At 64.3% G+C, this 56,593-nt stretch carries 51 protein-coding genes and 2 tRNA genes (1 of these 53 cut by a window edge); 14 read left to right on the top strand and 39 right to left on the bottom strand.

The genetic code is table 11. The features are described 5' to 3' along the window. Positions 1-862, bottom strand: partial view of a LysR family transcriptional regulator gene (locus tag A3E77_RS11900; protein WP_293646153.1) — the 5' portion only. It extends 38 nt beyond the left edge of the window; only the first 862 of its 900 coding nucleotides appear in the window; it begins with the start codon at positions 860-862; its stop codon lies off the left edge, out of view. Positions 863-1,069: 207 nt separating this feature from the next. On the opposite strand from A3E77_RS11900, the gene A3E77_RS11895 reads away from it, so the two are divergent. After that, on the top strand, positions 1,070-3,142 hold the full coding sequence (locus A3E77_RS11895) for a S9 family peptidase (protein ID WP_293646151.1): 2,073 nt from the start codon (positions 1,070-1,072) through the stop codon (positions 3,140-3,142). A gap of 7 nt (positions 3,143-3,149) precedes the next feature. Here the strand turns inward: A3E77_RS11895 and A3E77_RS11890 are convergent, their stop codons facing one another. The 10 genes from A3E77_RS11890 to A3E77_RS11845 all read right to left on the bottom strand — a co-directional run bounded on the left by A3E77_RS11890 (position 3,150) and on the right by A3E77_RS11845 (position 16,648). Continuing rightward, positions 3,150-4,544 (bottom strand): NAD(P)/FAD-dependent oxidoreductase, encoded by a 1,395-nt coding sequence (locus A3E77_RS11890; protein ID WP_293646149.1) that lies wholly within the window; start codon positions 4,542-4,544, stop codon positions 3,150-3,152. Continuing rightward, entirely contained in the window at positions 4,541-4,909 is a 369-nt protein-coding gene (locus tag A3E77_RS11885; RefSeq protein WP_293646147.1) for a cupin domain-containing protein, read from the bottom strand. The genes A3E77_RS11890 and A3E77_RS11885 overlap by 4 nt, the downstream gene beginning before the upstream one ends. A 15-nt stretch (positions 4,910-4,924) precedes the next feature. Continuing rightward, entirely contained in the window at positions 4,925-5,650 is a 726-nt protein-coding gene (locus A3E77_RS11880; protein WP_293646145.1) for an amino acid ABC transporter ATP-binding protein, read from the bottom strand. Beyond that, positions 5,647-6,300: an amino acid ABC transporter permease gene (locus A3E77_RS11875; RefSeq protein ID WP_293646143.1), complete on the bottom strand. Its 654-nt coding sequence runs from the start codon at positions 6,298-6,300 to the stop codon at positions 5,647-5,649. The genes A3E77_RS11880 and A3E77_RS11875 overlap by 4 nt, the downstream gene beginning before the upstream one ends. Continuing rightward, positions 6,300-7,031 (bottom strand): substrate-binding periplasmic protein, encoded by a 732-nt coding sequence (locus A3E77_RS11870; protein WP_293646141.1) that lies wholly within the window; start codon positions 7,029-7,031, stop codon positions 6,300-6,302. Before A3E77_RS11870 ends, A3E77_RS11875 begins: the two co-directional genes overlap by 1 nt. 34 nt (positions 7,032-7,065) lie before the next feature. Continuing rightward, positions 7,066-9,492, bottom strand: a complete 2,427-nt coding sequence (locus A3E77_RS11865) for a penicillin acylase family protein (RefSeq protein ID WP_293646139.1) — start codon at positions 9,490-9,492, stop codon at positions 7,066-7,068. 12 nt (positions 9,493-9,504) lie between these two features. Then, complete coding sequence (locus A3E77_RS11860) at positions 9,505-10,710, bottom strand: M20 aminoacylase family protein (RefSeq protein WP_293646137.1); 1,206 nt, start codon at positions 10,708-10,710, stop codon at positions 9,505-9,507. 114 nt (positions 10,711-10,824) lie between these two features. Next, positions 10,825-12,432: an AbgT family transporter gene (locus A3E77_RS11855; RefSeq protein ID WP_293646135.1), complete on the bottom strand. Its 1,608-nt coding sequence runs from the start codon at positions 12,430-12,432 to the stop codon at positions 10,825-10,827. Between the two features lie 100 nt (positions 12,433-12,532). Next, positions 12,533-15,547: a TonB-dependent receptor plug domain-containing protein gene (locus A3E77_RS11850; RefSeq protein ID WP_293646133.1), complete on the bottom strand. Its 3,015-nt coding sequence runs from the start codon at positions 15,545-15,547 to the stop codon at positions 12,533-12,535. A gap of 183 nt (positions 15,548-15,730) precedes the next feature. Beyond that, positions 15,731-16,648 carry a LysR family transcriptional regulator gene (locus tag A3E77_RS11845; RefSeq protein WP_293646131.1) on the bottom strand — a complete coding sequence of 306 codons (918 nt, stop codon included), beginning with the start codon at positions 16,646-16,648 and terminating at the stop codon, positions 15,731-15,733. A 100-nt stretch (positions 16,649-16,748) separates the two neighbouring features. On the opposite strand from A3E77_RS11845, the gene leuC reads away from it, so the two are divergent. Genes leuC through A3E77_RS11830 form a run of 3 tightly spaced genes read left to right on the top strand, consistent with a single transcriptional unit; the run spans position 16,749 to position 19,691 of the window. Further along, entirely contained in the window at positions 16,749-18,185 is a 1,437-nt protein-coding gene (gene leuC, locus A3E77_RS11840) for a 3-isopropylmalate dehydratase large subunit (RefSeq protein ID WP_293646129.1), read from the top strand. Continuing rightward, positions 18,185-18,805 (top strand): 3-isopropylmalate dehydratase small subunit, encoded by a 621-nt coding sequence (leuD, locus tag A3E77_RS11835; protein ID WP_293646127.1) that lies wholly within the window; start codon positions 18,185-18,187, stop codon positions 18,803-18,805. The genes leuC and leuD overlap by 1 nt, the downstream gene beginning before the upstream one ends. Then, a complete protein-coding gene (locus A3E77_RS11830) occupies positions 18,795-19,691 on the top strand; it encodes an alpha/beta fold hydrolase (protein WP_293646125.1) in 897 nt (298 codons plus the stop codon). Before leuD ends, A3E77_RS11830 begins: the two co-directional genes overlap by 11 nt. Before the next feature lie 6 nt (positions 19,692-19,697). Here A3E77_RS11830 and fahA read toward each other — a convergent pair whose 3' ends face one another. Both fahA and A3E77_RS11820 read right to left on the bottom strand, forming a co-directional pair. Further along, positions 19,698-21,008, bottom strand: coding sequence for a fumarylacetoacetase (fahA, locus tag A3E77_RS11825; RefSeq protein ID WP_293646123.1), 1,311 nt, complete (start codon positions 21,006-21,008; stop codon positions 19,698-19,700). After that, positions 21,005-22,234: an amino acid aminotransferase gene (locus A3E77_RS11820; RefSeq protein WP_293646121.1), complete on the bottom strand. Its 1,230-nt coding sequence runs from the start codon at positions 22,232-22,234 to the stop codon at positions 21,005-21,007. The genes fahA and A3E77_RS11820 overlap by 4 nt, the downstream gene beginning before the upstream one ends. 94 nt (positions 22,235-22,328) lie before the next feature. Between A3E77_RS11820 and A3E77_RS11815 the strand changes: the two genes are divergently transcribed. Next, positions 22,329-22,808 carry an Lrp/AsnC family transcriptional regulator gene (locus A3E77_RS11815; RefSeq protein WP_293646119.1) on the top strand — a complete coding sequence of 160 codons (480 nt, stop codon included), beginning with the start codon at positions 22,329-22,331 and terminating at the stop codon, positions 22,806-22,808. Positions 22,809-22,929: 121 nt separating this feature from the next. Here the strand turns inward: A3E77_RS11815 and A3E77_RS11810 are convergent, their stop codons facing one another. Genes A3E77_RS11810 through ectA form a run of 7 tightly spaced genes read right to left on the bottom strand, consistent with a single transcriptional unit; the run spans position 22,930 to position 30,194 of the window. Continuing rightward, entirely contained in the window at positions 22,930-24,297 is a 1,368-nt protein-coding gene (locus tag A3E77_RS11810) for an MFS transporter (protein ID WP_293646117.1), read from the bottom strand. Between the two features lie 3 nt (positions 24,298-24,300). After that, positions 24,301-25,557, bottom strand: coding sequence for an MFS transporter (locus A3E77_RS11805; RefSeq protein ID WP_293646115.1), 1,257 nt, complete (start codon positions 25,555-25,557; stop codon positions 24,301-24,303). Positions 25,558-25,578: 21 nt separating this feature from the next. After that, complete coding sequence (locus A3E77_RS11800; protein ID WP_293646113.1) at positions 25,579-27,018, bottom strand: aspartate kinase; 1,440 nt, start codon at positions 27,016-27,018, stop codon at positions 25,579-25,581. Next, positions 27,015-27,935 carry an ectoine hydroxylase gene (thpD, locus tag A3E77_RS11795; protein WP_293646111.1) on the bottom strand — a complete coding sequence of 307 codons (921 nt, stop codon included), beginning with the start codon at positions 27,933-27,935 and terminating at the stop codon, positions 27,015-27,017. The genes A3E77_RS11800 and thpD overlap by 4 nt, the downstream gene beginning before the upstream one ends. 28 nt (positions 27,936-27,963) lie before the next feature. Further along, positions 27,964-28,365, bottom strand: a complete 402-nt coding sequence (locus tag A3E77_RS11790) for an ectoine synthase (RefSeq protein ID WP_293646109.1) — start codon at positions 28,363-28,365, stop codon at positions 27,964-27,966. 16 nt (positions 28,366-28,381) lie between these two features. After that, positions 28,382-29,689 carry a diaminobutyrate--2-oxoglutarate transaminase gene (gene ectB / locus A3E77_RS11785; RefSeq protein WP_293646107.1) on the bottom strand — a complete coding sequence of 436 codons (1,308 nt, stop codon included), beginning with the start codon at positions 29,687-29,689 and terminating at the stop codon, positions 28,382-28,384. A 1-nt stretch (position 29,690) separates the two neighbouring features. Next, positions 29,691-30,194 carry a diaminobutyrate acetyltransferase gene (gene ectA / locus A3E77_RS11780; protein WP_293646241.1) on the bottom strand — a complete coding sequence of 168 codons (504 nt, stop codon included), beginning with the start codon at positions 30,192-30,194 and terminating at the stop codon, positions 29,691-29,693. Positions 30,195-30,459: 265 nt separating this feature from the next. Here ectA and A3E77_RS11775 point away from each other — a divergent pair, with 265 nt between their 5' ends. After that, the gene (locus A3E77_RS11775; protein ID WP_293646105.1) at positions 30,460-30,939 is read left to right on the top strand and encodes a MarR family winged helix-turn-helix transcriptional regulator; all 480 of its coding nucleotides are present in this window, start codon (positions 30,460-30,462) and stop codon (positions 30,937-30,939) included. A 52-nt stretch (positions 30,940-30,991) separates the two neighbouring features. On the opposite strand, the gene pth is transcribed toward A3E77_RS11775, so the two are convergent. The 7 genes from pth to A3E77_RS11740 all read right to left on the bottom strand — a co-directional run bounded on the left by pth (position 30,992) and on the right by A3E77_RS11740 (position 35,658). Then, entirely contained in the window at positions 30,992-31,561 is a 570-nt protein-coding gene (gene pth / locus A3E77_RS11770) for an aminoacyl-tRNA hydrolase (protein ID WP_293646103.1), read from the bottom strand. A 66-nt stretch (positions 31,562-31,627) separates the two neighbouring features. Then, positions 31,628-32,263, bottom strand: a complete 636-nt coding sequence (locus A3E77_RS11765; protein ID WP_293646101.1) for a 50S ribosomal protein L25/general stress protein Ctc — start codon at positions 32,261-32,263, stop codon at positions 31,628-31,630. A gap of 110 nt (positions 32,264-32,373) precedes the next feature. Beyond that, entirely contained in the window at positions 32,374-33,216 is an 843-nt protein-coding gene (locus tag A3E77_RS11760) for a TraB/GumN family protein (protein ID WP_293646099.1), read from the bottom strand. Positions 33,217-33,269: 53 nt separating this feature from the next. Next, positions 33,270-34,223: a TraB/GumN family protein gene (locus A3E77_RS11755; RefSeq protein ID WP_293646097.1), complete on the bottom strand. Its 954-nt coding sequence runs from the start codon at positions 34,221-34,223 to the stop codon at positions 33,270-33,272. A gap of 71 nt (positions 34,224-34,294) precedes the next feature. Continuing rightward, the gene (locus A3E77_RS11750) at positions 34,295-34,906 is read right to left on the bottom strand and encodes a hypothetical protein (protein WP_293646095.1); all 612 of its coding nucleotides are present in this window, start codon (positions 34,904-34,906) and stop codon (positions 34,295-34,297) included. A gap of 4 nt (positions 34,907-34,910) precedes the next feature. Beyond that, a complete protein-coding gene (locus tag A3E77_RS11745; RefSeq protein WP_058803043.1) occupies positions 34,911-35,111 on the bottom strand; it encodes a helix-turn-helix transcriptional regulator in 201 nt (66 codons plus the stop codon). Between the two features lie 220 nt (positions 35,112-35,331). Beyond that, a complete protein-coding gene (locus A3E77_RS11740; protein ID WP_293646093.1) occupies positions 35,332-35,658 on the bottom strand; it encodes a UrcA family protein in 327 nt (108 codons plus the stop codon). Positions 35,659-35,935: 277 nt separating this feature from the next. On the opposite strand from A3E77_RS11740, the gene A3E77_RS11735 reads away from it, so the two are divergent. From A3E77_RS11735 to A3E77_RS11710, 6 genes are all read left to right on the top strand, one after another. Next, positions 35,936-36,817 carry a glycine--tRNA ligase subunit alpha gene (locus tag A3E77_RS11735; protein WP_293646239.1) on the top strand — a complete coding sequence of 294 codons (882 nt, stop codon included), beginning with the start codon at positions 35,936-35,938 and terminating at the stop codon, positions 36,815-36,817. Continuing rightward, positions 36,814-39,171: a glycine--tRNA ligase subunit beta gene (glyS, locus tag A3E77_RS11730; protein ID WP_293646091.1), complete on the top strand. Its 2,358-nt coding sequence runs from the start codon at positions 36,814-36,816 to the stop codon at positions 39,169-39,171. The genes A3E77_RS11735 and glyS overlap by 4 nt, the downstream gene beginning before the upstream one ends. 196 nt (positions 39,172-39,367) lie before the next feature. Next, positions 39,368-42,028, top strand: coding sequence for a pyruvate, phosphate dikinase (ppdK, locus tag A3E77_RS11725; RefSeq protein WP_293646089.1), 2,661 nt, complete (start codon positions 39,368-39,370; stop codon positions 42,026-42,028). A gap of 16 nt (positions 42,029-42,044) precedes the next feature. Beyond that, positions 42,045-42,620 (top strand): DUF1214 domain-containing protein, encoded by a 576-nt coding sequence (locus tag A3E77_RS11720; RefSeq protein WP_293646087.1) that lies wholly within the window; start codon positions 42,045-42,047, stop codon positions 42,618-42,620. Position 42,621: 1 nt separating this feature from the next. Then, positions 42,622-43,149, top strand: a complete 528-nt coding sequence (locus tag A3E77_RS11715) for a DUF1254 domain-containing protein (protein WP_293646085.1) — start codon at positions 42,622-42,624, stop codon at positions 43,147-43,149. A 44-nt stretch (positions 43,150-43,193) separates the two neighbouring features. Next, positions 43,194-43,270: transfer RNA gene (locus A3E77_RS11710), tRNA-Arg, on the top strand. A gap of 111 nt (positions 43,271-43,381) precedes the next feature. On the opposite strand, the gene A3E77_RS11705 is transcribed toward A3E77_RS11710, so the two are convergent. From A3E77_RS11705 to A3E77_RS11675, 7 genes are all read right to left on the bottom strand, one after another. Beyond that, on the bottom strand, positions 43,382-43,741 hold the full coding sequence (locus A3E77_RS11705) for a Rap1a/Tai family immunity protein (protein WP_293646083.1): 360 nt from the start codon (positions 43,739-43,741) through the stop codon (positions 43,382-43,384). A gap of 46 nt (positions 43,742-43,787) precedes the next feature. Continuing rightward, positions 43,788-46,430: a hypothetical protein gene (locus tag A3E77_RS11700; protein ID WP_293646081.1), complete on the bottom strand. Its 2,643-nt coding sequence runs from the start codon at positions 46,428-46,430 to the stop codon at positions 43,788-43,790. Further along, entirely contained in the window at positions 46,417-46,641 is a 225-nt protein-coding gene (locus A3E77_RS11695) for a hypothetical protein (protein ID WP_241940579.1), read from the bottom strand. Before A3E77_RS11695 ends, A3E77_RS11700 begins: the two co-directional genes overlap by 14 nt. Before the next feature lie 215 nt (positions 46,642-46,856). Continuing rightward, positions 46,857-47,066: a helix-turn-helix transcriptional regulator gene (locus A3E77_RS11690; protein ID WP_293646079.1), complete on the bottom strand. Its 210-nt coding sequence runs from the start codon at positions 47,064-47,066 to the stop codon at positions 46,857-46,859. Positions 47,067-47,158: 92 nt separating this feature from the next. Continuing rightward, on the bottom strand, positions 47,159-47,824 hold the full coding sequence (locus A3E77_RS11685) for a hypothetical protein (protein ID WP_293646077.1): 666 nt from the start codon (positions 47,822-47,824) through the stop codon (positions 47,159-47,161). Further along, positions 47,821-49,059, bottom strand: coding sequence for a tyrosine-type recombinase/integrase (locus A3E77_RS11680; protein ID WP_293646075.1), 1,239 nt, complete (start codon positions 49,057-49,059; stop codon positions 47,821-47,823). The genes A3E77_RS11685 and A3E77_RS11680 overlap by 4 nt, the downstream gene beginning before the upstream one ends. 254 nt (positions 49,060-49,313) lie before the next feature. After that, complete coding sequence (locus tag A3E77_RS11675) at positions 49,314-50,315, bottom strand: XdhC family protein (RefSeq protein WP_293646073.1); 1,002 nt, start codon at positions 50,313-50,315, stop codon at positions 49,314-49,316. Between the two features lie 60 nt (positions 50,316-50,375). On the opposite strand from A3E77_RS11675, the gene A3E77_RS11670 reads away from it, so the two are divergent. Continuing rightward, on the top strand, positions 50,376-50,954 hold the full coding sequence (locus A3E77_RS11670; protein ID WP_293646071.1) for a nucleotidyltransferase family protein: 579 nt from the start codon (positions 50,376-50,378) through the stop codon (positions 50,952-50,954). A 22-nt stretch (positions 50,955-50,976) separates the two neighbouring features. Here A3E77_RS11670 and paoC read toward each other — a convergent pair whose 3' ends face one another. From paoC to A3E77_RS11645, 5 genes are all read right to left on the bottom strand, one after another. Then, positions 50,977-53,184, bottom strand: a complete 2,208-nt coding sequence (paoC, locus tag A3E77_RS11665; RefSeq protein ID WP_293646069.1) for an aldehyde oxidoreductase molybdenum-binding subunit PaoC — start codon at positions 53,182-53,184, stop codon at positions 50,977-50,979. 3 nt (positions 53,185-53,187) lie between these two features. Then, positions 53,188-54,138 (bottom strand): FAD binding domain-containing protein, encoded by a 951-nt coding sequence (locus A3E77_RS11660; protein WP_293646067.1) that lies wholly within the window; start codon positions 54,136-54,138, stop codon positions 53,188-53,190. Further along, positions 54,135-54,773: an aldehyde dehydrogenase iron-sulfur subunit PaoA gene (gene paoA, locus A3E77_RS11655; protein WP_293646237.1), complete on the bottom strand. Its 639-nt coding sequence runs from the start codon at positions 54,771-54,773 to the stop codon at positions 54,135-54,137. Before paoA ends, A3E77_RS11660 begins: the two co-directional genes overlap by 4 nt. Before the next feature lie 210 nt (positions 54,774-54,983). Next, on the bottom strand, positions 54,984-55,838 hold the full coding sequence (locus A3E77_RS11650; RefSeq protein WP_293646065.1) for a hypothetical protein: 855 nt from the start codon (positions 55,836-55,838) through the stop codon (positions 54,984-54,986). Between the two features lie 30 nt (positions 55,839-55,868). Further along, a tRNA-Ser gene (locus A3E77_RS11645) sits at positions 55,869-55,959 on the bottom strand. 73 nt (positions 55,960-56,032) lie between these two features. On the opposite strand from A3E77_RS11645, the gene A3E77_RS11640 reads away from it, so the two are divergent. Beyond that, on the top strand, positions 56,033-56,593 hold a 561-nt coding region (locus A3E77_RS11640; RefSeq protein ID WP_458574446.1), incomplete at its 3' end, for a peptidylprolyl isomerase.

Below are 56,593 nucleotides of genomic sequence, written 5' to 3'. Positions count from 1 at the left end.
GCGATTGCCGACCGCGCGGCCGATACAGCCGGACATCGACCGGAATGTCCCAGCGCGCGTCGCCCGCGCGCACCAGCGTGCCGTTCTTCAGATCGTCGGCGACGATGCTTAACGGCAGCCATGCCAATCCCTTGCCATCCTTTGCCATGCGCGCGAGGATCAGTGTGTGCGAGGTGAACACGGGGGAGAAACGCACGCGGGCTGCGGTCGCATCGATCATGGCCGATACTATGCGATCCATTCCCGATTCCGCGCCATAGGCCAACAGCTGCACCGGATGATCACTGTCATCGGTCAGCGGGTGCAGCGGGCCTGCCTCCTTATCCAGCGGGGCGCTGACCGGAACCAGCGCATCGGGGCCCAGCGATATTGACTGGAACCCCGCGCCGTCGAGCACCGACGGCGCACCCGGATGGAAATAGCACAAGCAGAAATGGGCCTTTCCGCCGAGCATCATCTGTTCGGACGTGCCCATATTGTCGGCGGTCAGCTGAATCGGGATTTCGGTGTCTGTCATCGCCTGAAGCGCCGCGAGCCACTGCGGAAAAAAATTCAGCGCCAGGGCGTGCGTGACCAGGATTTTGACCATCGATGCCGACGTTCCGGCAATTTCCTGCACCTCGCGCCGCCCGTGCTCAATCTCTCGCAGCACCGTTTCGGCGATCACGGCAAATCGCTTGCCGGCGGGCGTCAGCACCATCTGATGCGTGCTGCGGTCGACGAGTTCGACGCCGAGCCATTCTTCGAGAGCGCGAATGCGGCGACTGAACGCCGGCTGGGTCACGCAGCGCGCCGACGCGGCTCGCGAGAAATTGCCGGCGAGTATCAATGCGCCGAAATCCTCCAGCCATGCCATTTCCATCACTCATGCCCCTTCGGCCACTTGGCCGCTTGTAATGGCCCAAGGACGTGTGACTACCCCTCCTGATCGGCATGGATTGATCCACATTGCGCATTGGAGCCGCGGTCGTTCGATGGGCAAGCTGGGTCGATCGTGGCATTGGCCTGCGCCAACAGGCCTGATTTAGGGGTGGGGCCTGTGCCAACAGGCTTGTTTAAGGGGGTGGGCATGGGTTTCGACATTCTGCGGCGCGAACGGCAGAGCTGCCGCGCCATCGCATTGGCTGCGATGCTGGGAGCGGCGATCATTACACCGGGCCTCGCGGTCGGCGCGGCGGCGCCGGGCACTGCGTCGCCATCCGCGCTGGTTCCGCGCGACGCGCTTTTCGCGTCGCCCACCTATTCGGAATTGCAGATCAGCCCCGATGGGCAGCGGCTTGCCTTCCTGCACCCGCTGGACGGGGTGCCCAACGTCTGGGTCGCGCCGATCGACGATCCCAGGGCGGCCGTCCCCGTCACCCGGTTCGATACGCGCCCGCCCGACGGATTCCAGTGGAGCCCCGACGGACGCTATATTCTGGTGCTCAAAGATGTCGGCGGCGAGGAGCACAGCCAGCTGTGGGTCGCGAACCTCGAAAAGCGCACCGTCGTCAACATGACCGCCGATCCCGCCGTGCAGACGAAGATTGTGAAGCTGTCCAAGCACCGCCCTGGGGAAGTTCTGGTCGGCATGAATATCCGCGATCGCCGCTATCGCGACATTTATCGCATCGACCTCGCCACCGGGAAGCGGACCGAGGTGTTTCGCAACGAAACCAATTATATCGACGTCATTGCCGATCCCGATTTCAATATCCGGCTGGCCGTTCGCGGCAATATCGACGGGTCGTCGACCTATATGCGCCTCGACCCCGCCGGGCCGAGCGAGCTGATGACGATTCCGCTGGCCTCGCTGCGCAATTCCAAGATCCTCGGGCTCGACCGCCAGGGAAAGCTGTTGATGTTCGACAGCCGCACCAGCGACAAGGCGAACCTTGTCGCGGTCGACATCGCCACGGGCAAGACGACTTTGCTCGCCGCGTCCATGCGTGCCGATATTGTCGATCCCCTGTTCGACGAAGCCAGCGGCGCGTTGCTCGCGACGCGCGAAGACCCGCTGGTCAGCGAATGGACTGTCCGGTCGGACGATGCGCGCGCGGAGTTCGCCGCGCTGGAAGCGGCGGTGGCCGGACCGTTCAAGATCGTCGATCAGACCCCGGACAACGCGCGTTGGCTGCTTCTCGAAACCGTTCCGAACCGCCCCGATCGCTATAGCTGGTGGAACCGCAAGGACCGGGCGCTCGTGCCGCTGCTGTCGACGCGGCCGGACCTGGCACAGCAGACACTCGCCCGCCGTCTGCCGGTCAGGATCGCGTCGCGGGACGGGCTGACGCTGCCAAGCTATCTGACGCTTCCGACGAATGCGAAGCTCGGCGATGACGGCATGCCCGTGACGCCGGTCCCGATGGTGCTCCTCGTCCACGGCGGCCCTTGGCTGCGCGACGATCTGGCCTTTGACCCGCAGCACGCGTGGCTCGCCGACCGTGGCTATGCGGTGCTATCGGTCAATTTCCGCGCGTCGGGCGGGTTCGGCAGCGATTTCATGGCAAAGGGCGATCGGAAATGGTCGGAAACGATGCACGACGACCTGATCGACGGCGTGCAATGGGCGATCGACAAGGGCGTGACGGCGAAGGATCGTGTCGCGGTGATGGGGCTGTCCTATGGCGGCTATTCGACGCTGGTTTCGCTGAGTTTTACGCCCGACACCTTCCAGTGCGGCGTCGATCTGGCCGGGCCCAGCGACCTGGTAAAGCAGGTCGCTCTGATGCCCGACTGGTGGACCTGGCAGCGCCCGCAATTCGTCAACCGCGTGGGTGATCCGGCGACCCCCGAAGGCGCGGCGGACCTGATGCGACGTTCGCCGATCGCGCGCGTCGACGCCATTGCGAAGCCACTCCTCGTCACCAACGGGGCCAACGACCCGCGGATATTTCCCAGCCAGTCGGAAGAGATTGTCGATGCGCTAAAAGCGCGCGGAAAGCCGGTGACCTATGCCTTCTATCCCGACGAGGGGCATGTTTATGCAAAGGACGCGACGAACATTTCCTTTGCCGCGATCGCCGAACATTTCCTGTCGAAATGCCTGGGCGGACCGGCCGAACCCTATGGCGACGACCTGGCCGGGTCGCGCGTTGAGCTGAAAGCGGGTGCGCAGTTCATCCCCGGTCTGGAGGCTGCGCTCGGGGACTTGGCAAAGTGAGCGGCTTTTAGGGTTCGCCCAGAAATTTGGCGAGGCCCGCGTCGAGCGGGGGCGGCCGTTTGGCCGCCTCCGCCACGTCCATCCGCAAATAGGCATTCTGGACATAGCGGATGCCCGCCCAGCGCAGCGGTTCGACCTCCCAGTTGGGCGCCTGCGCGCGGACATAGGGCGCGTTCGGATCGGCCGCGCGGCCGACGATCAGTCCGGCGAGCGCGCGTGCACAGATCGCGCTGCTGATCACGCCGTGCCCCGTATAGCCATAGCTGTAGCCGATGCGCTGGACAGGGTCGAAATGAACGGTCGGCAGCCAGTCGCGCGGGATGCCGAGATAGCCTGCCCAGCGGTGCGTAAATTCGATCCCGTCCAGCGCGGGCCACCATTCGGTCAGCCGGTCGCGGATCCATCCGAAATTGGCGTTTTCGCGCAGCGCGACCTCGTCCATGTCTGATCCGTAGCGATAGGGCGCGCCGCGGCTGCCGAACAGGATGCGCCCGTCGGCGGTGCGGGTGAGATAGTTGGTGGTGTGGACATAGGAGGACAGGCATTCGCCGCCGCTCCACCCGACGCGGTCCCACTGAGCAGCGGTCAGCGGCGCAGTGAGCATGATTGTCGAAGCCATCGGGATGAGCCGGCGGCGATAGGCGGGCTGCGCGGTCATATACGCTTCGCCCGCCAGCACCACCGCGCGCCGCGCGCGGATGGTGCCCCCCGATGTGATGAGCGCAGGCTGTATGCCCGCGGCGGTTTGCAACACCTCGGTCCCTTCATATATTCGCACGCCGCGCCGTTCCAGCGCCCGCGCAAGGCCGCGGACGAGGCGTCCGGGATGGATCGTCCCGCCAGCGCGTAGCCGCATTCCGCCGTGAACCTGGGTTGCGTGCACCGCGTCCTGCGCCTGCGATGCGCCGAGCAGTTCGCAGCCATCCCCCATGCCCAGCCGGGCATAGGCGTCGAACGACTGCTGCAACGACGGCAATTGCCTGGCGCTGCGGGCGAGGGTCAGCACGCCCACGGACCGGAAATGGGCGTCAATGCCTTCCTCGTCGCAAATCCGGCCGACGTCGTCGACCATGGCCTGCTGCGCAAGCAGCATCGACCGCGCCGTCGCGGCACCGAAGCGCCGGGTGAGCGCGGCGGGGTTGATCGGGAAACGCGGCGAGCACCAGCCGCCATTGCGTCCCGACGCGCCGAAACCGCAAAATTGCCGCTCGACGATCGCGATCGACAGGTCCGGATTGTCGCGCAGCAGATAATAAGCGGTCCATAGCCCGGTAAAGCCGCCGCCCATGATCGCGACATCGACCGTCGCGTCGCCGGTCAGGGCAGGGCGCGGCGTCAGATCGTCGTCGCAACTCGCCAGCCAATAGCTGCCGATGTCGGCGGGGGGAACGCGCGCGGTCATGGTGCGCCCTGGCCTTCATCAAAGACGATGAAGATTTTTTCGCTTTCGCGCAGGATTTCCCAAGTCCCCATGCTTTCGGGCGGGAAATAGGCGGCCTGACCGCCGCAGATATGGATCGGCTCGCCGCCGTCGGGATGGAAGATCGCCTCGCCCGACAGGAAATAACAGAATTCGGCCTGCATCACCTGCCGGCGCCAGGCTCCCGGGGTGCAGTGCCAGACGCCGTGGCGGCTTGCGCCCACGCCGGGAATCGCCGCCGACCGCACCTGCGAGACCGGCTGGCCGAGCGGCACGGGGACGGGCGCGATCGCACCTGCGGCGAGGAGTTCGTGCGGACGAAACAGGCTGATCGCATCGGCGGTCATCGGTGGCTCCCGAAGTCAAAGAGGGTGACGGACGCGGCTGAGGAACAGCCGGGTTCGATCGGTTTTGGGGTTGGAGAGAAATTCGGCTGCCGGACCCTGTTCGGCAATTGTGCCGCCGTCGACGAACAGGATCTGGTCCGCAGCCTCGCGCGCGAAGGCGATTTCGTGGGTCACGACGATCATCGTCATGCCGCCGTCGGCAAGGTCGCGCATCACCTTCAAAACCTCGCCAACGCGTTCGGGGTCGAGCGCGGAGGTCGGTTCGTCGAGCAGGATGGCGCGCGGCTCCATCGCCAGTGCTCGCGCGATGCCGATGCGTTGTTGCTGGCCGCCCGACAAATGGCGGGGGAAGGCCTGCGCATGGCTCGCCATGCCGACCCTTTCGAGCAGCGCCATCGCGCGCGCCGTCGCTTTGGCGACCGGCTGGCCGAGCACATGCACCGGACCCTCGATAATATTGTCGAGCGCGGTGCGGTGCGGGAACAGATTGAAGCGCTGGAACACCATGCTCACCGCCGCGCGGACCTGTGGCAGCGATTGCGGCGTAACCGCGACGCCATCGACCTCGATCGTTCCTGCATCGTGGCTTTCCAGCCCGTTGATGCAGCGCAGGATCGTCGATTTGCCCGACCCCGAAGGGCCGATCAGGCAGGCGACCTCGCCCGCTGCGACGTCGAAGCTGACGTCGCGCAAAACGTCGCGCTCGCCGAAGGATTTGCGGACGCCGCGTAGCCGGATCATTTGCGTGCGAACCGGCGTTCGAGCGCGCGCACGGCCGCCGCCATCGGCAAGCTGGCGGCGAGGTAGAGCAGGGCGATCAGGAGGTAGACCGTGCCATTCTTGAAAGTCGAGATTGCCAGCAATTGCCCCGCGCGCGTCAGTTCGGCGATCGTGATCGTTGAGGCGATCGATGAATCTTTCAGCAGCATGATCGTCGTATTGCCGAGCGACGGCAGCGCCGCGGGGATGCCGAGCGGCAGCACGACGCGGCGCATCAGCACCGGCCATGTCATGCCGAGCATCGTGCCCGCCTCGATCAGATCCTTGTCGACCGACGACAGGCCGCCGCGGAAATTTTCGGCCTGGTAGACCGAATAGGCAAGGCCGAGACCGAGCACCCCCGCCGCGAAAGGGGGCAAGTCGAGTCCCCATTCGGGCAGGACGAAATAGATGCAGAAGAGCTGGACGATGATCGGGATGCCGCGGATGACGTTGATGATCGCGCGGCTGATCCAGCGCAGCGGCGCAAAGCGCGCATAGCCCATGAGCACCCACAGCAGGCCGAGCGCGATGCTGACGGCCAGCGCAGCGGCGGTGAGCAATAGCGTCATGCCGAGCCCGCGCAGCAGGACCGGCAGGAACAGTGCGGCGTCCGCAAGAAATTCCTGCATCAGCCAAGCCCCCAGCGACGCAGAATCGCAGGCATTTCGTCTTTCCGCAGGCGCGCGATCGCGTCGTTCAGCCGGGCGAGGAGCGGATTGCCTTTCTCGACGATCAGGCAAAGATCCTCTTTGACCGGCGGCGTGAAGTCGTCGGCCATACGGACTCGCCGCTGCGGGCCGACGCGAAGCTGGTAGCGGAGGATGGGGTCGTCGCCATAACCGGCGTCGATCCGGCCGTTGGCAAGGTCGCGGACGATTTCGCCCAACCCGTCATAGGTTTTGACGCGGCCGACGCCGGCGCCGCGGAGCTGGTCCACAAAGCGCGTGCCGACCTGTGCGCCGACGCGCTTGTCGCCTATGGCGGACAGGGCGGGATAGGCGCCGCGATCTTCGCGTCGCACGACCAGCCCGCCGCCATAGGAGAAGACCGGCGCGCTGAAATCGACGATTTTTTCGCGGTCGGGAGTCCGCTGCATCGCCGCCGCGATCATGTCGATCCGCCCAGTTGTCAGCGAAGGGATCAGGGCGGCAAAGGGCGCGGCGCGATAGTCCCCCGTCAACCCAATCTCGCGCAGCACGCGTCGCGCGATGTCGATCATCGCGCCGGTCAGTTCGTTGGTTGCGGGGTCGACATAGCTGAACGGAACGCCCGTCGGTGACGATCCGACCCATAGTTCGCCCGGCGCACGCGATTGGCGCGCGCAGGCGGTGATCGGCATCAGGCCGAGCATAGCCAGCATCGTCCGCCGTTCCATCATCGCCGACCGCCGCGCGCTAACGGGCTTTTGGCCGATATTCGATCGTCGTCGCGGCACGCGCCGTCTTGCGTATTCGGTCTGGCGACAGCTCGATCTTCTTCAGCTCGTTCGTTTCGTGCATTATCGTCTGGTCGGTGAGGTGCGGGTTGCCCTTGCCGTCGGGGCCGATGAAGAGATTCTGCCCGCCCGCATCGACGACCGAATAGAGCGCACGCCGGTCAGCGCCGATCTCCATCAGCCCGACCCAGCTTTCGCCGCCATTGTGCGGCGCCATCGTCGGGCCGAGGCGCAGCACCGCAGACAGGCGCTTTTCGGGTGCGTCCTCTGCCATCTGGGGACGCGCGGGGGTTTCGAGCGACGCATCGAAATATTTCCAGAAGATCGGCTGCTTCCACTCGGCCATATCCTTGCCGGCGAAACGGGGTTTGACCTCGGCAAGTGTCGCCTTGATCGTGTCGATCATCACCGCGGTGCGGTCGCGCCCGTTGAAATAGTCGACGGCGAGCGGCGCCCCCGCGGCATCGCCCTGAAACGCGCGCAGCAACAGGCTCGACTGATAGGTGAGGTAGCGCCCATCGTCGATCGCCTTCCACCAATTGCCCATATCGTCGCCGAAAACGACGCGCGGCGCGACCTGAAGCCAGGCGCGATAGAGGGTCAGGCCGGGGTCGTCATAGCGATGGTCGCCGTCGCGATCCTGATAAAGCCCGTTGAAGCCGAGCATATATTCGCCCGCGCGCTTCACGTCGGGATCGTCGCTCGCCTCGATCGCCTTGCGCAGATAGGGCGCGAAAAAGTCGGGCGCCGCCTGATTGCGGTCGACCGCGCCGAGCGCGTTGAAAATCCGGCCGTTGAACTCGCGCATGTCGAGCAGGGTTAGCGCCTCCCCATTCTTCGCCAGCCGATCGCCGAGCCATGTTCGGAACGTCGCGCCGATGCGGGCATTGTCGCCCTCTTGCGACCAGCCCGTCGCCTTGCTGTTCCATGAAAAGAGATAGCCCTGCCGCGGGTTGATCATGTGCGGCTTTTCATCGCGCGTCAGAAAGCCGGTCCATTCATATTCGCCGGTGCCGGGTGTCGGCAGGCGTGGATCGACCCCGGCGGCTTTCTTTGGCAGCGCGCCCGCCTCGAAATAGGCGATCGTGCCATCCTCGCCGCCATAACAGGCGCCCAGATTCCAGCCGAGCCGGTCGACGCCCTTTTCGCGAAACTCGGCGAGGCTTTTGGCGCGGCCCATTTCGGCGAAGGCGATCCATGTGTCGAGTTCGCGGCCGTGGACCCCCATCTGCTGTGCATAGGCGGTCCCGTTTTCGGCATCCCATGCGATCACGGGCCCGTGGATCGTCCACGCCACTTCGTGCGTCACAGCCGCGCCGTCCTTGACCTTGAAGGTCTCGGTCCGATGCTCCATTTTTTTCCATGCGCCCTTGTACCAATATTCGTAACGGTTCTTCGGGTTGAGTTTTTCGGCAAAGACGGTTCCCGCTTCGCTGCTGCCCGACACAAGCAGCCAGCCGTGCTGGGCGCCGCGCCCCATCGTTGGCACGCCCCAGCCGGTCGAGCCAAAGCCCGCATTGTCGAAACCGCCGCCGTGCAGGTGGATTTCGGGGCCATCGGCGGTCGCTTCCATCATCAGCACCTTGCCGCTGGCCGATTTTTGGGGGCCAATCACCATGCAGCGGCTCGCGCCTTTCACCGGCTTGCGTGGCGCCACCTGCGCTGCCGCCGACGCGACGCCGCCCGGCGGTAGCTGGACCGGCGCGAGCACGGGGGTCGGCACCGGCCGGGCAGGGGCAAGATCGTCGCCAGCGGGGATGGTCGTGGGGGAATCGGGATCGGAAATGGGCACGACATCGTTGAAGATCGCCCAGGCTTTTTCCGGGCCGTAACGCGCCGTCATCTCGGTCAGGAATTTGAGGTTCTGGATCTCATAGCTATCGCGGCCGAGCGGCGCGGCGGTGATCAGCGCAAGATATTCGGTCAGGCTCCAGCGCGTCGGCTTGATTCCCCAGCGGATGAATTCGAGCGGGGTCAATCGGGCGGGATCGGCATTCACTTCGTCGATGCGCTTGTTGATGCCGTCGACCATCGCCTGGATCATTTCGCGATGCTCGGGCGCCAGAGCCCTGTAACGCTGCATCAGCACGGCGTCGGGCAGCTTGCGGCCGCGCATCATCTTGTCGCTTTCGAGCGCCGAGGCACCCACCAGCTCGGCGCGGCGGCCCTGCGTGTTGTGGCGCGCCAGTTCCATCGCGGCGAGGCGGTCGTGCGCGATCGCATAGCCCGCGCCGAACATCACCGCGCCCGACGTGTCCGCCTGGACATGCGGCACGCCGAAATCGTCGCGGTAGATGCTGACCTTTTCCTGCGCCTGTACGGGCGGAATCGCCGCCAGCAGCAATGCGGCGGAACCATGAAGCAGGGCGGCAATCGAACGGCGCATCCAGGCGTCTCCCTAAGGCATGTGTTTCGGCAGGAATGTTTCGGTCAGCGCGACCCACAGCGCCGCCCCCGTCGGCGAAATGCTGTCGTCATAGGCATAGTGCGAATTGTGCAGCATCACCGACCCCGGCCCCTCGTCGCCATTGCCGAGGAGGAGGAAGCAGCCGGGAACGACGTCGAGGTAGCGTGCGAAATCCTCGCCCCCCATGCCCGGCGCGTCGAGGTCGACGAAGCGGTCGGGACCGACGATGCCGATCGCAATGTCGCGGACGCTTGCGTAAAGATCGGCCGGATTGTGCAGGGCGGGATAGCCGCGCTCATAATGCAGGTCCGCCGTCGCGCCGAACGAGGCCGCGATGCCGGTGACGATTTCGCGCAGGCGCCGTTCGGTTGCGTCCTGGCTGGCGCGTGACAGGGTGCGCACCGTACCGCCCAGGCGGGCCTCGTCGGCGATGATGTTGAACGCGGTGCCCGCCTCGACCTTACAGATCGAGACCACTGCGGCGTCCATCGGGTCGGTATTACGTGCGACGATGCTCTGTACCGCGACGATGATGTGCGCCGCGACGAGCACGGGATCGACCGTCAGGTGCGGGCGCGCGGCATGGCCGCCCTTGCCCGACACGACAATTTCGAACTTGTCGGCGGCGGCGTAAAGCGCGCCCGCGCGTCCGGCGAGCTTGCCTGCGGCGATGCCCGGCCGGTTATGGATGCCGAAAATCGCGTCCATCGGGAAGCGATCGAACAGCCCGTCGCGGATCATCGCGCTGGCGCCGCCGTCGGGATCGCCGCCCGGCCCCTGATAGCCCAGTGATTCCTCTGCGGGCTGAAAGATCAGGTGGACCGCGCCGTCGAAGTTGCGCGTCGCGGCGAGATGCTTTGCGGCGCCAAGCAGCATCGTCGTGTGCCCGTCGTGGCCGCACGCGTGCATCACGCCGGGGGTGCAGGATTTATGATCGGACTCGGCGAGTTCGGTCATCGGCAGCGCGTCGATGTCGGCGCGGATGCCGATCGCGCGGCTTGACGTTCCGGCGCGGATCGTCGCGACGATGCCCGTGCCGCCGATGCCGGTCGCGACCTCGTCGACCCCGAAGCTTTCGAGCAGGTCGAGGATGAAGCGGACCGTATCCTGTTCGTGAAAACCGAGTTCGGGATGCTGATGGATATGCCGGCGCCAGGCGGTCATGTCGGCTTCGAGTGGTGTCAGGTCAACGGACATGGGGACGCACCTCCTGGCGCAGCGGCAAGATCAGGCTAGGGGCGGCAAGCATCCGACCCCAATGCTTATTGAACATCGTTACATGTTCGGCGGCGGATTTCATTGTCGGCTCCCTCAAGGTGCGCCGTGCGATGCAACCGGATAAAAGACCTGTGCATGCGGGCCGAGCGGCAGGTCGAGTGCGACCCAGGCAACGACCATCATGATCCCGGTTGCCATGAAGCAGAGCGCATAGGGCAGCATCAGTGCGAGCAACGATCCGACCCCCATCGATTTGTCCCACCGCTGGCAAAAGACGAGGACGAGCGGGAAATAGCTCATCAGCGGCGTCATGATGTTGGTATAGCTGTCGCCCATCCGATAGGCGGCGGTCGTCATTTCGGGACTGATGCCCAGCAGCATGAACATGGGCACCACGACCGATGACAGAACGCTCCATTTCGCCGTCGCGGACCCGATGAACAGGTCCATGATCGACGACAGCAGCAGCACGCAGACGAGGAGCACGGGGGCGGGCAGGTTCATGCCGCGCAGATTTTCGGCGCCGCTGATTGCGATGATCGGCCCGATGCCCGACCAGTTGAACATCGCGACGAAATGGGCCGCGAAGAATACGAAGACGAGATAGGGCGCAATGGTTTTCACCCCCTCGCGCATCATCGCGATGACGTCGGCCGAATTTTTGACCGTGCCGACAGCGCGGCCGAAGACGACCCCCGTAAAAAGGAACAGCAGGAACAGGGCCGCGATCATCGAGCCATAGAGCGGTTGGAGGCGGATCGGGCCGGTGGCATCCTGGTCGATGAACGGCGTATATCCGGGCCACAGGCACAACGCCGCGAAGAGTGAAACCACCAGCAAGGCGGCAATCCCCGCGCGGCGAAGCCCCCGCCGTTCATCGTCGCTGAGATCGCCTTTTTCCAGGTCGGCGCGCAGTTCGTCGTCGACCTCCTCATTCCATGCGCCAAGGCGCGGTTCGACCACCCGGTCGGTGATGAACCAGATGATCGGTGTGAAAAAGACAACGATGCCAAGGATGAAATACCAGTTGCCGAGCGGGTTCATCGTCCATCCGGGCTCGACGATGCGCGCGGCTTCCTGTGTAAAGCTGAACAGCAGGACGTCGAGCTGGCCGGGCATGATATTGCCGGCATAGCCCCCCGAAACGGCGGCAAGCGCAGCGGCAATTCCGGCGAGCGGATGCCGCCCGACCGACGCGAACAGCACCGCCGCCATCGGGATGAGGACGACATAGGCGGCGTCGGCGGCGTGGTGCGACACCATGCCGACCACCGCGATGATCGGCGTCATGTAGCGGCGCGGCGTGTTGCGGAGCGATCCCCGGATCAGCGCGAAGAACAGCCCAGATCGCTCGGCCACCGCTGCGCCCATCATGATTGTCAGGATGATCCCGAGCGGCGTGAAACTGGCGTAGGTGCGCGGCATTTCAGTAAAAAGGCGCGCGATATTGTCGGCTGAAAACAGGTTCGACGCGCGATAGGTCAGGACGCCGTCCGCGAGTTCGGCGCCCGCGGGCGCGGTCTTGCCCGAATAGGGTAAAGACGCGCTCCACCCCAGCGCCGCGCCGATCGCCGACACGATCATCAGCACGATGATCAGATAGAGGAAGATGATCGTCGGGTCGGGGAGCAGGTTCCCGACCCGCTCGACAAAGCCCAGGAAGCCCCTCTGACGCGCGGGGCGGACGGCTTCGGTATTCAAGATCGCGCCTTCCTGACCGGGCAAGGTGGATTCTCCTTCTAGAACGACATGAGGCCCGCGTGCGCGAATGTCACGCGGGCCTCATGCGGCAGGGTCGGGATCAGAAGTTCACTTCGAGCCCGACGCGGACGACCGGACCGAATTGCTCGAAACCGCCCCCCGACGGATCGATGACCTGAACCGATTCCATCACCGGCAGCTTTTCGTTGAAGAGGTTGGTGACGCCGAACGAAAATTTCGCTTCCTGCGGACCGTTCATCGAGAGCGTGTAGGAGGCCGAGATGTCGTTGTAGAAGCGCGACCCGGTGCGGTCCGGCGACAGAAGTTCGCGGCTGATCCCCGGCGAGATGTCGGTCAGCGCCTGGCTGGACTGGTAACGCCCTTGCCAGCCAAGCGTCAGCGGGCCGCTCGAATAGGTCAGGCCGACGACACCCTTATATTTGGGATAGCCGTAGAAACCTTCGAGCACCGTGAAGAGGTCGGGCCGCGACTGGAAGGTGTAGGTCCGCAGGCGGTGCAGGTAAGTGAACGCCAGATTGGCCGAAATGCGGCCGCTACCGAGCGGCCGGGCATAAAAGACCTGCGTGTCGAGCCCCGACGTTTCCAGCTTCGACGTGTTCACATAAGTGCTGTTGCCCGTCGTGATGCCAAAGAAGTTGGGGCTGGCGGTGTTTGTTTCGCGCGTGATCAGCGAACAGAGGTCGAGATCGGGTCCGCCCGCGCGGTCGACGCAGTTCTCGGCGATCTGCTGCGGGCTGAGGAAGCTGATCGCGTCGTCGATCTCGATGTTGAACCAGTCGGCCGAAATCTGGAGTCCCGGCGCGAAGTTCGGGGTGAGCACGATGCCCGCCGTCCAGCTGTCCGACACTTCGGGGCTGAGATTCTGGTTGCCCGATACGATGAAGGGCACCCCGACACCGCCGTTGAGCGGGGTAAATCCCGCGGGACGGCCGAGCGCGGCGCAGTTGGCGGCGCGGTTCGGGTTGAGCCCGAGGTTGGTCTGGGCGCAGGGGTCGTTGACGTTGGTCGTCTGCCCTTCGCTCGGGCGGAATGCCTCGAAAATATTCGGGGCACGGATGGCGCGGCTGATCGTCGCGCGCAGGCGCAGACCGTCGGTAGGCTCCCAGATCGCGCCGGCCTTCCAAGAGGTTGCCTGTCCAGCGTGGCTGTAATCGGCGTGGCGGACGGCGCCCTCGACCGACAGCAGTTTGAAGAAGGCCATGTCGGTCAGGATCGGGATGCTGAGTTCCCCGAAAAATTCGGTGACGTGATAGCCGCCCTCATAATCCTGCGTCGCCGCCTGGTTGGTGAGCCCGGCCTTGACCAGCGGGTCGGTCGTGCGGCCGTTGCGTTCCTTGCGATATTCGGCGCCCAGCGCGAAACCGACCGTGCCGCCACCGGGCATCGTCAGGAATTTCTCGGTATCGCCTGCGAGCGAGAAGCCCGCGGTCGTCTGGCGGATAAACGCTTCGGAGACCGTCGTCGCCTTGACGAAATTGCGCGCATCATCCGAGCTCGCGGTCGAACCGAAGGGGTTGAACGGCGAGCAAGGGGCGCTGCCCTGAATATTGGGGCGCACATAGCCGACCGGCTGAAGCGCGGGCACGTCCATCCGGCAGCGGATCTGTCCGCTCGACGGATCGACCACGGCATCAAGCGCGGCGAGCAGGTTGGGGACGACGAGGCGGTTATAGCCGATGAACTTCGCCTTGGTCCGGCCATAGGTGCCGTAGACATCATAACGAAGGTCGGCAAAGCCGGTCTCGAACTCGCCCTTGAAGCCGCCGACGAAGGACAGGCTGTTGCGGTCGACCTGGCTGAAGCGGAGGCCGACGTCGGTATAAAGCCGATCGAGGCGCAAGGTCGTCGCACCCGCTGCGAGCAGGTCCTGGCGGAAATCTTCGTTCAGGAAGGCGTTTTGCGCAATGTTGATCACGGCGCCCGACCGGATCACCGGCTGGCCGCGGCCATAGCTCGACGTATTGTTATAATCGACGCCGAAATAGCCGCGCACGCTGTCGCTGAAGTCATAATGCGCGCTGAGGTTGAGGTTGTAGCGTTCGATATCGGGAACGATCGAGATCGAATCGTCGAAGCGGAAACAGGCGACGCCGCAATCGTCGAAAATCCCAAACAGGCTGCCGTCGGTCAGGCTGGGGGTGGGGAAGGGGCGCACGGTTCCGTCGTCGTTGAAGACGAAACGGCCGAGGCCGCCGGTGTCGCCGCCGAAACCGACGACGCCATAGCCCGAAAAACGCAAAGCTTCGCCGCCGGGGGTGACGATATAGTCGGGAATGCCGTCGTCGGGGCCGGTGTCCGCGGGATTGATCATGGCGACATAATTTTTCATGTCGGCCTGGCGCGGCGTGATTTCCTGCACCTTCGTATAGTCGGCGGCGACCGTGATGTTGCCTCGGCCTTCGCTGAAATTCTGGCCAGCGACCAGGCTGGCACCATAGGTCAGGCCTTCGCCACCGCGCGTGGGCTGCGAGCCGTTGAACGACAGGCGAAATCCGTCGAAATTATCCTTGAGGATGATGTTGACCACGCCCGATACGGCGTCGGAGCCGTAAATTGCCGATGCGCCGCCGGTGATGACCTCGATGCGTTCGATCAGATTGGGGTTGATCGAATTGAGGTCGATCGCGGTGCTGTCGGTGGCGCCCGCGACGCGGCGTTTGCCGTTGACGAGCACAAGGGTGCGGTTCGATCCGAGGCTGCGCAAATCGACGAGCGCCAGACCGCCGCTGTTTTCGCCGCGCGAGCCCGAGGCGCCCGTCTGCTGGCTTTGCTGCATGCTCCCGGAAAAGCCGATCGACGGTTGCTGCGCGAGCGCGCGGCCGATGTCGAATTGCGCATTATTATTGTCGAGCGCTTCGGACGTGACGACGCCGACAGGTGTCGGCAGGTCGAGAACGGGACGGCCGATGCGCGACCCCGTCACGACAATGTCATCGCCTCCCTCTATCGCCTGCTCGTCAGCCGGTGCGGTGGTGTCCTGGGCTTGCGCGGTGCTCGCGAAGCTCATCAGACCCGCGTAAAGCGAGATCGCGATAAGCGATGTGGAAATGTTGAGCTTGCCGCTCGCGGCCGCAGTTGCCGGTCCCTCGATCATGTTTTTTCTCCGCCCTGAACCCTGCCAAGGCCGCCTATTCGGCGGTTAGTGCTAGGGTTCAGCCTGTCTATGGACATGCGGTCATCGTTCCCAATGCCGGTTCGACATAGAATCATTCGTGCGGCGTGGGCGTTGTTTGCGTAGCATTATTTCGCGGGATTGCCCCGGCTCTCGACCGGGCGCTCAGGCGGTTTCGGTCTTCAGCCGGTTCTTCAGCATCGACCAGAAGGCCTCGACGCTCGGGCTCCGCCGCGCGATAGGCTTATAGATGCGAATCTCGATCGGGACATGCCAGCGTGCATCGCCGGCGGCGACGAGGCGGCCGCTTTCAAGGTCGGCCGCCGCGACGCTCAGCGGCGCCCAGCACACGCCGCGTCCATCGCGCGCCATCGACAGCAGCGCGGTCGCCATATGCGAACGGAATACGGTGCGAAGTGAGGCCGAGCCGGCCGATATGACCTGCGCGGCCTGCAAGATGCGGCCCATTCCCGACTTTTCCTCAAACTCCAGATAGGGAAGCGGGCGGTTCCCATCGCCGGGCAGCAGGTGCGTCGGCGACCCGTCGCCCAGCGGGGCGGTCACCGGCATCAACAGGTCCTCGCCCAGCGCGAGGGAGGTAAAGCCCGCGGGGTCGAGCCGATGCTGCGCCGCCGTGTGGTGGTGGCACAGTAAAAAGTCGGCCTTGCCCTCCAGCATGAAGCGTTCGCACGCCACCATATGGTCGGCGATCAGCGTGATCGTGCCCGCTTCATGGCCGTCGTGCAGGCCGCGGAGCCACGGCGGGAAAAAGGTCGTCGATAGCGCATGGGTCGAGGCGAAACGGATTTCGTTGCTGAGCGTGCCGCCGATTTCGCGGACATGGTCGCGGCCCAGCGTCAGGCGCCGCATGATCTCTTCGGCAAGGACACGGAACGCCTGGCCCGCTTCGGTCAGCGCGATGCGGTGCGTGTCGCGGTCGACCAGCGTTGCGCCGACCCAATCCTCCAGCGCGCGGATGCGGCGGCTGAACGCCGGTTGCGTCAGGTTGCGCGCTTCGGCTGCGCGGGAAAAATTGCCTTCATCAGCGAGCTTGATGAAGTCTTCGAGCCACATGATATCCATCTGAATCCACTCATCGCATCAATTGATACTGTCCCGGCATTGGCTTCGTCTGAACCGCTGACGGTAATCCCTGCCCGCGAAACCGCAGAAAGGGATAGGAATGTCGGCGCCAAAAACGCTCTATGACAAGATCGTCGACGAACACCGCATATTATCATTCGACGAATCCGGCGCGGCTGGCGAACGATTATTGCTCTATATCGATAGAACGGTGCTGAACGAATATACAAGCCCCCAGGCATTCAGCGGCCTCCGCGCTGCCGGTCGGACGCCTTGGCGGCCCGCGGCGTCGCTGGGCGTGGTCGATCATGTCAATTCGACGAACCCCGACCGGGCGGCCGGCGAGCTTGACCCCGGTGCACGGCGGCAGATCGAATATCTCGGCGAAAATGGCCGCGATTTCGGGATCGAAATCTTCGACCTCTTCGATCCGCGGCAAGGGATCGAGCATGTCGTGATGCCCGAACTCGGCCTCGTGCTGCCAGGTATGGTGATCGCCGCGGGGGACAGCCATTCGACGACCTATGGCGCGTTCGGTGTGGTGGGTTTTGGTATCGGCACATCGGATATCGAACATCTGTTGGCGACGCAGACGCTTGTCTATCGACGCCTTCGGACGATGCGGATCACGATCGACGGCGCGCTGGCGCCGGGCGTGACCGCGAAGGACATGATCATGGAAGTGATCCGGCGGATCGGCGCCGACGGCGCGGCCGGACATGCGGTGGAATTTGCCGGTTCTGCGATCGACGCGCTGGGCGTCGAGGCGCGCATGACGATCTGCAACATGGCGGTCGAATGTGGAGCGCGCGTTGCGCTGATGGCGCCCGACGACAAGGTTATCGCCTATATTGCCGGTTGCCCGCGCGCGCCGTCGCCCGCCATGCTCGCAGCCGCGCGCGCCGAATGGTGGGCACTCCGCAGCGATCCGGGCGCGCGCTTCGACAGGGAGATTGCGCTCGGCGCCCACGATATCCCACCGATGGTCAGTTGGGGCACCAGCCCCGATCAGTCGCTGGCGATCACCGGGGTCGTTCCCAATCCCGAAGACATCCCCGCCGAGCGGCGCGCCGACGCGGTGCGAGCGATGGCCTATATGGATTTGGCGCCCCAGACGCGGCTTCAGGACATCGCGATCGATCGCGCCTTTATCGGGTCTTGCACCAACGCGCGCCTGACCGATCTTCGCGATGCGGCGCGGATATTGAAGGGGCGGAAAGTGGCGCCGGGCGTTCGTGCGATGATTTCGCCGGGCAGCAGCGAGGTTCGCCGCGCTGCCGAGGCCGAGGGCATCGACCGCATCTTCATCGAAGCCGGGTTTGAATGGCGCCGGTCGGGCTGCTCGCTCTGCCTCGCGATGAACGACGACAGCCTTGCGCCGGGCGAACGCTGTGCATCGAGTACCAACCGAAATTTCGAGGGCCGACAGGGGATCGGCGGGCGGACCCATTTGATGAGCCCGGCAATGGTCGCGGCGGCGGCCGTGACCGGAAAGCTCGCCGACGTGCGAACGCTCGCCGCGGAGGACCGTATCTGATGGACGGCTTCCTTTGCGTGTCGGGCCGCGTCGCAGCAATGCCCGCCGCCAACATCGACACCGACGTCATCATGCCCAAGGCGTTCCTGAAAGGAATCGATCGGTCGGGGCTGGCGGCCGGTCTTTTCCACGACCTCCGCTTCGACGAAAGTGGCGCGGTGCGGGGCGGCTTCATCCTCAATCGCCCGGACATGGCGGAAACGCGATTCCTGCTCGTCGGACCCAATTTTGGCTGCGGCTCGTCGCGCGAACATGCGGTGTGGGGGATGCTCCAATATGGTATTCGCGGAATCATCGGTTCTTCCTATGGCGCGATCTTCGCGGACAATGCGGCGAACAACGGCCTGCTGCTGCTGTCCTTGCCGACAGCGGAGGTCGCCGCGATCATGGCGGAGCTCAGCGACGATGCTGGTGAGATGACCGTCGACCTTGAAGCACAGCGGATCGTGACCGGGCGCTACGACGCCGGTTTCGATATTGATCCGGCGAACCGGCGGGCGCTGATGCTCGGGCTGGACCGGATCGGCGAGACGATGGCCCACGCCGAAGAAATCCGGTCGTTCGAGAAGGCCTATCTCGACCGCAAGCCCTGGCTTATGGGTGGCGGTGATGAGCGTTAATGCCGCATATCCCGAACTCATGCCGGGCTTCCGCTGGCAGGACGTCGATGCCGATGGCGTGCGCATTCGCGCCGCGGTTGGCGGATCGGGGCCGCCGCTGCTCCTCCTTCACGGCCATCCGCAGACGCACCTGACGTGGCACAAGGTCGCCCCCGACCTCGCGAGACGATTCACCGTCGTGGCAACCGACCTGCGCGGTTACGGCGACAGCGAAAAGCTTCCGGGCGATCCGGCGCACGCGAATTATTCCAAGCGTGCGATGGCCGCCGACCAGGTGGCAGCGATGGCGGCGCTCGGCTTCGATCGTTTCGACGTCGTCGCGCATGACCGCGGCGCACGCGTTGCGCACCGCATGGCGCTCGACCATCCGCAGTGCGTCGCGCGGCTCGCCTTGCTCGACATCGCGCCGACCGCGACGATGTATGCCCAGACGAACCGCGAATTCGCCACCCGATATTTCTGGTGGTTCTTCCTGATCCAGCCGTTCGACCTGCCCGAACGGATGATCGCGGCCGATCCCGACCATTTTCTCGACCGCCACCTTGCGGGACAGATCAAGATCGGCGGTTCGCTCGATCCGCGCGTCGTCGCCGAATATCGCCGCTGTTATCGCGACCCCGCGACGCGCCACGCGATCTGCGAGGATTATCGCGCGGCGGCGAGCATCGACCTCGACCATGATGCTGCTGATGAAGCGCGCCGGATCGAAGCGCCGCTGCTGCTGCTCTGGGGGGATTATGGCACGGTCGGCGAACTGTTCGACGTCATGGACAGCTGGCGGCCGAAAGCCTGTGACGTGCGCGGCCATGCGCTGCCGTGCGGGCACAGCCCGCAGGAAGAGGTGCCGGACCTCTTGCTGAGCGAACTCGACGCGTTTCTGACCTGACCCCCGTCAAGCGGGGCAGCGCGCAGGCAGGATGACGGCGCGGCATTCGCCAAAACCGATCGGCACGAAACCGTCGGCCTTCGCGACCGCGCGCATGACAATCTCGTCCCCATCGGCTAGGAAAGCGCGGCGTTCGCCACCGGGCAACAGAAGGGGTTCGGTCCCGCCCGCCGTGAGTTCGAGCAGGCTGCCGAAGCCTTCGCGATCGGGGGCTGAAATTGTCCCCGTGCCAAGCAGGTCGCCGGGATTCAGGTTGCAGCCGTTCGATGCATGGTGCGTCACGATCTGCGCGATCGTCCAATACATATTCGTCGCGGGACCGCGGCTCAGGCGAAAAGCGTCGATTCCCTTCGCGCGCATCGCGGCGGTGGACAGAAACACTTCGAGCGTCACGTCGAACGCGCCAAGAGCCTGATCGTCGGCATCCCAGAGATAAGGTAGCGGCGGGGGGTCGCCGTCGGGGCGCGTCGGCTGCGCAATGCGAAAGGGGGAAAGCGCCTCGGCCGTGATCACCCAGGGGGCAATGGTCGAATGGAAATTCTTGGCGAGGAACGGCCCGAGCGGTTGATATTCCCATGCCTGGAAATCGCGCGCCGACCAGTCGTTGAACAGCGACAGGCCAACGATGTGACGCGCCGCATCGCCAATCGGGATCGGCGCGCCGAGTGCATTGCCTTCGCCAATCCAGACGCCGAGCTCGAGTTCATAGTCCAGCCGCTGCGTCGGCTCGAAAATCGGCGCGGCGGATTCGGGCGGCTTGCGCTGACCGTACGGGCGGACGACCGGCTCTCCGGCCGGCCGCACCGACGACGCGCGCCCATGATATCCGATAGGCACATATTTATAATTGGGCAGCAGCGGATTGTCGGGCCGGAACTGCCGCCCGACATTGCTGGCATGATGGATGCCGACGTAAAAGTCGGTGTAGTCGCCGATCCGCGTCGGAAGCTGCATCACGCTGTCGGCCGCAGCATAGAGCATCGGCGTCAGCGCCGCTTCATACGCGGCATCCGACAGCAACACGCTCAACCTGTTCCGCAGCGCGCGGCGGTGTTCGGGGGTGAGCGCCATCAGCGCGTTGAGCGCATCGCCGTTGCACGCAGACGCCGCCCTTTCGGGCAACAGTCCCGCTGCCGCCGCAGCGCGAAGATCGAGTATCGCGTCGCCGATCGCCACGCCGGGGCGGGCGGTGCCATCCGGGGGCGCAAAGACCCCATAGGGCAGGTTCTGGACCGGGAAGTCGCGATGTCCGTTTGCCGATTCCACCCAGCTGGTCCGCGCCGGGTCGTGCGTGGTGTCGATGGGTGGGCGCGTCATGGGGTGGTCGATTCGGCGTCGAGGTGCGGCCGAAGCGCGTGCGCGAAAAACGGCACTGTTTCGGCACGCAGGCCCGCGATGTTGATGCGTCCGTTCGCCGCCATATAGATGCCATGCTCTTCGCGCAGCGTCGCGACGGATGCGGGTGTCAGCGGCAGCATCGCGAACATGCCGCGCTGGTCCGCGATCGCCGACAGCCGGGGATGGGTGGCCGCAAGGGCTGTGCGAAGACCGTTCAGGCGGACGCGCATGGCCTCTAGCTCATGCTGCCAGTCGCGTCGCAACGCCGCATTTTCCAGAATCGTGCGGACGATCGCGGCGCCATGGTCGGGGGGCATCGACCAAAGGCTGCGCGCCAGCGACAATATGTTGGTGCGAACGCGTTCGGCGATGGCGCCGTTCGCCGACAAGGCCCAGAATGCGCCGACGCGCTCGCGATACAGGCCGAAATTCTTGTCGCAGCTATACGCCACCAGCGCGGTCGGCAGCGCGGCGAACATCATCCGCGTCGCCGCGGCGTCCTGCGCCAGCCCATCGCCCAGACCCTGATAGGCCAAATCGATGAAAGGAATCAGGCCGCGACTTGCGCACAGTTCGGCGATCGCGCTCCACTGTGCGGGCGTCAGTTCTGCTCCGGTCGGGTTGTGACAGCAGCCATGCAGTAACAGGATATCGCCCGCGCGCGCCTCGGTCAGATCGGCAAGCATCGCATCGAAGTCGATGCCGCCCGTCGCCGCATCGTAAAATCGGTGGCTGCGTGTCGCCAGCCCGGCTTCGGCAAAGATCGGCGCGTGATTGGGCCATGTCGGGGCGCCGATCCACACCCGCGCGGCGCGATCGGCGCGCGCGACAAGTTCTGCGCCAAGGCGGAGTGCGCCGGTGCCGCCCGGCGTCTGGACGCCGTGCAGACGTTCATCCGCGGGCCGGTCCCCGAACAGGACGCCACCGAGCAGCGCGGCATAGGTCGCGTCGCCCTCCGCACCGAGATAGGCCTTCGTCATTTGCGTTTCCAGCAAAGCCGCTTCGGCCGCTTTCACGGCGCGCAGGACTGGCGTGGTTCCCGCGTCGTCGCGAAACACACCGACGCCGAGGTCGATTTTTTGGGGTCGTTCATCCGCCCGGTGAAGCGCGATGAGACCGAGCAAGGCGTCGGCGGGCTGCGTTGCCAATGCGCCGAAAGGCAGTCCGGGCGAAGTGGCGGGGGCGGGGAGCGTGTCGGATATCATTCGCGAAATATCGCAAGATAACGGCAAAAAATCTTTTCAAACAACGTAGATTTTGGAGTTTGATGGAGAAGATATTTCGGATAATTGTCAAAATATGAATGAAATAGTCAAACTCGATCCGCTCGATCGTCGCATCATCGACGAATTGCAACGCGATGGTGGGCAGAGCAATGCCGACTTGGCCGACCGGGTGGGCAGTACCGGGCCTTCCTGTTGGCGTCGCATCAAGTCGCTGGAGGCGGCGGGCGTTCTGGCAAAGAATGTGTGGCTTGTTGATGCGGCGCGGGTCGGACAGGGCGTCAACGTCCTTTGCAACGTCCGACTGAAAAGTCATTCGGCCGAACATACCGAATTGTTTGAAAATTTCGTCCTGGCCCAGGACCGGATCATGGAATGCCTGTCGATGTCGGGCGAATGGGATTATCAATTGCGCGTCATCGCCACCGGCGTCGGCGATTATGAAGCGTTTTTGATGCATAGCCTGCTCAGGAACGACGCGGTCGCCGGGGCTTCGTCGCACTTCGCGCTCCGGGTCGTCAAATATCAGACGGCCGTTCCGCTTCCGGGCGGCTGAACCCGGCACGACCCTTTTGGAGTCTTGAGCTTGGGCCCCATCGCCAACCCAATTGGATCTCCTTGGCCGCGCTCGGTCGATGGCGATCAACCGGGCCGAATGTGCATATCGCTGGCGCCGGCTACGCGGCGCCTCTCTCGTTTTCGCGGCCTTGCCGGTTCGGCGCGAAGGGGTCGTCGCGAAGGGATCGCCCCGCAGTTTCCGGCATGAAGCGCAGGGCGACCAAGCCAATCAGGCACGCAAGCATCATATAATAAGCGGGCATGAGCGGGTCGCCGGTCAGTGTGATCAGGCCGCTGCCGATCATCGGCGCGGTGCCGCCGAAGATCGAGGTGGAGATATTATAGGCGATGGCGAAACCCGCGAAGCGGACCGCGGTCGGGAACATCGCCGGAAAGGTCGCCGAGATCGTCGCCAGTTGCGGCACATAGAGCAGGCCGAGCAGCAAGAAGCCGGCGACGGCTCCCGCAAAGCCGGTGCCGATCAGCATGTACAGCGGGACAACGCCGATCAGCAGGCCAGTGAGCGACCAGCGCCACATCGGCCTGCGTCCCACATGATCGGACAAGGCGCCAGCGAATGGCACGACGACCATCATGAAGACCATGCCGATGATGGGCACGATCAAGGCCTCCTGGTTCGACAGGCCGATCCGTCGCTGAAGGTAAGTGGGCATGTAGCTGAGCAGCGAATAGTTGACGACATTGAGTGCGACGACCAGCCCGCCGACGACAAGCAACGGGCGCCAGTGACCGCGCAACATCGCGACCAGACCGGGGGGTTTTCGGCGTTCTGCCGCCGCCATCTCTTCGCGAAAGATGGGCGTATCCTCCATTTTCGAGCGGAGATACATGCCGATAAGCCCGATCGGCCCGGCAATCAGAAAGGGGATGCGCCAACCCCATTCGTGCATCGCCTGATCGCCAAGGTGCAGAGAATAGCCCAGCATAAGCGCGGCGCCGAAGGAGAAGCCCGCCAGCGTCCCGAATTCGAGGAAGCTGCCATAAAAGCCGCGGCGGTCGTCGGGGGCATATTCGGCCATGAACGTCGCCGCGCCGCCATATTCTCCGCCGGTCGAAAAGCCTTGCAGCATGCGCAGGAGGATGAGCGCGGTGGGTGCCCAGAATCCGATCTGGTCATAAGAGGGGATCAGGCCGACAGCGAAGGTCGCGCCCGCCATCAGCAGGATCGTCATCGCGAGCACCGACTTGCGGCCGATCCGGTCGCCGAGCGGTCCCCAGAACAGCCCGCCGAGCGGCCGGACGAGGAAGGAGATTGCGAAGGTTGCCAGCGCGAACAGCACCGCGTCCTCGGTATCGCCGGGGAACAGCGCGGCCGAGATATAGGTCACGCCATAGGCATAGATGCCATAGTCGAACCATTCGACCGCATTGCCGAGCGCCGAGGCGCCGACCGCCCGGTGCAGCTCCGAGGGCGCTGGAAAGGGCGGCGGGTGGCCCGGAGCGTGAACGATGTCTGGTTTTTCCATATGTTACCTGCTTGTCGGGTCGGCCGATTGGATGGATGAAGGGGAAGGGCCTGCCGGATCGAGCAGCGCGGCGACGGGCGTCGTTCGCGGAAGGATCTGGAAGTCCTGCTGCTCGTCGTCGGGCACTGAGTTGGTGGTCGCGAGGCGCCAAAGCCCAAAGCCGAGCATTGCCGCCGCCGCGGCCGCAATGAACAGGAACAGCCCGCCCGCGCCGGTCAACGACATCACGGCTGCGGCGCCGATCGGGCCGAGCGCCGCGCCGACCGAATAGAGGAGGACGAGTTGGCCGCTAGCGGCAACGCGTTCTGACGGAAGCAGGCGGTCGTTCACGAACGCGACGCACAGCGGATAGAGCGCGAAGCTGAGGCCACCGAACCCGGCGCCCAGAACCAGGAGCAGGCTGCCCGACGGTGCCGTGCCGAGCGCAAGGCTGACCGCGAGTGTCGCCGCGACACAGGCGATGATGATGCGCCGTCGGTCATAGCGGTCGGACAGGCGTCCAAGCGGCCATTGCAGCGCGACACCGCCGAGGATCACGATCATCATGAAGGTGGCTGTATCGGCGAGACCAAGGCCGATCCGCCGGGCGTATATGGCGGCGAGGCCGTAAAAGGCGCCGAGGATCAATCCCGTCATACCCGCGCCTGAAACCCCCAGCGGCGATGCCGCGAACAGGCGCCTGAGGGGCAGCGAAGCCGCACCCTCCAGCGTCGGCGCGGCGCTGCGCGTCAGGCAGACCGGGATGATCGCAAGGGTGATCAGGATCGATGCCAGCTCAAACGGGATATGGGGCGCGGTGTTGCTTGTACGGAGCAGCAATTGACCGAGCGCCTGCCCGGAATAGAGGGCGACCATATACCAGGCGAGTATGGTTCCGCGCGCGCGCGAGGCGGCGCGATCGTTCAGCCAGCTTTCCACACAGATGAAGACGCCCGCCACGCATAGCCCGTCGATCAGGCGCAGCATTCCCCAAAGCAGCGGGTGCTGGAACAAGGCATAGGTGAGTGTGCTGGCCGAGAGCAGCGCGACGAAGGCGGCGAAGGCGCGAATATGTCCGACGCGCCGCAAAACCTCGCCTGCGCGCATCGCGCCGATCACCAGTCCGGCGAAATAGGCGGTTGCGACCAGGCCTATGACCATCGTCCCGCTGCCCGCGCGCTCGAGCCGCAGCCCGATCAGCGTCGACAGAAAACCGCTGCCCGCCATCATCACGAAAATCGCGACGAGCAGGCTCCGAACAGGCAGAATCATTGCAAACATCGGCTGGTTTCGGTCGCCGCATCATGCGGCGCGCCGATCCTCCCCAGTTTTCACATCGCCTTCGACGAGCGCCTTGTGCAGCACGCGCACCGCGGCATCGAAATCCCCGCTCTCGATGATGAACTGGACATCGACGTTGCGGATCTGGTGTTGCAGCGCGATCATGCCGATACCGGCATCGTCGAGCGCGCGCAGCGCGTCGGGTACCATGCCGGGGCGCGCGATGTCGCTTCCGATCGCCGACACCATCGCCACCGGCTGGGCTGAAATGGCTGCTTCCGGATATGCCTTTTGCAGGTCGGCGATGACATTCTTCACCACCTCGGCGCTCGCCGACAGATAATGGGTGATCGTGTTGGCGTTCGATGACTTGCTGACGATCCAAACGCGATGGCGCGTCAGCGCATCGAGGATCGCGGCGTCATAGCCCTTCATTCCGACCATATCCTGTTCAAAAAAGGTCAGCGCCTGCATCTGGCGGATGCCGGTAACGATCTCGACCCGCGGGACGTCGGAGACATAGCCACCCGTCACCAGCGTGCCTTCATCCTCGCGGTCGAAGGTGTTGCGAACGCGCAGCGGAATGTCGGCCTGGCGCAGGCCGCGCCCGGCGCCGGGATGGATCGCCTCCATCCCCAGGTTTGCAAGCTGGTCGGCGACATCGTAATTGGTGCGGCCGATCTTGCGCGCCTTGTCCTCGCCGACCAGCTTGGGGTCGGCGCTCGACAGGTGGAATTCCTTGTGGATGATCGCCTCGCGCGCGCCGGTCAGTACGGCGAGGCGCGAAAAGGTCATTTCGGTATAGCCGCGCGCATAACGCCGCACCATGCCGCCTTCGCACCCGGCATAGCCGGTGACGATCGGCATCGTCGTTGCGAGGTCGATGGCGGCGAAGGCGTCGCCGATCCGTTCGTCGAGACTGCTAAGGTCTTCCTGGTCCCACAAGGTCAGGTCGACGAAGCGCGCGTTCACATCGCGGTCGCGCAGCAGTAGCGCGGTGCTGTGCGCGCTATGTGCCTCGCCGATCCCGGCGAGCAGCTCGCGCACCGTCATCAGTTGCTCCTTGACGCAGAAGCGGCCGTGCGCGCGCAGGCGAGCCAGGTCGTCGAGGCATGCCGCGACCGTCGCGATGCGCGTATCGACGAAGGCATCGGCCTCGGCACGGCTTTCGGGCCGCGCGAACATCGCCGCGTTGCGTGCCTGCATCGCGCGGCGGACGGCTTCCATCGCCTCGCGCCAGCCGCCCGCATCCTCGTCGGCGACGAAGCGGCCATAGACGCCTGGCGCGCCGCTCTTCTTGTTCTCGAGCAGCAGGTCGGTCATCCCGGCATAAGCCGAAACGACAAAGATGCGGTTATACAGGTCGGCGCCCGCGCGCCCCGCGATCAGCACATTGTCGAACAGGGTTGCGGTGGCGGCCATCGACGTGCCGCCGATTTTCTCGACGCTGTGCCCGGTCATGCCGGCACCGTATCGGCGATCGGGCCGTGCGCGATCGCCAGCGGCTCGGGTTCGCCGCGCCGCGCAAGGAACCAGGGGCGCGGCTTGAGGGCGCCGAACGGATTTTCGAGCCGGTTGCTGACCGCATTATAGACAAGGAAGGCATTGGCGCGCGGGAAGGGCGTGATGTTGCCATTCGACCCGTGCATCAGGTTGCAGTCGAACAGGATCACCGTTCCGGGCTTGCCGGTTGGCGCAACGATGCCGTGCTTGTGCGCGAGTTCGGCGAGGCTCTCCTCGTCGGGCACGCCATATTCCTGTTTTTTGAGCGAGCTCAGATAATGGTCGTCGGGGGTTTCGCCGACGCAGGTGAGGTAGGTGCGGTGCGACCCCGGGATCACCATCAGCGGCCCATTGTGCGGGGTGTTCTCGGCCAGCAGCACCGACATCGACAGAGCGCGCATCCGCGGCATGCCGTCCTCGACGTGCCAGGTCTCGAAATCGCTGTGCCAATAAAACTCCTTGCCCGTGAAGCCGGGTTTGTAGTTGAGGCGCGACTGGTGGATATAAACCTCGTCGCCAAGCAGGAATCGCGCGACGTCGGCAAGCCGCGCATCGGCGGCGAGCCGCCCCATCACCGGGCTTTGCGCATGGATCTCGAAGATCGAGCGGATCTCCTTGCTTTGCGGCTCGGTGACGATCGTGTCGTCGTCGAGCGCCGCCGGATCGGCGAGCAGCTTGCCCGCTGCCTTTTGCAGGAAGGCGACTTCGTCGGCCGAGAAAATATCCTCGAGCACGATATAGCCGTCGCGGTCGAACTGCGCGGCCTGGCGCGCGCTGATCGGCGCGTCATTGCTCCATTCACTATGGACGACGGGGTCCTGCCGCGGCCGCATTTCGGCCTCGGCGGCGTGGCGTGAGGGGTAGAGGTCTTGCATCGGACGCCTCCCTTTCTGTTTATGGCTGTCAGTCGGCGGCGACGAGGTCGGCGTCGGCCGGATAGGCCCCGCTTTCGTCGTGCACTTCCTTGCCGGTGACCGGCGGGTTGAACGCGCAGGCGGTCAGAATATCGGTTTCCGGGCGCACGATATGCCGGTCATGCTCGTTGAGCGCATACATCACTCCGGGTTCCAGCCGATGGACCTCGCCCGTTCCCAGGTCTTCGATGGTCCCGGTGCCCTTGAGCACGAAGACGGACTCCAGATGGTTCTGATAGTGCATCTTGAGCTCGGTGCCCGCGAACATGGTGGTGACGTGGAAGGAAAAGCCCATGCCATCGTCTTTCAGCAGCATGCGGGCGCTTGCCCAGCCGTCCGAACGGACGTTGCGGTCGGATTTGCGGATATCGCCTAGGTTGCGAACGATCATATATCTATCTCCTGTGTCATTCGGCGGCGACGGCGTAGTCGGCAGCCATCGCCTCGCGGATCTTGGTTTCGAGAATGTCGAGCCCGGCGGCGAGCACCGCGTCGTCGATGACGAGCGGCGCCAGCACCTTGATCACCTCGTCATGCGCGCCGCTGGTCTCGATAATCAGGCCGGCGTCGAAGCAGGCGGCGGTCACGGCAGAGGCAAATTCGCCCGAGGCGACGTTGACCCCGCGCATCATGCCGCGGCCGCGCACCTCGAAACCATGCTCGGCAGCGATACGGCCCAGCCGCATCGCAAGCAGCTCGCCGCGCCGTTCGACGTCGCGCTGGAAATCGGCGGAGCCCCAGAAATGACGGAGCGCGGCGGTGGCGGTGACGAAGGCGTGATTGTTGCCGCGGAAGGTGCCATTATGCTCGCCCGGCGACCATTGATCGAGTTCGGGGCGCAGCAGCGTCAGCGCAAAGGGCAGCCCCATGCCTGACAGCGATTTCGCCAGCGTCACGATATCGGGGGTAAATCCCATATCCTCGAAGCTGAAGAAACCGCCGGTGCGGCCGCAGCCCGCCTGGATGTCGTCGACGATCAGCAGCGCGCCGTGCGCCTTCGCGATCTCGGCAATCCGGCGCAGCCATTCGGGCGACGCGGCGTTCAGCCCGCCTTCGCCCTGCACCGTCTCGATCAGGATTGCCGCGGGCGCGTCGAGGCCGCTCGAAGGGTCGGCGAGGCGCTGTTCGAGCAGGTCGGCGGTATCCACCTCGGGGCCGTAATAATCAAAATAGGGTTCGTGCGCGACGTGGCTGAGCGGCACGCCCGCGCCGCCGCGTTTGGTGGCGTTGCCGGTGCAGGCGAGGGCCCCCAGGGTCATCCCGTGGAAGCCGTTGGTGAAGGCGATAACCATTTCGCGGCCCGTCACCTTGCGCGCAAGCTTGATCGCGGCTTCGACGGCGTTGGTGCCGGTGGGGCCGGTGAACATCACGCGATGGTCGAGCCCGCGCGGTTTCAGGATCAGTTGCTCGAAGGTGGCGAGGAAATCGCGCTTCGCATGGGTGTGCAGGTCGAGCCCGTGCGCGATGCCGTCGGCGGCGATATAGTCGAGCAAGGCCTGCTTCAGAATCGGGTGGTTGTGCCCATAGTTGAGCGTCGAGCAGCCCGACAGGAAATCGAGATAGCGCCCGCCCTGGTCGTCGTGCATCCACACGCCTTCGGCCTTGCCGAACTGGCGCGGCATCGAGCGGGCATAGCTGCGCACCGCCGATTCGCGGCGCTCATAGATAGTCCTGTCCGGAATCGCGCCGGACGGCTGGGGTGTCGTAATCATCATCTTATCCCTGTTCTGCGTGGATATGTTTTCGATCGATCGGCCCGATGCGGGCCAGATATTCGGTTTCGTGTGCGCCGGCGAAGTGCGTCTCGCGCTCGAACAGCGCATCGCGTTCGAGCGCCACGCCCCAGTCGCGGGCCAGGCCGCGGAACAAGGCCCATGACGCTTCATTGTCGCCGGTCACGGTCGTGATCATGTGCGTCGCGCTTTGCTGCGCGGACCGAGCCATCAGCGCCGTGATCATCCGGCGCGCCAGTCCTCGCCCGCGCCCTTCGACCGCCACGGCGACCTGCCAGACGAAAAAGGCATCGGGGTCGGATGGGGGGCGATAGCCCGATACCCAGCCGACGATCCGACCCGATTTTTCGGCGATGATGCAATGATCCGCAAAATGCTCGCACTGAAGCAGGTTGCAATATCGCGAGTTGCGATCGAGCGGAGGGCAAGCCGCGATCAGCGCCGTGACCGCCGGACCGTCCGCAGCGACCGGCGCGCGAAACTCCATGTCGTCCTTCGTGCGGGATATCGGGTCCAATTCTGTCGGGGGAGGCAATGACTCTTCGTCTTTTTGCCGATCTAGTATCTTTCGTCTCCTGAAATAATATGCAGCGGAATCGCATCGCCACAGAATGGATAGGTCGCAAATATAGGCGCATCTGATGTTCAGGCAACCCCGCGGCGCCAATTATATTTCCGTTATCGAAATAAATCATGGCTGCGGAGCCGATGAAATTGATTGCGTCCATGTCTCCAGCGGCTACCAGTCCTCGATGGAGTCAGAGATTGCCAATGCGACGCTAAGGGCCCTGCGGCGTGTGCTTCGGGCGACCGAGGGCGGAACCCGCAGGCTCGCAACGGCGACGGGCCTCACGCCATCGCAGCTGTTGGTTCTGCGCGAGATCGATGCGGGCGACGACGTTACGCCGGGGCTGGTTGCCCAGCGATTGCAGTTCAGCCACGCCACCATCACGGCGATTGTCGACCGCCTAGTTGCGCTCGACCTCGTGAGCCGGACGCGCAGCGAGCAGGATAAGCGACGGATGCTGATGAAGGCGACCGACGCAGGCCGCCGCCGCCTCTTGGAGGCCCCGGACATGCTTCAGGTGAAATTCGAGACCGCGTTTGCCGTGCTGCCCGGCTGGGAACAGGCGATGATATTGGCGGGCACCGAGCGGTTGGCTGACCTTCTTGGCGCGGGCGACGCGGACGCCGCGCCTCTGCTCGACGCCGGAGAGATCGACCGCGAATGAGCCGGGGATGACCTTCAGCAATCGGCTTGCGTCTGACCGCTTCCGGGGGACGTCAGCCGTTCAGGCGTAGCGCGAGGTCGCTCTGGAACCGGACGTCGTCGCCGTCGACCAGCCACTTGGCTTCGGCCGCGATTGCACCGAGCAAGTCGATCAGCGGCTCCATCTCGCTCTTGTGATAATTGCCGAGCACATGGCCGGTGACGCGGTCCTTGTGCCCCGGATGGCCGATGCCGATGCGGACGCGGCGAAAATCTTCGCCTATATGCTGGATCATCGACCTTATGCCATTATGGCCGGCCGCACCGCCGCCTTGCTTCACCTTGACCTTCATCGGCGCCAGGTCGAGCTCGTCGTAAAAGGCGGTGACGTCCTGCGGCGCCAGCTTGTAGAAATCGAGCGCGGCGCGCACGCTGCGTCCGCTTTCGTTCATATAAGTGCCGGGTTTGAGCAGCAGGATGCGCTGCGATCCGATGCGACCTTCCTGGACCCAGCCCTGGAACTTCTTGGCAGGGGCGGTGAAACCATAGAGGTCGGCGATGACGTCGGCCGCCATGAAGCCGACATTGTGACGGTGCATCGCATATTGTGGCCCGGGATTTCCAAGGCCGACCCAGAGCTGCATGAACCTGCCTTTCCCGGGTCCGGTGGAAACGCCCCTCCCGCTTTGGGGAGGGGCGATCCAAAATGCTTAGGCTTCTTCGCCGCCTTCGGCAGCTTCGCCTTCGTCCTTCGTCGTGTCGCCGTCGCTCGACTTGAGCGCCGACGGGGCAACGATGGTCGCGATGGTGAAGTCGCGGTCGGTGATCGCGCTTTCGACGCCCTTGGGCAGGGTGACGTTGCTGATGTGGATCGAATCGCCGACGTCAAAGCCGGTGACGTCGATCGCGATCTCGTCGGGGATCTTGTCCGCGTCGCAGACGAGTTCCAGTTCGTGGCGAACGATGTTCAGCACGCCGCCGCGCTTCAGGCCCGGCGAGGCTTCCTCGTTCTGGAACGAGACCGGCACGGCGACCTGCACCGTGGCATCCTTGGCGATGCGCAGGAAGTCGGCGTGGATCGGACGATCCTTGACCGGGTGGAACGCGACGTCCTTCGGCAGGGTGCGGATGGTCTTGCCCCCCACTTCGATCATCACGACCGAGTTCATGAAGTGACCCGTCATCAGCTGCTTCATCAGCAGCTTTTCTTCGACGTGGATCATCAGGGGTTCTTCCTTGCCGCCATAGACAACGGCGGGGACACGACCTTCACGACGCAGGTCACGCGAGGCTCCCTTGCCTCCGCGTTCGCGCGTCTCGGCCGTCAGCGTCAGCTGATCGCTCATGTTCATTCTCCGAGAAACAGTTACACAGTTCCGCCACGCCTCCAGGGATGACCATGACGGAAGCGGCGGCGCTTAGCGGGGAACCGACGGAAATGCAAGCGCTTCGGCGCCTATTGCACCCGGATGACCCTCATACCTCCGGCCTCCAGCATCGCGGGCACGCCGTCCGTGCCGACCAGGTGCCCCGCGCCAACCGCCATCAACACCGTCCCCGGCTGCGCCATGCGCTTTTGAACCCACGCGCTCCAGCGTCGGTTTCGATCGGTCAGGATTGCCTTGCGCGCCGCGGGGACGGCGTCGATGTCCTCGTTGATCACCTTCTCCAGCGCCGCAACATCGCCGCGACCCCAGGACGCGGTCAACGCCCCGACGTCCTTCACCGCGCCGTCGGCCTCTTCTGCCGCGCGCACGAGCAGCGCGCGCTGTGTCGCCGGGTCCAGCGTTTCAAACAGCATCAGCTGCTCCCGCGCGGTTTCAAGGCCGCCGATCGCCTTGTTCGCGTCTTCAAAAATGTCGGTCAGCCGCGTTTCGACGCCCTCGGCGGGCGACAAGTCGGCGTTCTGCGCGACGCGCTGCCCCATCAACACCATCACCGCCCAATCGTCGAAGCCATCGGCGCTGAAGCCGCGTCCGCTCGCTTCGAGCGCGCGATAACCCGTCAACGCCTTGCCGGAAAGCCGCGATTCGATGGCGAGCGGAGGCTCGCGCGGGGCGAGCTCATGAAAGACCTCGCCCGCCCGCGCCAATTCGGCGGGCGGCAGTTCGAGGACCAGCTCGTCCGCCGCGTCGATCGCGCCGGCGACCTGTCCCCCGGTCCAATCGGTGCCGCGAGGCAGCGCGTGCATCGTGCCCAAAAGAAAGATGCGCGTGTCGGCGTCCGCGACCAGCCACATCGCGGGCCGCGCCTGGGTGTCGGTTTCGGCAGCGGAGCACGCCGCCAGCAGCAACGGCAAAAGGGCCGCCGCGATGCGGCGACCCCCTAGTCGGGATCGGGCGGCGTCGCCGATCAATATTTGACCCGTTTCGCCGTCAGTCCGCGGTCTTTCAGATAATCCTGAACGCTTTTTTCGCCGGCCAGATGGCCTGCCCCGACAGCAACAAAGACGGTGCCGGGCTGGTCCATTCGCGTCTTGATCTGGTCGGCCCAGCGAGCGTTACGATCCCACAGCAATGTTTTTGCCAGTTCGGGCGTCGCGGCCAGGCTTTCGTTCATCGCCGTCGCCAGGCCATCGGGATCGCCCTTGGCCCACAGCAGAACCATCTTGTCGAGCTGCGGCCCCAGCTTGTCGAGATCCTTGACCACCGAGTTCAGGAAGGCGACCTGCTGCGTTTCGGGCAGCGTGTCGAAGAAGCCCAGCTGTTCGGTAAAGGTTTCAAAACCGGCGATCGGCTTGCTCTTCGTTTTAGCAAGGCGCGTGAGCTGTTTTTCTGCGCCCTGTTCGGGGTCGTAACCCAGCTTGGTCAGCGGCAGCATCGACAGGGTGATGGCGGGAAACCACGGCTCGAACATGTCGAACTGCGCCGCGGGCAGGCCGACGCTCGCCATCGCGGCCTGATAGGCGGCGAGTTGTTCGGGGTCGAGGCGCGACGACAGCGTCTTCCCGGTCTGGTCGATCGCGAGCGGCATCATGTCCTTCGCGACCTGGGCCTGATCCTCGGGCAGCACCATCTCCAGCATCAGCTGGTCGGATTTGTCGAACGCCGTCTTCACCGCTTCGTCGAACCAGCTGAGGCCGGGTTTCAGCACATGCACGGTGCCGAAAAGATAGATGGTCGTGTCCTTGTCCTTCACCACCCACAATGCCGGGTCGGCGTCGGTGGTGGCGGCAGGCGTTGCCGGCTCGGCCGTCGCGGCGACGGGTTCGGCGGCCTGCGCCGCATTGCTGCCGGGGATCATCGCGCATTGTGCAAAGGGGATGACCGCGCAGGTGGCGGTGAGCATCTTGAAGAATTTTTTCATGGGAAAGCCTTTCAACATAGGCCCTTGTGGCCGGTCGAAGAAAAAAAGGGGAGGGGGAATCGGCGGAACGCTCAGCGAAATTTGAACCAGAGATAGACGAGCGCATTGACGGTGAGCGATAGCGCGAAGAGCGGCATGACCTCTACCGGCGGCGCGACGTTGGCCCGCCACAGGACCCACCATACGGGGCACGGAAATACAAAGGCGTAGAAACCCGCAAGGCCGCCGATATGATGGGCCATCCGCTCATGATCGTCGACCGAGCGCTGGTAGATGATCAAAGCGACCAGCAGGCCGAATACCCAAAGAGCCGACAGTGCGATCGCCAGCGCGGGGGTTAATGCGCTGTCCGACATCAGGTCGGCGTTGCCATGGGACTGAAGCAGGATCGCGGACACGAGGCCCAGGGCGCCCGCCAGCACCAGGCTGATCCAATATAGCCGTTTGCGCGGCGACCATTGCCGGAACCAGGCCGCATGGCGGCGCACGTAGAAGGCAAAGGCAATGGCGCCCAGCGCAATGGCGATCATCGCACTGGCCCATGGCGCCAGCGCCGAATGGCCCTGGTCGGCGCGCGCTTCGCTATAGCCGGCAAAAATGCCCGCCAGCAGCGCGGTGCCAACAAAGATCGCAATCGGCCAGCCTATTCCGGGTTTGCCGCGATGCTGCGGATCTTTGGTCATCATCTTATCCTTCATGGCCGTCATCGAAAATCTCCTCGATCGGCATCTCGAACAGCCGCGCCAGCTTGAACGCCAGCGGCAGCGACGGGTCATATTTTCCCGTTTCGATCGCATTGACCGCCTGCCGCGACACATCGAGCCGGTCGGCAAGCTCGGCCTGGCTCCAGTTCCGCATCGCGCGCAGCACTTTCAATTTATTGTTCATCGGCGCCTCGCCAGCATGTCGGTCGGGGTGGTCATACACATCCCATAGAGCATCGAAATGGCGGGGAAGCGAAAATCTTGTCCGCCCTTCGGAAGTGCGAAGGGTGCCCGCTGCCAAGCGGCTGGAGCGCTCCCGCCAAAGGGGAGGGAACGCTCCAGCCTGGATCGCCGGCCGTCACCGGGGAGGAGGCGGCCGGAACCCAAGGGCTCAACCCCACGGATCAGCGTGCGGTCTCGACCATCAGCAGCGCCAGCTGCGTGCCGCTTTGCGCCTGTGCGATGGCGCGTTCGGCCTGCGGTGCGGCGTTCGCCAGCGCGGCCGCGATGCACGCCGGTTCGCGGGCGTTTTCGGCGGTGCTGCGAAGGCCTGACCGGCACAGGCGGCGCGCGGCGCTTTTCAGGCGGGTGTCGAGGCGTTCGCGGTCGGCGGCGCGCGTCAGGTCCAGGTCGCTGGTCGACACGGCAGCAGTCGGCACATCGGTCTGCGCAGCGGCGGGAACCGCGGCAACGCTGAGCGAAAGGGCGAGGATCAGGGTGCGGTTCATCATGTCTATATCTCCTTGGTTGATCGGCGTCGTGGTCATGTTGACCTGTCTGTATGTCAGGTATGCATGACTATATGTCGTGATTCGCTGACTATGTCAACAACGCCTTACAAAAAGTTCTGGATACCTGACTGCCGTCGGCGTTTTCGTAAGCGGCTGCACGGCGCGGAGCCTTGACCCTGCGCCGCCGCTGGGCCAATGCGGCGGCGATTTTTGCACCTGCGAAGGAATACCGGCAGTGGCCGACGGGGCGGACAAGACACCACTCAGCTTTCAGGACATGATCCTGACGCTGCATAATTATTGGAGCGCGCGCGGCTGCGCGATTTTGCAGCCCTATGACATGCGCGTGGGGGCAGGGACCTTTCACCCTGCGACGACGCTGCGCAGCCTCGGCCCCGAACCGTGGAATGTCGCCTATGTCCAGCCCAGCCGCCGCCCCACCGACGGCCGCTATGGCGAGAACCCGAACCGGCTTCAGCATTATTACCAATATCAGGTGATATTGAAGCCGTCGCCCGCCGACCTGCAGGAACAATATCTAGGGTCGCTGGCCGCGATCGGCATCGACCCGCTGCTCCACGACATCCGTTTCGTCGAGGATGATTGGGAATCGCCCACATTGGGCGCATGGGGACTGGGTTGGGAAGTCTGGTGTGACGGGATGGAAGTCACCCAGTTCACCTATTTCCAGCAAATGGGCGGCTTTGACTGCAAGCCCGTCGCGGGTGAGCTGACCTACGGGCTCGAACGCCTCGCCATGTATATCCAGAATGTCGACAATGTGTACGACCTGCGCTTTTCCGACCCCGTCGGCGACGTGCCGGGGGTCAGCTATGGCGATGTGTTCCTCGAGAACGAAAAGCAGTTTTCGAAATGGAATTTCGAGGTCGCCGACACCGACACCTTGTTCGCGGGCTTCAAGGCGGCCGAAGAAGAGTGCAAACGCGCGATCGAAGCGAATGTGCCCTTGGCTGCTTATGACCAGGCGATCGAGGCGAGCCACCTCTTCAACCTGCTCCAGGCGCGCGGCGTGATCAGCGTCCAGGAACGCGCCAATTACATGGCGCGCGTCCGCGATCTCGCCAAGGGCAGCTGCAAGGCATGGATCGACAGCCAGTCGGCCGCGTGGACCGCGAAATATCCGGGGTGGACGCTGTGACCGACTTTCTTCTCGAACTGCGCAGCGAGGAAATTCCGGCGCGGATGCAGGCCGGCGCGCGCGCCGAACTGGAAAAGCTGTTTCGCGCTCAGATGTCCTCCGCGGGCATCGAGGCGGGCGATCTCACCATCTGGTCGACCCCGCGCCGCCTCGCGCTGATCGCGAAGGGCCTTCCGCAAGCGACCGCCGCGGTCAGCGAAGAACTCAAAGGCCCGCGCAGCAGTGCGCCGCCGCAGGCGCTCGAAGGCTTCCTCCGCAAGACCGGCCTGACGCAGGATCAGCTCGAAGACCGCGACGGTGTGTATTTCGCCGTGATCGACAAGCCCGGCCGCGCGACCGCCGAGGTGCTGGCCGAGGCGATCCCCGCGATCATCCGCGCCTTCGCCTGGCCCAAGTCGATGCGCTGGGGCAAGGCGAGCGCGAGCAGCGAAAGCCTGCGCTGGGTGCGCCCGCTGTCGGGCATCGTCGCGATCTTTGGCGAAGAGCTGATCCCGTGTGAAGTGAACGGAATTTCGGCCGGTTTCGCAACGCGCGGCCACCGCTTCCACTGCCCGGGCGAGATCACGATCGGTTCGGCATCGGACTATGCCGAGAAGCTCCGCGCATGCCACGTCATCGTCGACCACGAAGAACGCCAGAACATCGTCCGCGACGGCGCCGCCAAGGCCGCGGCCGACGCCGGGCTGAGCCTCGTCGCGGACGAGGGGCTGGTGATCGAGAATGCCGGGCTCACCGAATGGCCGGTGCCCTTGCTCGGCCGCTTCGACGAGGCCTTCCTCGAAGTCCCGCCCGAGGTCATCCAGCTCACCGCGCGCGTAAACCAGAAATATTTCGTCGTGAACGATGCGGGCGGCAAGCTCGCCAACGGTTTCGTCTGCACCGCGAACATCGACGCGGTCGATGGAGGGGCGGAAATCGTCGCAGGCAACCGCAAGGTGCTCGCCGCGCGGCTATCGGATGCGCGCTTCTTCTGGGAACAGGATCGCAAGACCAAGCTGGAAGATCACGCCAAAAAGCTCGACCGCATCACCTTCCACGAAAAGCTGGGCACGGTTGCCGACAAGGTCGAGCGGGTGGCGAAGCTGGCGCGGTGGCTGGTCGAGGAAGGGATTGTCACCTCCGGTTCCCCGGCGAAGGCCGGGGCCCAGAGCGGCACAGAACAAATGGCAGCGTCAGCCAGCCCTGGACCCCGGCCTTCGCCGGGGAACACGAAAGAGCTGGCGGACCAGGCCGAACTTGCGGCCCGTCTGGCAAAGGCCGACCTCGTCACCGAAATGGTCGGGGAATTCCCCGAATTGCAGGGCCTGATGGGCGGCTATTACGCCCGCGCCGAAGGTCTGCCCGATGCCGTCGCCGACGCGATCCGCGACCATTACAAGCCGGTGGGGCAAGGCGATGATGTGCCGACGGCGCCGGTGACGGTGGCTGTGGGACTGGCGGACAAGCTGGATACGCTGGCCGGGTTCTTTGCGATAAACGAAAAGCCAACGGGTTCGCGGGACCCCTTCGCGCTCCGCCGTGCAGCGCTTGGCGTAATTTCAATCATTCAAGCCAACGAATTGCGTTTGTCCGTTTCGATGCCCTTAGCAGCCGCTCTGGCGACACTAGTTGGGAAATCGACTGCGTCCGCAGACCGGTTCTCCCTTGAAATTGGCGTGCAGCAACTCGAAGCGGCCGGCGTTCAATTTTCCGACGAATCTAGAGAAAATCTCCGTCAAGTTGTGATGAAGAATGCTTTGGATCGTGCTTCGCCCATCTACGATCAGATAATTCAACCTACGATTGTTGGCATCATCGTGTTCCTCGCCGACCGCCTCAAGGTCCAGCAGCGCGAAGCTGGCGTGCGCCACGACCTGATCGACGCAGTGTTCGCGCTCGGCGGCGAAGATGATCTCGTTCGCCTGCTCGCCCGCGTGAAGGCGTTGCAGGCGTTTATGGCGAGCGATGACGGGGCGAATTTGCTGGCGGGGTATAAGCGCGCCGCGAATATCCTGAAGCAGGCGGGACAAGGCAATTCCCCGGCGAAGGCTGGGGCCCAGAGCGGAGAAGCGCTGACGTCTGTGGATGGCAGCACTGGACCCCGGCCTTCGCCGGGGAACATGACAGGGCATGACGCCGCGTTGCTCGCCGCTCTCGATACCGCTGAGCCCGCGGCCTCCGCCGCGGTCACCGAGGAACGCTTCACCGACGCCATGGCCGCGCTCGCGAGCCTCCGCGCGCCGATCGACGCCTTTTTCGATGGTGTGATGGTCAACGATCCCGACGAGGATGTCCGCGCCTATCGCCTCAACCTGCTGTCGCGATTTACCGGCGCGGTGCATGGCGTGGCCGATTTCTCGAAGATCGAGGGGTAAACCGACCTTCCATTCCCGTTCGTGTCGAGCGAAGTCGAGACACGGGGCAGGCGAGCACGAACGATGGGCATCTCGACTTCGCTCGATGCGAACGGAGTAGGGGAGTCTGGAATGAACGAAGTAAAACTGAATCGACGATAAGCCTTCTCAACCCTATCCAGCCGCAACCTCCTCCCCGGGGCAGCAGGAGCTACATATGACGACGATGGTGCATTTGTTCGGCGGCGACGCGACCACGGCCGAGCGTTCCAAGGAATTGCTGGGCGGCAAGGGGTCGAACCTCGCCGAAATGGCCTCGATCGGCCTGCCGGTGCCCCCGGGCTTTACGATCACCACCGATGTCTGCACCGCTTATTATGCCAATGGCGAGCAGTTCCCCGCCGGCCTGATCGAAGAGGTCACAGCGGGCATCGCGCATATCGAAGGAATCACCGGCAAAAAATTCGGCGACGCAGCCGATCCGTTGCTCGTCTCGGTTCGTTCGGGCGCGCGCGTGTCGATGCCGGGGATGATGGACACCGTCCTCAACCTCGGGCTCAACGACCGCACCGTCGTCGGCCTGTCCGATGCTTCGGGCGACCCGCGCTTCGCGTGGGACAGCTATCGCCGCTTTGTCCAGATGTACGCCGACGTCGTCATGGGTCTCGACCATGCCGAATTTGAAGAAGCGCTGGAAATCGCCAAGGAAGACAGGGGCTTCTACCTCGATACCGAGATGTCGGCTGAAGACTGGCAGGCGCTGGTCAAGGAATATCAGGCGATCGTCGCACGCGAGACCGGCGCGCCCTTCCCGCAGGAGCCGAACGACCAGCTGTGGGGCGCGGTCGGTGCTGTGTTCGCAAGCTGGGAAAGCGACCGCGCCAAAGTCTATCGCCGCCTGAACTCGATCCCCGCCGAATGGGGCACCGCGGTCAATGTGCAGGCGATGGTGTTCGGCAATATGGGCGATACGTCGGCCACCGGCGTGGCCTTCACGCGCGACCCCGCGACCGGCGAGCGCGCCTGGTACGGCGAATGGCTGATCAACGCGCAGGGCGAGGACGTCGTCGCGGGCATCCGCACGCCGCAATATCTGACCAAGGTCGCACGCGAAAAGGCGGGCGCCAAGCCGGCGTCGATGGAAGAGGCGATGCCCGAGACGTTCGAGGAACTGGGCCGCGTCTTCGACACGCTCGAAACGCATTATCGCGACATGCAGGACATCGAGTTCACCGTCGAACGCGGGACGCTCTGGATGCTGCAAACCCGTTCGGGCAAGCGCACCGCGAAGGCGGCGCTGAAGATCGCCGTCGACATGGCGGCGGAAGGGCTGATCAGCGAAGAGGAAGCAGTCGGCCGCGTCGATCCCGGCGCGCTCGATCAGTTGCTTCACCCGACGCTCGACCCCGACGCGCCGCGCGACGTGCTGACCAAGGGGCTGCCCGCCAGCCCCGGCGCGGCATCGGGCAAGATCATGTTCACCGCCGATGGCGCCGAAAAGGCCGCGGAAATGGGGGAAGCGGTGATCCTCGTCCGCGTCGAGACGAGCCCTGAGGATATTCACGGGATGCACGCCGCCAAGGGCATTTTGACCGCGCGGGGCGGAATGACCAGCCACGCGGCGGTCGTCGCGCGCGGCATGGGCCGCCCGTGCGTTTCGGGTGCAGGCGGGCTGTCGATCGACGGCGCCGCGCGCGTGCTGCGCGTCGGCGGGCGTGAATTGCGCGAAGGCGATATCCTGACCCTCGACGGTTCGACCGGCGAAGTGATGGCGGGCGAGGTCAAGACCCTGCTCCCCGAACTCGTCGGCGATTTCGGGACGCTGATGACCTGGGCCGACAAGGTCCGCCGGATGAAGGTGCGCGCCAACGCCGAAACGCCGCAGGATGCGCAGGTCGCGCGCGATTTCGGGGCCGAGGGCATCGGGCTCTGCCGTACCGAACATATGTTCTTCGACGCCGCGCGGATCACCGCGGTGCGCGAGATGATCCTCGCCGACAGCGAAGCCGGACGCCGCGCGGCGCTCGCGAAACTTCTACCCGAACAGCGCGGCGACTTTGCCGCGATTTTCGGCGTGATGGCGGGACTGCCGGTTACGATCCGGCTGCTCGACCCTCCCTTGCACGAATTTCTGCCGACGCGCGAAGAGGATTTCGCTGACGTTGCGGAAGCCGCGGGGGTGGGCATCGAGGCATTGAAGGCGCGGGCGAACGAGTTGCACGAGTTCAACCCGATGCTCGGCCATCGCGGCTGCCGCCTGGGCGTCACTTATCCCGAAATCTATGAGATGCAGGCGCGCGCGATCTTTGAGGCGGCGTGCGACGTCGCCGAGACAACCGGCGCGGCACCGATCCCCGAGGTGATGATTCCGCTGGTGGCGACGCGCCGCGAATTCGATTTGATGAAGGCTGTCGTCGACGCGCAGGCCAAGGCTGTGTTCGCCGAAAAGGGCCGCGAGATCGCCTACCTCGTCGGCACGATGATCGAACTGCCGCGCGCCGCGCTGATGGCGGGCGAGATTGCCGAAACCGCCGAATTTTTCTCGTTCGGCACCAACGACCTGACCCAGACGACGATCGGCATCAGCCGTGACGATGCGGGACGCTTCCTGACGCAATATGTGGACAAGGGCATCTTCCTGACCGACCCGTTCGTCAGCCTTGACGTCGAAGGCGTCGGCCAGTTGATCGAGATCGCTGCTGACCGCGGCCGCAAGACGCGTCCCGACGTCAAACTCGGCATTTGCGGCGAACATGGCGGCGACGCACCGAGCATCCATTTCTGCGAACGAACCGGCCTCGACTATGTCAGCGCCTCGCCCTACCGTGTGCCGATCGCACGTCTGGCGGCAGCACAGGCGGCGTTGAAGGCGAAATAGCCGGGGAGGGCGCGTCATGAAGAGCTGGCACCGCTATACGATCACTTTGGTGGGCGGATTGGCGGTGGGGCTCGGCGCGGCGTGGGCGCTGACCGGCGGCGGCCTCGGCGACGGCGCGATCCGCAACGGTGCGTGGACGACCTCGCTCGGTTACGGCACCAAGGCGACCGATCCGCTGACGCGCGCGATGGTCGCGCGTTCGGGGCTGCTCGCACTGCCCGCCAAGGAAACCCTCTACTGGATGGCAACGACCGATGAGGCGGGGGCGCCGCTCGACGGCGATTGCCGTTACAGCCTGTCGGGAACGGCGCTCGACGCGCGCTGGTGGAGCGTGACCGTCTATGACGAACAGGGCTATCTGGTCGATAATGCGGCCCGCAACTGGTCGGTCAACGGCGCCAATGTGGCGCTCGATGCAAATGGCGAATGGCGCGTTACCATTTCGCCCGCCAAGCCCGCGGCCGGCGCCTGGTTGCCGGGAGGCAAAGGCGGGCCCTTCCAGCTGACGCTGCGCATGTATAATCCGGGGAAGGCCTTCCGCGCGGCGCCGGCGCGTGCGGCGCTGCCGCGGTTGGTGAAGGAGGGCTGCTGAGATGCGCGCTTGGCTCGGTCCGCTCGCCTTTGGTCTGATCGTCGCAGCGGCGACCGCGGGTGCGGCGATCCTGGCGATCCCCTATGGCCTGATGAATGTCGCGATGGAACGGCTGGGGCAGGGCGGGATCAACCACATGTCTCACGGCAATCTGGCAACGCCGGAACGCCAGCCGGTCGTCCGTCCGAGCCCCGATCTCGCATATTCGACCTGCCCCTACGACCTGTCGAAAGGACCGATCGCAATCGACATGACCCCGGTGCCGGGACGCTATAGCTCGCTCAGCATCTTCGACGCCGCGACCGATGTGATTTTCGTGCGCAACGATGTCGAGGCAGGGGGCAAGCCATTCCGAATCATCGTCGCGCGGGCGGGGCAGGAGGTGCCGAAAGGCGCCGAAGTCGTGCGCACGCAACATGATCGAGGAATCGCGCTGGTGCGTCTTCTGCTGAAAGACCCCTCGGAAATCGGCGCGCTGACGGCGATCCGTGGTCAATCGTCGTGCCGAACGGTCACAAAGCTGAAATAGGGGGTTGCGCCCCCGCGCCGCGAGTCTTAAAGGCGCCTCTCCACGCACCCGTAGCTCAGCTGGATAGAGCATCAGACTACGAATCTGAGGGTCGGACGTTCGAATCGTTCCGGGTGCGCCATTTTTTCAATAACTTAGCTGGATGGACCTTCCGCAATTTGCGGACTGGCAATCATATGGCAATCTCGCGGAGCGGTTTCGCGCTTCAATCTTGGCGATCCCTATCAAGGCGTCAAGGGCGGCAGGGGAAGGTGTAAAGGTAGGCGGCCCAAACGACGAGGCCCGCTGGCAACTCCTTAAGCTCAGGCTGTGCTTTGACGGCTTCTCGCACCATACTCAGAACTTGGTCGGCGGTGATGGAAAGAGTGTCGGGCACGCAATATGCTGGCGCTGCGCCATCGTTTGTCATCGCTGAATGCGCCCATCCAATCCCGGTGCTGTAAGCGAAAAGTGCCAGTTTATAGACTTCAGCGCTTTCGCCTCCTTTGTCGATGTTTTGCAGAAACTCCCGGCCCGTTGCCTCGGCATGGGCGCTGGATGGCAAAACGAGAAGTGCTGCGGCCAACATGGTAGCGCGCGTTAAAATCGACATTGGCGTGATCTCCCCTAGTAGCACGCCTAGCGATATAGAGCTTTCCTCATCTGTCCATGACGAAACCTTCCGGCAGTTCGTCGAGCGCGAACCCGTCAGGCAGGCCCGACGCATTCGACGACCCGCGGGGCTTCTTGACCGGGCGAACATCGTTCAACGGCTCCCCGCCAAGGACATGGGCTTTGCCCTCTTTGCGCGCGGCCTCCATCACATCACCGATTTCATCAGCCTGAGTTTCGCGATCCATCGCCTTGTAGTCGGGAGAGGCCATGAGCTGCCCGATCCACTTGCGAGCGAGATCGCCAACGACAGGCTGTAGCTTGTCATATTGTTCGGGCGTCAGGTCACCCTTGCTCGGGGGCGACACCTTGGCACCGACGCGCAGCGCCTCCCGTGTGATGGGGTCTTTGCGGTCGGTGGTGGTCCAGATCGGCGAGAGGATATCAGGCCCGACGCCGCCCTCTGCGACGATTGGCTGACCCCATACGTCCCGTTTGGGCAGGAGGTTGTCAGACTGCCCCGGCATCCGCGACGACATGTAGGTGGGGATATCTGGAGTCTCCCGCATCGTCGGGTCCATTGTGCGGGCAATCTGCGCCGATCCGGTGGGAACCGTGGCAGCGCCGACCAGCCGCTTGATGAAGTTGCCCGAGTAGCGTTCCGGGTCTTGCAAGGCTTCCAGTGCGTCGGTCACGCCCGAGAGCCATGTGCGGCTCGCGAGGTTGGCGACGACCGAGGCAGTCCACAGCGCGGCGCCCTTGTCGCGTTGCTTCTCGGTCATCCCGTCGCCCATCGTAGCGAGATCGGCAGCGGTGCCGAACGTCATCGCGAAAGGATCGAGGCGGCGATAGCTATAATATTGATCGCCGATCTTGATGCTGTAGGGCTGCCAGCCGTTCGCCATCATCAGGCGGCGCTGGTTCTCGTCGCTCGGCGGTGAGCCGGTGATAACTCCCTGATTTGCCAGTTCGGCAATCGTCGCACCCATCCCTGACCCGACCATCACCTTGGCAATCGCGAGGTCGCGGCGAGCGCCACCGGCTGCGAAGTCGCGGCGCCATTCCTTGACCATCGGAGCAAGGGGCGAGCGTTCCGCCGTGAATTTGATCAGGTTAGTCGGGGTGCGGACAAAGGGGAGGATCGCTTTGAACATCGGCTGGTTTTGCGTGATGCGAGACAGGCCGCCAGCCAAGCCATCGCCGAGCGGACGCTGAAAAGTGAGATAACGTCCATAGTCTAGGGCCTTCTCCATCATTGCATCAGTGGGGTTGGCGAGCAGTTCGGCGGCACGGTCTTTCGCTTCCTGCCCCCTGAGACCCTCTTTTGCGGCTTGGCGCACCGCGAGCCCCGAAAGCTCCATGCGTCGGGCCATCGCCTTGAACAGTTCGTCCTCTGCCGTCAGCAAGCGGGTAGGGATGCGGAGGATATCGCCCTTGATCCCCGACACCGCCTTTTGCGTCTGCTGCTCCATCTTGGTCACGAAGTCTGCCGACTCGCCCGTGCGAAAAGCGCGAGCGAATTGACGAATGCCTTCCTTGGTTCCCTGCAAAAGCCCGAGCGAGCGGGCGCCAAGTTCGGAAAACAGAACCCGGTCGGTCGCGTCCCGGCTGATTGCGCGGCGGGCGGCGCCAACGCCTGCGGCGATGGCATGTTCGGGAATCTGCCCCAGCGCCGTCATCGTGTTGGAGAGCGTGTTGACCATGTGCGTAGTCGGACCGGACAGAAGATAGTTGTACCAAATCTCTTGCGCGCGATCGGAGAACTTCGGCTTGCTGGCCTTCTCGATAAATCGGTTCAGGTTGGTGGGGTCAGCCTCAAGATCGATGATAGCATCTGCGGCTTCTTTCAGACGGCGCGAGCTGCCACCGCTGTTCGCCAGCCCTTCGAGGATGCGCCCCGGAACGTCACGGCTATCAGCCGCTATGCGGAAGGCGGAGAGCGCGCGGCCCGCTTCGGCCGTCATGCCCGATACCTGCTCCTGAATTGCAGCGTGACGGACCATCGCCTTACGGAAGGTGGACAGCGCCTCAGAGCCGGGATCTTCGCCGATCGCTCGAAGGCGCTTTGCCATCGTGACCAACTCGTTGCCAGACTTCGCGAGGATCGCTCGCGCGGCATAGGCTTCCTCTGCACTGAACGCCTGCCCCTTGCGACGGGCAAGCAGATCGTCGGCCGTCATCCCGAGGTCTTGGGCCAGTTGCTGCGTCTCGGCGAAGCTGATCTTGCCGCGCTTGGCAGCATCGAATCCGCCGGCCACGTTCTCGGCGATCTTGAGCGCCTGTCCGATATCCTGCGGGCTTTCCAACTTGTCGACACGGATATTCCCGACCTTCGACACAACCGCATTCGTCCAGTCGTCATAGCCGTGGGCGGGCGGGCTGTTCGCGATGATGTCGTCATAGGTGGCAGGCTGGCCCATGTCGTCGGCAAGCGGGGCGCCTTCCTGCTTGGCACGCTCCACAGCAAATCGCTGATCGCGAGCGGCGCCGTACGCATCAAGCTCGGCATAGTCATCGGGGCGGAACGTCCGATTGACGCCGCGGTAGGTATCGCCGAGCGCCGTGACAAACTCGTCAACGGTCGGGCGCTCGGCATGGTCGGGAAAATAGCCCGCTTCCCATGCACGCTGCGCCATGTCGTCGAGCGTGTGGGCGTGGAAAAGCGCCCACGCGGTTTCAGAGATGTTCAAGGGACAGCTCCCATTTCAGGCGAACATCGAGATCGTTGAGATACCGGCGCTGTTTGTCGGTGATGACGACCTGTTCGCGGATGCGGTGGAGAAACGAGGATTCGGCACGGCTCAACAGGCCCTTGCCGGTCTCGATTGCGTTGCAGGCTTGCCGTTGGTGTTCGGCCAGAAACTTGATGCGCACGACGGCAGTTGTCGGGTTGTCGGTCATGGCCGCACCCCCTCGCGGCGGCGAGCCTCGCGGTGCCGCCATTGCTTTATGTCGTCGATGATCCGCTGGCCCCACACTTGAAGCCGTCGCGCCTCTGCGCTATCTAATTCGAGCCAGCCCGCCAGCTTAGGCAATTCGGGGACCGCACGCGGCTTTACGTCGGTGCGGTCTTTCGCGTTACGGTGCGAACGACCGTTGATGACCCCGCCCATAGGTCACGCAGCAACCTGCTCGCTGGTCGAGCGAACGATACGGCTTGCGACGAATGCCGCCAGATCGGACGGACGGTAGCGGACACGCTGACCAACTTTGGCATAGGGCGGGCCATCGCCGCGCATCCGCATTTTTTGAAGGGATGAAACTGAAACGCCAATCAGCTTCGAGGCTTCATCCTCGTTTACCGCCAGAATATCGATAGTTTGCATGTCGGTTCTCCTGCCCAATGGTTCGGGCAGGAAAGGACTGGCAAACGCTGGAAGCGATAAATACTGGCGATAAATTGCTCTGATTTTATAGTTTATCGCCCGCTATTTTGGGCTGCCGCTTTGGCCGCGTTGTATTGGTCGCGCAGCCAACCCTCTACCGTTTTGGGCTTCTCAGGTCGGGCCAGACCCTGCACACCGTCCAATGCATCGAAATCGGCGAGACACGCCGCGGCCTCTTCCCTAAGAGTAGGAGAGAGCGGTAGTTTTCGACTTCTGCGGCTGTCCCATATCTCGCCAGCCACAATATGCTTTACCGATTTACGGCCGGGGCCACCTGAACTGTCAGAGTATCTCGTGAGATCGGAGCACGACTGCGGCCAATGGAAGATCACGTCATTAGCCGACGCCCGCACGTCGAACAGCTCGCGTGTGACATAAGTCCCGCTGGTCTCATAAGAAATCGACCAGTCAGAAAATTCGTAAGCAGCACGCATCGCTCTTGTCCCATCGGGGCCAAGTGCGCTGGCGCAAAATGCGTTATCCTGTAGGGCCACTCGCAGCTCATCGATCGCGTTGCCGTAGCCAACGACGGCACCGTCCAAAAGGGAGTGAATTAAGAACATTTCGCCACCGGAAGGAGGGCGATAGTTGTTATACTGGCGCCCATCCCGCAAAGATTGGAAATCCGCGATCAATTGTGGCGACCGAGAACCAATCCACAGAACGATCTCGTAGAAATCCCATTGCCCTTTTTTCATCGGCGTCCCGCGATCTGCACCACATTATCCTTGGTAACCATGAGCGAAGCGACGTGCCCGCCCCACGTCTGCAACGCCTCCAGCTTTTCGTCGGCAAAGGCATACCGCTGATAGGTGCCAGCAATTCCCGCCTTGCGACGGTTCTGGACAGCCTCGATCCAGTCAGACGGGATGCGAAGGCGTTGAAGGCCCGTCGCGACCGAGCGCCGCAGATCGTGGAAGCGCCACGGCTGCACCGGCGGCGCGTCGTCCTCGATCAGGTCCGCAATCTCACCGTCTAGCTTACGCTTGGCTTTTGAGAAGCCAGAGACGCGCGATTTGCCCGCGTCGGTTGTTAGGACATAGCCTTTGCGCGGCCACGTCTCGCCGCCTGCGAGCGCGTCAAATTCGGCTACGGCTTGCAGTGACAGCGGCACAAGATGCTCCCTGCCATTTTTTGCCCTGGCACCGGGCAAAATCCACTCGGCGCGGGCGCGGTCAAGCTCCCGCCATTCCAGACCGGCGACTTCATCGCGGCGTTGCCCGGTCAGCAGCAACAGGCGAACCAGCGCGCCGAACGTCGCACCCAATTCCTCGCTCGCGATCCACACAAGGCGCAGTTCCTCATCGGACAGAACGCGATCGCGGCTCGCCACCGGCTTAGGCGCCTCGACACCCTCTAGCGGGTTGCGGTCGATCTCACCGCGGCCCTGTGCCCAACGAAAGATGCGATGCGCGACGGCATAGACGTTGCGGCGCATGGCCTGCCCGCCCTGTAAGTCATCAAGCAGCGCGACAATCTCTTGTCCCGTGATCGACGGGAGCGGCCGCTTGCCCAGCTTGGGGCGGAGGTGAAGGCGCAAGGCGTCTTTGACGAAGCCGCCCGACTTCGCCCACCGCTTGGGCAATTCCAGTTGCTCGAATCGATCGGCGACCGCGCTAAAGGTCAGGTCGGTGGCTTCGCGGACCCGCTGGCGCTTATCGTCGGCGGGGTCTTTCCCCTGATCGACCAGCGCGAGCAGCCGCTTTGCCTCTTTTTCGGCAGCGTCAGGCGTCCATGGGCCGTGCGCGCCGATGGTGTAGCGCTTCGTCGCCGTCCCAGCGCCGCCAAGGCGGTATTGCAGGATATAGACCCGCTTGCCCGCCGGGGTGATCTTTACCCCGAAGCCTTTAACCTCAGTGTCCCACAGGAAGTCATTGCTAGGCCCGGCCCGCATCGCGTCCACCGCGCGTTTTGTGATTTTGCCCGTCGCCATTTCTCTTGCCCGCTCCGTTGGCAATCATCTGGCAATCATCCTAGCGGCAAGCGACGGAAAGGCAAGGCGAGAACAGGAAAGGAACAGCGTTAGAAATGCGTCGAGTCTGGAAAATCGGGGAGGCGCACCGGAAACCAGAGGAAAGGCGGACCACAAAACTACGAATCTGAGGGTCGGACGTTCGAATCGTTCCGGGTGCGCCATTTCCCTTCCAGCCGGTTTTCGCGAGCGCGAGCCGTCGGATTTTCCATCACTCAGGCGGTATGAAGCGCGTCGGTCGATACCGGAGCGTCGGCGTTTGTCGGCGCACCATGTCGCGCGGCGATCGCGTGATATTCCTGCGCGATCTGCGCCAGCGCCGACAGGGCCAGCATCGACGGGTCGCGCGTCGCCGGGATCAGTCCGACCGACGAGCTGAGCCTGTCGCCAACCGACCGAGGCACACCCGCCGCGTCGAGTGCATCGCGCCGGTCCCTTTGCGTGCGCGGGCTCCCGATTGCACCGACATAGAAGCCCGGGAGGCGCAGCGCATCGGGCAGCAGCGCCTCTTCCCAATCGCGGTCGTGAAAGACCGAGAGGATGGCGGTCCAGTCATCGCTGACGACCGGCGGAAGCATGGTGCGCGTGGCAAGTTCGGCGGTCTCGATGCCCTCAATGGCAAGCTGGGCCAACGCGGGCCGGTCGGGCGACATGGCGCAGATGTCGGCGCCGAACGCATGGGCAAGCCGCGCGAGCGCCGTGAGTTCCTCGCCTTGGCCCATCACCAAGATACGCAGCGTGGGCGCGAAGCGGAGCAGAAACTGGTCGTCCCGCCAGCCGGTCGCCGCATCATTGTCGATCGGAGATGCACAGCGGACCCCCTCTTGCGAGAGGAGCAGGACGGCGGGTTCCCTCCGCTCGAGGCAGGAGAGGATTTGGTTGATCGCGTCGGGGGAAGGGCGCGGGGTGAACAGCAGGTCGATACCGCTGCCGCAGGGCAGGCGAATATCCAGATAGGGTGAACCCGCGCCGAAGCGCACGCGCCGGGCGTTTCCGTCGGCCAGCGTCTCGATCGCTTCGGCGACCACGGCGGCCTCGACGCAGCCTCCCGAAAAGGAACCGAGATATCGCCCATCCTCCGCGACGGCCATCTGGGCTCCGATCGCGCGTGGCGACGATCCTTCGATTCCGGTGAGCGTCACAAGGGTGGCCGCGATGCCCTCGTCGTTCCGGGTGGCAATGAAGCGCAATATATCGGCGGGCGAGGTTGCTATCATGCCAATTCTGCGGTCAGGATGCACGCTGCGCGCACGGCACGGGAAGGACGCTGATCGGCCATGATCGATGCAGACGAGATTGTCGCCATCCTGCTTGCCGCCGGGAGGTCCGAGCGTTTCGGCCGCGATGACAAGTTGCTTGCGCCGTTGGCGGGCGAAGCACTCGCGTTGCATGCGGCGCGGCGGATCGCCGAATTGGCGCCGGCGCGACGTATCGCCGTGTGCCGCGATGCGGATGGACCGCTGGCGCGGCAATTGGGGGCGCTTGGTTTCGACATTGCGGTCAATCCGCATAGCGAGCGCGGCCTGTCGCAGTCACTGGCATCCGGCATCGCGTCGGCGGCGCGGGGCACCGAAAGGGCGGCGCTCGTCTGCCTCGCCGATATGCCCTTCGTCGGTGCGGTCCATTTGCGAAGGCTGCTCGCGCGTTTCGATCCAGTCGGCGCGCCCGTAGTCGCATCGACCGACGGCGATGCGGCCATGCCGCCGGCGCTGTTCGACCGTTCGCTTTTCGATGCGCTGTGCGCCGGGGAAGGCGACCGCGGCGGCAAGGGGCTGCTCGCAGGCGCGGCGCTTGTCCGCACCAGCGCCGACGAACTCGCCGATATCGACCGACCCCAGGATCTGCGCGGAACCTGACGGCAGGCGCGCGGGGACGGGGTCATGCGATATCCGGCAGCTTGTCGAGCAGTTTGTCGAGCGTGATCGGATAGTTGCGGACGCGCACGCCGGTGGCGTTGTAGACGGCATTGGCAATGGCCGCAGCGACCCCGCAAATCCCAAGTTCGCCGACACCCTTTGCCTTCATCGGCGATGTGGTGGGATCGGTTTCGTCGAGAAAAATGACGTCCTGGTGCGGGATGTCGGCGTGGACGGGCACTTCATAACCCGCAAGATCGTGGTTGACGAAAAAGCCGAAACGCTTGTCGACGGCCAATTCCTCCATCAGCGCCGATCCGGCGCCCATCGTCATCGCACCGATCACCTGGCTGCGCGCGGCCTTCGGATTGAGGATGCGGCCCGCCGCACACACGGCAAGCATCCGCCGGACGCGGATCTCGCCGGTCATGGCGTCGACGCCGACTTCCGCAAAATGGGCACCAAAGGTCGATTGCTGATATTTTTCGGCCAGATCGCCATATTCCATCTTGTCCTCGGCGACGAGTTCGCTGTCGTCGGCCGCCTTTTCCAGGGCGGCGCTCCGGCGACCCACCGACACTTTGCCATCGGCAAATATTGCCGTGGCGGCATCGAACCCCAGCTTTTCTGTGACCATTTCGCGCAGCTTGACGCAGGCGGCATAGACACCGGCGGTCGAGCTGTTTGCGCCCCATTGACCGCCCGAACCTGCCGATACGGGAAAAGCCGAATCTCCCAGTTTGACGACGATCCGGTCGAGCGGCAGGCCCATCATCTCGGCCGCGGTTTGCGCGATGATCGTGTAGGTTCCGGTGCCGATGTCGGTCATGTCGGTCTCGACCGTTACGATCCCCGATCGATCGAGCCGCACCCGCGCCGCGGAAGGACCATTCAGATTGTTGCGAAACGCCGCCGCGACCCCCATCCCGACCAGCCAGCGTCCGTCGCGCGCGCTGCCCGGCTTTGCGTTGCGGCGAGCCCAGCCGAACTTGTCGGCGCCGGTCTGCATACATTCGTTCAGTCGGCGCTGCGAAAAGGGACGGCTTGGCTTTTCGGGATCGACCTGCGTGTCGTTGAGGACGCGAAAGGCGATCGGGTCCATGCCCAGCTTCTCCGCCATTTCGTCGACCGCGATTTCCAGCGCCATCAGGCCCGGCGCTTCGCCGGGCGCGCGCATCGCATTGCCTTCGGGCAAGTCGAGCACTGCCAGGCGCATCGCGGTCATCCGGTTCGCACCGGCGTATAGCAGCCGCGTCTGGGCGACTGCGGTTTCGGGACCACCGCCGGGCAGGTCGCCCGACCAGCTTTCGTGCCCGATGGCAGTAATCTTGCCGTCCGCGGTCGCACCGATCCGCACGCGCTGGATCGTCGCCGGGCGATGGGTCGTGTTGTTGGTCACGAACGGGCGTGGCAGCGCGACCTTGACCGGGCGCTTCGCCGCTTTGGCGCCGAGCGCGGCGAGCAGCGCATCGGCGCGGATGAACAATTTGCCGCCGAAACCGCCACCGATATAGGGCGAATCAAGGCGGATATTCTCCTTTGGTATACCCAGCGTTTTCGCCATGTCGCCGACGGACCAGGCGATCATCTGGTTCGATGTCCACAGCGTCAACTTGTCATCTTGCCAAGCAGCGATCGACGCGTGCGGTTCCATCATCGCATGGGTGTGGTCGGGTGTGGCATAGCGGGCATCGATCGTCACCGGCGCCGACGCAAAGGCCGATGCGAAGTCGCCGACACTGGTATCGGCCTCGACGCCGAACGACGCCTTTGGCTTGGTCGCGGTGTCCATCGCGGCGGCAAGGTCATAGGCACCCTTGGCGCGCACATATTCCACCCGAACAAGTGACGCCGCGGCCCGCGCCTGTTCAAAACTGTCGGCGACGACCAGCGCAATCGCCTGATGATAATGCTCGATTTCGGGGCCGCCGAGCAGCTTGGCGGTGTTGAAATTGCCTTTGCCGAGCGTGCCGGCATCCGCCGCGGTGACAATGGCGACGACACCTGGGGCCGCCTTTGCGTCGTCGAGATTGATCGACGCAATGCGTCCCTTGGCGATCGCCGATCCCACCACATAGCCATAGGCCTGGTTGGCTGCGACGTCGTGCCGTTCATAGGCGTAGGGTGCGGTGCCGGTCGTCTTGAGCGGGCCGTCGATGCGATTGGTGGGTTTGCCGACGACCTTCAGCCGATCGATCGGGTTCGTCGTTGCGGGCGTATCGAACTTCATCGTTCAGCCTTTCGCTTGTGCCAGCACCCCGGCGAGTGTCCGCTCGACCAGGGGCAGTTTATAGGCATTTTCGTGGCCCGGCTTCGCGCCGTCGAGCAGGGCGGCGGTCACCGCCTTCGCCCCCCGCGGCAACTCGGCATCCGCCGCGGAGACGCGCCAGGGCTTGTAGCCGACGCCGCCAAGCGCGACGCGCCCGGTCCCGTCCTTCTGCACCACGACGCCGACCGAAATCAAAGCGAAGGCATAGGAAGCGCGGTCGCGGACCTTGTGATAGATGTGCGTGCCGCCCACCGGCTTTGGCAGTGTCACCGCGGTGATGAGCTCGCCCGGCGCGAGCACGGTTTCGAGGTGCGGTGTGGTGCCCGGCGCGCGATAAAAATCGGCAATCGGGATCACGCGGGCCTTTCCGGCCGCATCGACCGTTTCGACGCTGGCGTCCAGCGCACGCATCGCCACCGCCATATCGCTGGGGTGCGTCGCGATGCACGCGTCGCTCGCACCGATGACGGCGTGCAGGCGATGGAAACCGCCGATCGCAGCGCAGCCGGTGCCCGGCTTGCGCTTGTTGCATGGCTGGTTCGTATCGTAAAAATAGGGACAGCGCGTGCGCTGGAGCAGATTGCCCGCGGTCGTCGCCTTGTTGCGAAGCTGGCCCGATGCTCCGGCCACCAGCGCGCGCGATAACAGGCCATAGTCCCGCCGAACGCGCGTATCGCTGGCAAGGTCGGTGTTGCGAACCATCGCGCCGATGCGCAGCCCACCCTCAGGCGTGGCATCGATCCGATCGAGCGCAAGGCGGCTGACGTCGATCAGATGCGCAGGCGTTTCGATCTCCAGCTTCATCAGGTCGAGGAGGTTCGTGCCGCCTGCGATAAACCGGGCGTCTTTTGCGCGGGCAAAGGCTGCCGTTGCGGCTGCGACCGTATCGGCGCGTTCATAGGTGAAGCTTTTCATGCTTTCACTCCCGCGACGTCGCTGATCGCGTCGATGATATTGGAATAGGCGCCGCAGCGGCAGATGTTTCCGCTCATTCGTTCGCGAAGCTCTGTCGCGGTCACTTTCGGTGCCGCGTTGAGGTCGGCGGTGACATGGCTGGGGATGCCGGCCTTGATCTCGTCGAGCACCGCGACCGCGGAGCATATCTGGCCCGGTGTGCAATATCCGCATTGATAGCCGTCGTGCACGACGAAGGCATCCTGCATCGGGTGCATCTTGTCGGGCGTGCCCAATCCCTCGATCGTCACAATCTTGTCGCCCTCGTGCATGACCGCCAGGGTCAAACAGCTATTGATACGGCGGCCGTCGACGATGACGGTGCAGGCGCCGCACTGGCCGTGGTCGCAACCCTTTTTGGTGCCGGTCAGGTGCAACTGCTCGCGCAGCGCATCGAGCAGCGAGGTCCGCGTATCGACTTCCAGCTCGCGCGCCGTGCCATTGACTTCAAAGGCAACCTTGGCCGTCGCTGGCGGCGGCGTCGCCGGCCGGGTCGGGGCGGCGGTCACCGGCGGGATCGTTACCGCCGCGACCGACGCAGCACCGCCGACAAGCATGCCGCGGCGCGACAGTTCAAACTCTGCTGGGGTCTGCATAGCCATCTTCCGTTTCTCTCTGTTTGCCAGTGCGCGCGAAGGCTCACGGGAAAGTCAGGCAGTCGATACCGCGCGGCTGTTCATACCTGCCGCTTCGGCGAGAAAATTTCCGGATTCGTCCGCTCTTGCTATCATATCGATCGTGGGCCGAACAGGTTCCCGCCCAGATTATCGTGCACGTCCGCAACAGGCGCCTGCATCGGCGCCGTGCTATCGCCGCTTGACGCCGTAATCGATCCTGATCCGGACCCAGGCGCCGACCAGCGGCTGCCCGCCGCGCCGCGGGGGGCGCACCTGAAACGCCCAGGCGGCGGCGAGCACCGCGCGGGTGATCTGCGATCCATTCGGATATTCGTCCAGCCCGACACAATCTTCGACGCGGTAGTCTGGTGCCGTGCGGCACGCGATCAGCCCCCAGCCTGGGCCGCTGGCGGTCGACAAATATCCGCGCAGTTCATCATCCCTCGGCTCGCGATACCAGCGCGCGGCATAGAGCGGCTCGCCATTTGGCGCCGTTCCCACGCGCTCTGAATCGCCAGATGACGAGGATGAACGTCGCGTATCGGGCGGGCCATAAACTGCGCCGCCGCTTGGACGAACGACGCTTTGCGGGGGCGCGGGCGCGGCGCTGGGCGTCGGCAGGGTCGGCGCGGTCTTCGGTTCGGGGGTCCGTGGCGGCGGAGGTGCTGGTTGCGGTTCGTCGGGTGCGGGTTGCGGCGACGTCGGTGGCTCGGCGGTGCGTTCCGGCTGCGCGTTGCTTGGTTCGGGCGCCTCTTGCGAAATCTCGCTTGCCTCCAGGTTCACGACGCTGATGGTTTCTTCTTTGACGTCCGGCCGGGTGGTCAGATTGAAAGCCAGCAGCATGAACAGCAGGACGGCCGGGATCAGAACGGCAAGCAGGATCGCAAGCGCGCGGCGACCCGCCCCGATGCTGAGCGGTTCGACATAGGGAGTGGGGGAATCAGGGCTCAGCTGAAGAAATCTTTTTGAGGCGGCGTCCGCTGGTCGTGGCGCCCGGAGGTGCGTCCGCGTGGGGTAGTGGGGTGCCAGGCCTTTGACAAGCATATGCCGGACAAACGTCTGGGGAGGGGCAGTTGGCGGAGCGGGAGGGATTCGAACCCTCGATACGCTTTTGACGTATACTCACTTTCCAGGCGAGCGCCTTCGACCACTCGGCCACCGCTCCGCATGCTTGGAACGCGCGCCCTAATCGCTTGGCGGGGCTTTCGCAAGCCGATTGGGCGTGGCAGACATCGGCCATGAAACATCTGCTTCTGGCCGCCGCTGCCGCTTCGCTCGCCCTTCCGGTCACTGCGCAGGAACCAACGCCGATTCCGTCACCCGGCGAGATTGCGGCGGCGGCGCCCGCGAGCGACTGGATCGCGATCGCACCATCCGACCTTCTGGTGATGGACCTGGCGCCCGGCGCCACGGGCAAGGCGCGCCGCGTGGTCATTCAACTGATGCCCGCGCCCTTCAGCCAAGGATGGGTTGGCAACATCCGCAAACTCGCCGCCGCACATTGGTGGGACGGGACGAGCGTGAACCGGGTGCAGGACAATTATGTTGTGCAATGGGGCGACGCGACCGAGAAAAAACCGTTGCCCGACGGGTTGGCGATGGTGCCGGAGAGTGACTATTCGGTCGGCGTCAATATGGAGGCGATAACCGGCCCCAAGGGCGTGGGCCATCGTTACGCCCCGGTCCCGGCAGGCGGGCTGGTCGATAGTTATGCCCGTTTCGCGGGTGTTTTTGAGGGGTGGCTGATCGCCGGGAGCCATGATCCAGACGATCCTGCCTTCACCAACAAAGCCTTACTG

It is taken from the genome of Sphingopyxis sp. RIFCSPHIGHO2_12_FULL_65_19 (assembly GCF_001830555.1).
GTDB lineage: Bacteria > Pseudomonadota > Alphaproteobacteria > Sphingomonadales > Sphingomonadaceae > Sphingopyxis.
The sequence above is the reverse complement of the archived record's forward strand: the minus strand, read 5'-3'. Positions and strand labels throughout refer to the sequence as shown.

Excerpts from the sequence above, each read along its gene's own strand:
- A3E77_RS11895 (WP_293646151.1), top strand. The coding sequence starts at position 1,070 with ATGGGTTTCGACATTCTGCGGCGCGAACGGCAGAGCTGCCGCGCCATC.
- A3E77_RS11890 (WP_293646149.1), bottom strand. The coding sequence starts at position 4,544 with ATGACCGCGCGCGTTCCCCCCGCCGACATCGGCAGCTATTGGCTGGCG.
- A3E77_RS11885 (WP_293646147.1), bottom strand. The coding sequence starts at position 4,909 with ATGACCGCCGATGCGATCAGCCTGTTTCGTCCGCACGAACTCCTCGCC.
- A3E77_RS11880 (WP_293646145.1), bottom strand. The coding sequence starts at position 5,650 with ATGATCCGGCTACGCGGCGTCCGCAAATCCTTCGGCGAGCGCGACGTT.
- A3E77_RS11875 (WP_293646143.1), bottom strand. The coding sequence starts at position 6,300 with ATGCAGGAATTTCTTGCGGACGCCGCACTGTTCCTGCCGGTCCTGCTG.
- A3E77_RS11870 (WP_293646141.1), bottom strand. The coding sequence starts at position 7,031 with ATGCTGGCTATGCTCGGCCTGATGCCGATCACCGCCTGCGCGCGCCAA.
- A3E77_RS11865 (WP_293646139.1), bottom strand. The coding sequence starts at position 9,492 with ATGCGCCGTTCGATTGCCGCCCTGCTTCATGGTTCCGCCGCATTGCTG.
- A3E77_RS11860 (WP_293646137.1), bottom strand. The coding sequence starts at position 10,710 with ATGTCCGTTGACCTGACACCACTCGAAGCCGACATGACCGCCTGGCGC.
- A3E77_RS11850 (WP_293646133.1), bottom strand. The coding sequence starts at position 15,547 with ATGATCGAGGGACCGGCAACTGCGGCCGCGAGCGGCAAGCTCAACATT.
- A3E77_RS11845 (WP_293646131.1), bottom strand. The coding sequence starts at position 16,648 with ATGGATATCATGTGGCTCGAAGACTTCATCAAGCTCGCTGATGAAGGC.
- leuC (WP_293646129.1), top strand. The coding sequence starts at position 16,749 with ATGTCGGCGCCAAAAACGCTCTATGACAAGATCGTCGACGAACACCGC.
- leuD (WP_293646127.1), top strand. The coding sequence starts at position 18,185 with ATGGACGGCTTCCTTTGCGTGTCGGGCCGCGTCGCAGCAATGCCCGCC.
- A3E77_RS11830 (WP_293646125.1), top strand. The coding sequence starts at position 18,795 with ATGAGCGTTAATGCCGCATATCCCGAACTCATGCCGGGCTTCCGCTGG.
- fahA (WP_293646123.1), bottom strand. The coding sequence starts at position 21,008 with ATGACGCGCCCACCCATCGACACCACGCACGACCCGGCGCGGACCAGC.
- A3E77_RS11820 (WP_293646121.1), bottom strand. The coding sequence starts at position 22,234 with ATGATATCCGACACGCTCCCCGCCCCCGCCACTTCGCCCGGACTGCCT.
- A3E77_RS11815 (WP_293646119.1), top strand. The coding sequence starts at position 22,329 with ATGAATGAAATAGTCAAACTCGATCCGCTCGATCGTCGCATCATCGAC.
- A3E77_RS11810 (WP_293646117.1), bottom strand. The coding sequence starts at position 24,297 with ATGGAAAAACCAGACATCGTTCACGCTCCGGGCCACCCGCCGCCCTTT.
- A3E77_RS11805 (WP_293646115.1), bottom strand. The coding sequence starts at position 25,557 with ATGTTTGCAATGATTCTGCCTGTTCGGAGCCTGCTCGTCGCGATTTTC.
- A3E77_RS11800 (WP_293646113.1), bottom strand. The coding sequence starts at position 27,018 with ATGACCGGGCACAGCGTCGAGAAAATCGGCGGCACGTCGATGGCCGCC.
- thpD (WP_293646111.1), bottom strand. The coding sequence starts at position 27,935 with ATGCAAGACCTCTACCCCTCACGCCACGCCGCCGAGGCCGAAATGCGG.
- A3E77_RS11790 (WP_293646109.1), bottom strand. The coding sequence starts at position 28,365 with ATGATCGTTCGCAACCTAGGCGATATCCGCAAATCCGACCGCAACGTC.
- ectB (WP_293646107.1), bottom strand. The coding sequence starts at position 29,689 with ATGATGATTACGACACCCCAGCCGTCCGGCGCGATTCCGGACAGGACT.
- ectA (WP_293646241.1), bottom strand. The coding sequence starts at position 30,194 with ATGGAGTTTCGCGCGCCGGTCGCTGCGGACGGTCCGGCGGTCACGGCG.
- A3E77_RS11775 (WP_293646105.1), top strand. The coding sequence starts at position 30,460 with ATGGAGTCAGAGATTGCCAATGCGACGCTAAGGGCCCTGCGGCGTGTG.
- pth (WP_293646103.1), bottom strand. The coding sequence starts at position 31,561 with ATGCAGCTCTGGGTCGGCCTTGGAAATCCCGGGCCACAATATGCGATG.
- A3E77_RS11765 (WP_293646101.1), bottom strand. The coding sequence starts at position 32,263 with ATGAGCGATCAGCTGACGCTGACGGCCGAGACGCGCGAACGCGGAGGC.
- A3E77_RS11755 (WP_293646097.1), bottom strand. The coding sequence starts at position 34,223 with ATGAAAAAATTCTTCAAGATGCTCACCGCCACCTGCGCGGTCATCCCC.
- A3E77_RS11750 (WP_293646095.1), bottom strand. The coding sequence starts at position 34,906 with ATGACCAAAGATCCGCAGCATCGCGGCAAACCCGGAATAGGCTGGCCG.
- A3E77_RS11745 (WP_058803043.1), bottom strand. The coding sequence starts at position 35,111 with ATGAACAATAAATTGAAAGTGCTGCGCGCGATGCGGAACTGGAGCCAG.
- A3E77_RS11740 (WP_293646093.1), bottom strand. The coding sequence starts at position 35,658 with ATGATGAACCGCACCCTGATCCTCGCCCTTTCGCTCAGCGTTGCCGCG.
- A3E77_RS11735 (WP_293646239.1), top strand. The coding sequence starts at position 35,936 with ATGATCCTGACGCTGCATAATTATTGGAGCGCGCGCGGCTGCGCGATT.
- ppdK (WP_293646089.1), top strand. The coding sequence starts at position 39,368 with ATGACGACGATGGTGCATTTGTTCGGCGGCGACGCGACCACGGCCGAG.
- A3E77_RS11720 (WP_293646087.1), top strand. The coding sequence starts at position 42,045 with ATGAAGAGCTGGCACCGCTATACGATCACTTTGGTGGGCGGATTGGCG.
- A3E77_RS11715 (WP_293646085.1), top strand. The coding sequence starts at position 42,622 with ATGCGCGCTTGGCTCGGTCCGCTCGCCTTTGGTCTGATCGTCGCAGCG.
- A3E77_RS11705 (WP_293646083.1), bottom strand. The coding sequence starts at position 43,741 with ATGTCGATTTTAACGCGCGCTACCATGTTGGCCGCAGCACTTCTCGTT.
- A3E77_RS11695 (WP_241940579.1), bottom strand. The coding sequence starts at position 46,641 with ATGACCGACAACCCGACAACTGCCGTCGTGCGCATCAAGTTTCTGGCC.
- A3E77_RS11690 (WP_293646079.1), bottom strand. The coding sequence starts at position 47,066 with ATGCAAACTATCGATATTCTGGCGGTAAACGAGGATGAAGCCTCGAAG.
- A3E77_RS11685 (WP_293646077.1), bottom strand. The coding sequence starts at position 47,824 with ATGAAAAAAGGGCAATGGGATTTCTACGAGATCGTTCTGTGGATTGGT.
- A3E77_RS11680 (WP_293646075.1), bottom strand. The coding sequence starts at position 49,059 with ATGGCGACGGGCAAAATCACAAAACGCGCGGTGGACGCGATGCGGGCC.
- A3E77_RS11675 (WP_293646073.1), bottom strand. The coding sequence starts at position 50,315 with ATGATAGCAACCTCGCCCGCCGATATATTGCGCTTCATTGCCACCCGG.
- A3E77_RS11670 (WP_293646071.1), top strand. The coding sequence starts at position 50,376 with ATGATCGATGCAGACGAGATTGTCGCCATCCTGCTTGCCGCCGGGAGG.
- paoC (WP_293646069.1), bottom strand. The coding sequence starts at position 53,184 with ATGAAGTTCGATACGCCCGCAACGACGAACCCGATCGATCGGCTGAAG.
- A3E77_RS11660 (WP_293646067.1), bottom strand. The coding sequence starts at position 54,138 with ATGAAAAGCTTCACCTATGAACGCGCCGATACGGTCGCAGCCGCAACG.
- paoA (WP_293646237.1), bottom strand. The coding sequence starts at position 54,773 with ATGCAGACCCCAGCAGAGTTTGAACTGTCGCGCCGCGGCATGCTTGTC.
- A3E77_RS11650 (WP_293646065.1), bottom strand. The coding sequence starts at position 55,838 with ATGCTTGTCAAAGGCCTGGCACCCCACTACCCCACGCGGACGCACCTC.